At 69.5% G+C, this 57,245-nt stretch carries 50 protein-coding genes and 1 riboswitch (2 of these 51 cut by a window edge); of the genes, 31 read left to right on the top strand and 19 right to left on the bottom strand.

Annotated elements, in window-relative coordinates:
- Positions 1-468: the 5' portion of a hypothetical protein gene (locus ACLJQ7_RS16465; protein WP_410649067.1), read on the bottom strand. 420 nt of this gene lie to the left of the window's left edge; the window shows 468 of its 888 coding nt (coding positions 1-468); its start codon is at positions 466-468; its stop codon lies beyond the left edge, outside the window.
- An 80-nt stretch (positions 469-548) separates the two neighbouring features.
- Positions 549-2,861, bottom strand: a complete 2,313-nt coding sequence (locus ACLJQ7_RS16460) for an FdhF/YdeP family oxidoreductase (protein WP_410649066.1) — start codon at positions 2,859-2,861, stop codon at positions 549-551.
- 89 nt (positions 2,862-2,950) lie between these two features.
- On the opposite strand from ACLJQ7_RS16460, the gene ACLJQ7_RS16455 reads away from it, so the two are divergent.
- A complete protein-coding gene (locus ACLJQ7_RS16455; RefSeq protein ID WP_410649065.1) occupies positions 2,951-3,199 on the top strand; it encodes a type II toxin-antitoxin system Phd/YefM family antitoxin in 249 nt (82 codons plus the stop codon).
- Positions 3,196-3,576, top strand: coding sequence for a type II toxin-antitoxin system VapC family toxin (locus tag ACLJQ7_RS16450; RefSeq protein WP_378439048.1), 381 nt, complete (start codon positions 3,196-3,198; stop codon positions 3,574-3,576). The genes ACLJQ7_RS16455 and ACLJQ7_RS16450 overlap by 4 nt, the downstream gene beginning before the upstream one ends.
- A gap of 27 nt (positions 3,577-3,603) precedes the next feature.
- Here ACLJQ7_RS16450 and ACLJQ7_RS16445 read toward each other — a convergent pair whose 3' ends face one another.
- The gene (locus ACLJQ7_RS16445; protein ID WP_410649064.1) at positions 3,604-3,927 is read right to left on the bottom strand and encodes a hypothetical protein; all 324 of its coding nucleotides are present in this window, start codon (positions 3,925-3,927) and stop codon (positions 3,604-3,606) included.
- Positions 3,928-3,955: 28 nt separating this feature from the next.
- Positions 3,956-4,216 (bottom strand): hypothetical protein, encoded by a 261-nt coding sequence (locus ACLJQ7_RS16440; RefSeq protein ID WP_410649063.1) that lies wholly within the window; start codon positions 4,214-4,216, stop codon positions 3,956-3,958.
- 2 nt (positions 4,217-4,218) lie between these two features.
- Between ACLJQ7_RS16440 and ACLJQ7_RS16435 the strand changes: the two genes are divergently transcribed.
- Positions 4,219-6,852, top strand: coding sequence for a valine--tRNA ligase (locus tag ACLJQ7_RS16435; RefSeq protein WP_410649062.1), 2,634 nt, complete (start codon positions 4,219-4,221; stop codon positions 6,850-6,852).
- Positions 6,853-6,912: 60 nt separating this feature from the next.
- Here ACLJQ7_RS16435 and ACLJQ7_RS16430 read toward each other — a convergent pair whose 3' ends face one another.
- Together ACLJQ7_RS16430 and ACLJQ7_RS16425 are read right to left on the bottom strand one after the other, a co-directional pair.
- Positions 6,913-7,788 carry an SGNH/GDSL hydrolase family protein gene (locus tag ACLJQ7_RS16430; protein WP_410649061.1) on the bottom strand — a complete coding sequence of 292 codons (876 nt, stop codon included), beginning with the start codon at positions 7,786-7,788 and terminating at the stop codon, positions 6,913-6,915.
- Positions 7,789-7,893: 105 nt separating this feature from the next.
- Complete coding sequence (locus ACLJQ7_RS16425) at positions 7,894-8,523, bottom strand: class I SAM-dependent methyltransferase (protein WP_410649060.1); 630 nt, start codon at positions 8,521-8,523, stop codon at positions 7,894-7,896.
- A 70-nt stretch (positions 8,524-8,593) separates the two neighbouring features.
- On the opposite strand from ACLJQ7_RS16425, the gene folC reads away from it, so the two are divergent.
- Together folC and ACLJQ7_RS16415 are read left to right on the top strand one after the other, a co-directional pair.
- Positions 8,594-10,270, top strand: coding sequence for a bifunctional tetrahydrofolate synthase/dihydrofolate synthase (gene folC, locus ACLJQ7_RS16420; RefSeq protein WP_410649059.1), 1,677 nt, complete (start codon positions 8,594-8,596; stop codon positions 10,268-10,270).
- Positions 10,267-10,665, top strand: coding sequence for a DUF4233 domain-containing protein (locus tag ACLJQ7_RS16415; RefSeq protein ID WP_125694671.1), 399 nt, complete (start codon positions 10,267-10,269; stop codon positions 10,663-10,665). The genes folC and ACLJQ7_RS16415 overlap by 4 nt, the downstream gene beginning before the upstream one ends.
- 143 nt (positions 10,666-10,808) lie before the next feature.
- On the opposite strand, the gene ACLJQ7_RS16410 is transcribed toward ACLJQ7_RS16415, so the two are convergent.
- Positions 10,809-13,190, bottom strand: a complete 2,382-nt coding sequence (locus tag ACLJQ7_RS16410) for a penicillin acylase family protein (RefSeq protein ID WP_410649058.1) — start codon at positions 13,188-13,190, stop codon at positions 10,809-10,811.
- Between the two features lie 158 nt (positions 13,191-13,348).
- Between ACLJQ7_RS16410 and ACLJQ7_RS16405 the strand changes: the two genes are divergently transcribed.
- Positions 13,349-14,905: an alkaline phosphatase D family protein gene (locus ACLJQ7_RS16405; protein WP_410649057.1), complete on the top strand. Its 1,557-nt coding sequence runs from the start codon at positions 13,349-13,351 to the stop codon at positions 14,903-14,905.
- On the opposite strand, the gene ACLJQ7_RS16400 is transcribed toward ACLJQ7_RS16405, so the two are convergent.
- A complete protein-coding gene (locus ACLJQ7_RS16400; protein ID WP_410649056.1) occupies positions 14,859-15,752 on the bottom strand; it encodes an NAD(P)-dependent oxidoreductase in 894 nt (297 codons plus the stop codon). The genes ACLJQ7_RS16405 and ACLJQ7_RS16400 overlap by 47 nt on opposite strands.
- Before the next feature lie 110 nt (positions 15,753-15,862).
- Here ACLJQ7_RS16400 and ACLJQ7_RS16395 point away from each other — a divergent pair, with 110 nt between their 5' ends.
- The 4 genes from ACLJQ7_RS16395 to ACLJQ7_RS16380 all read left to right on the top strand — a co-directional run bounded on the left by ACLJQ7_RS16395 (position 15,863) and on the right by ACLJQ7_RS16380 (position 20,955).
- Complete coding sequence (locus ACLJQ7_RS16395; RefSeq protein WP_410649055.1) at positions 15,863-16,210, top strand: winged helix-turn-helix transcriptional regulator; 348 nt, start codon at positions 15,863-15,865, stop codon at positions 16,208-16,210.
- A gap of 64 nt (positions 16,211-16,274) precedes the next feature.
- Positions 16,275-16,685 carry a nucleoside-diphosphate kinase gene (gene ndk, locus ACLJQ7_RS16390; protein ID WP_005158515.1) on the top strand — a complete coding sequence of 137 codons (411 nt, stop codon included), beginning with the start codon at positions 16,275-16,277 and terminating at the stop codon, positions 16,683-16,685.
- Between the two features lie 54 nt (positions 16,686-16,739).
- Positions 16,740-17,483 (top strand): maleylpyruvate isomerase family mycothiol-dependent enzyme, encoded by a 744-nt coding sequence (locus ACLJQ7_RS16385; protein ID WP_410649054.1) that lies wholly within the window; start codon positions 16,740-16,742, stop codon positions 17,481-17,483.
- Between the two features lie 127 nt (positions 17,484-17,610).
- On the top strand, positions 17,611-20,955 hold the full coding sequence (locus ACLJQ7_RS16380; protein ID WP_410649211.1) for a phosphodiester glycosidase family protein: 3,345 nt from the start codon (positions 17,611-17,613) through the stop codon (positions 20,953-20,955).
- 59 nt (positions 20,956-21,014) lie between these two features.
- Here the strand turns inward: ACLJQ7_RS16380 and ACLJQ7_RS16375 are convergent, their stop codons facing one another.
- Positions 21,015-22,031 carry a M14 family zinc carboxypeptidase gene (locus tag ACLJQ7_RS16375; RefSeq protein ID WP_410649053.1) on the bottom strand — a complete coding sequence of 339 codons (1,017 nt, stop codon included), beginning with the start codon at positions 22,029-22,031 and terminating at the stop codon, positions 21,015-21,017.
- Positions 22,032-22,149: 118 nt separating this feature from the next.
- Here ACLJQ7_RS16375 and ACLJQ7_RS16370 point away from each other — a divergent pair, with 118 nt between their 5' ends.
- From ACLJQ7_RS16370 to ACLJQ7_RS16360, 3 genes are read left to right on the top strand one after another with little or no spacing between them, the layout of a single operon-like run.
- Positions 22,150-23,064 (top strand): ABC transporter ATP-binding protein, encoded by a 915-nt coding sequence (locus tag ACLJQ7_RS16370; RefSeq protein WP_378439098.1) that lies wholly within the window; start codon positions 22,150-22,152, stop codon positions 23,062-23,064.
- The gene (locus ACLJQ7_RS16365) at positions 23,064-23,879 is read left to right on the top strand and encodes an ABC transporter permease (protein ID WP_410649052.1); all 816 of its coding nucleotides are present in this window, start codon (positions 23,064-23,066) and stop codon (positions 23,877-23,879) included. Before ACLJQ7_RS16370 ends, ACLJQ7_RS16365 begins: the two co-directional genes overlap by 1 nt.
- Complete coding sequence (locus ACLJQ7_RS16360; RefSeq protein WP_410649051.1) at positions 23,879-24,721, top strand: ABC transporter permease; 843 nt, start codon at positions 23,879-23,881, stop codon at positions 24,719-24,721. Before ACLJQ7_RS16365 ends, ACLJQ7_RS16360 begins: the two co-directional genes overlap by 1 nt.
- Before the next feature lie 4 nt (positions 24,722-24,725).
- Here the strand turns inward: ACLJQ7_RS16360 and ACLJQ7_RS16355 are convergent, their stop codons facing one another.
- On the bottom strand, positions 24,726-26,156 hold the full coding sequence (locus ACLJQ7_RS16355) for a S8 family peptidase (RefSeq protein WP_410649050.1): 1,431 nt from the start codon (positions 26,154-26,156) through the stop codon (positions 24,726-24,728).
- Positions 26,157-26,692: 536 nt separating this feature from the next.
- Here ACLJQ7_RS16355 and ACLJQ7_RS16350 point away from each other — a divergent pair.
- From ACLJQ7_RS16350 to proB, 5 genes are all read left to right on the top strand, one after another.
- The gene (locus tag ACLJQ7_RS16350) at positions 26,693-29,770 is read left to right on the top strand and encodes a translation initiation factor IF-2 N-terminal domain-containing protein (RefSeq protein ID WP_410649049.1); all 3,078 of its coding nucleotides are present in this window, start codon (positions 26,693-26,695) and stop codon (positions 29,768-29,770) included.
- Between the two features lie 170 nt (positions 29,771-29,940).
- Complete coding sequence (rplU, locus tag ACLJQ7_RS16345; RefSeq protein ID WP_005158538.1) at positions 29,941-30,255, top strand: 50S ribosomal protein L21; 315 nt, start codon at positions 29,941-29,943, stop codon at positions 30,253-30,255.
- Positions 30,256-30,292: 37 nt separating this feature from the next.
- Positions 30,293-30,550 (top strand): 50S ribosomal protein L27, encoded by a 258-nt coding sequence (rpmA, locus tag ACLJQ7_RS16340; protein ID WP_003067129.1) that lies wholly within the window; start codon positions 30,293-30,295, stop codon positions 30,548-30,550.
- Positions 30,551-30,670: 120 nt separating this feature from the next.
- Complete coding sequence (gene obgE / locus ACLJQ7_RS16335; RefSeq protein ID WP_410649048.1) at positions 30,671-32,128, top strand: GTPase ObgE; 1,458 nt, start codon at positions 30,671-30,673, stop codon at positions 32,126-32,128.
- Entirely contained in the window at positions 32,125-33,234 is a 1,110-nt protein-coding gene (gene proB / locus ACLJQ7_RS16330) for a glutamate 5-kinase (protein WP_410649047.1), read from the top strand. Before obgE ends, proB begins: the two co-directional genes overlap by 4 nt.
- 185 nt (positions 33,235-33,419) lie before the next feature.
- On the opposite strand, the gene ACLJQ7_RS16325 is transcribed toward proB, so the two are convergent.
- Entirely contained in the window at positions 33,420-34,055 is a 636-nt protein-coding gene (locus ACLJQ7_RS16325) for a TetR/AcrR family transcriptional regulator (RefSeq protein ID WP_410649046.1), read from the bottom strand.
- A 91-nt stretch (positions 34,056-34,146) separates the two neighbouring features.
- Between ACLJQ7_RS16325 and ACLJQ7_RS16320 the strand changes: the two genes are divergently transcribed.
- Complete coding sequence (locus tag ACLJQ7_RS16320) at positions 34,147-35,421, top strand: FAD-dependent oxidoreductase (protein WP_410649045.1); 1,275 nt, start codon at positions 34,147-34,149, stop codon at positions 35,419-35,421.
- Here ACLJQ7_RS16320 and argS read toward each other — a convergent pair.
- The 3 genes from argS to ACLJQ7_RS16305 form a co-directional block, all read right to left on the bottom strand.
- On the bottom strand, positions 35,416-37,140 hold the full coding sequence (gene argS, locus ACLJQ7_RS16315) for an arginine--tRNA ligase (protein ID WP_410649044.1): 1,725 nt from the start codon (positions 37,138-37,140) through the stop codon (positions 35,416-35,418). The two genes, ACLJQ7_RS16320 and argS, sit on opposite strands and share 6 nt — an antisense overlap.
- Before the next feature lie 71 nt (positions 37,141-37,211).
- Positions 37,212-38,498, bottom strand: coding sequence for an MFS transporter (locus tag ACLJQ7_RS16310; RefSeq protein ID WP_410649043.1), 1,287 nt, complete (start codon positions 38,496-38,498; stop codon positions 37,212-37,214).
- Positions 38,499-38,589: 91 nt separating this feature from the next.
- Positions 38,590-40,695, bottom strand: a complete 2,106-nt coding sequence (locus tag ACLJQ7_RS16305; RefSeq protein WP_410649042.1) for a RecQ family ATP-dependent DNA helicase — start codon at positions 40,693-40,695, stop codon at positions 38,590-38,592.
- Between the two features lie 161 nt (positions 40,696-40,856).
- Between ACLJQ7_RS16305 and nadD the strand changes: the two genes are divergently transcribed.
- The 7 genes from nadD (at position 40,857) to ACLJQ7_RS16270 (ending at position 47,397) form a co-directional block, all read left to right on the top strand.
- Complete coding sequence (gene nadD, locus ACLJQ7_RS16300; RefSeq protein WP_410649041.1) at positions 40,857-41,489, top strand: nicotinate-nucleotide adenylyltransferase; 633 nt, start codon at positions 40,857-40,859, stop codon at positions 41,487-41,489.
- A gap of 21 nt (positions 41,490-41,510) precedes the next feature.
- Positions 41,511-41,930: a ribosome silencing factor gene (gene rsfS, locus ACLJQ7_RS16295; RefSeq protein ID WP_125676248.1), complete on the top strand. Its 420-nt coding sequence runs from the start codon at positions 41,511-41,513 to the stop codon at positions 41,928-41,930.
- A complete protein-coding gene (locus ACLJQ7_RS16290; RefSeq protein ID WP_410649040.1) occupies positions 41,927-42,541 on the top strand; it encodes a histidine phosphatase family protein in 615 nt (204 codons plus the stop codon). Before rsfS ends, ACLJQ7_RS16290 begins: the two co-directional genes overlap by 4 nt.
- Positions 42,542-42,544: 3 nt before the next feature.
- Positions 42,545-43,270 carry a diglucosylglycerate octanoyltransferase gene (gene octT / locus ACLJQ7_RS16285; protein WP_410649039.1) on the top strand — a complete coding sequence of 242 codons (726 nt, stop codon included), beginning with the start codon at positions 42,545-42,547 and terminating at the stop codon, positions 43,268-43,270.
- Positions 43,271-43,280: 10 nt separating this feature from the next.
- Positions 43,281-44,126, top strand: a complete 846-nt coding sequence (locus tag ACLJQ7_RS16280; RefSeq protein WP_410649038.1) for a DegV family protein — start codon at positions 43,281-43,283, stop codon at positions 44,124-44,126.
- A gap of 146 nt (positions 44,127-44,272) precedes the next feature.
- Positions 44,273-44,995: a helix-hairpin-helix domain-containing protein gene (locus ACLJQ7_RS16275; protein WP_410649037.1), complete on the top strand. Its 723-nt coding sequence runs from the start codon at positions 44,273-44,275 to the stop codon at positions 44,993-44,995.
- The gene (locus ACLJQ7_RS16270) at positions 44,992-47,397 is read left to right on the top strand and encodes a ComEC/Rec2 family competence protein (RefSeq protein ID WP_410649036.1); all 2,406 of its coding nucleotides are present in this window, start codon (positions 44,992-44,994) and stop codon (positions 47,395-47,397) included. The genes ACLJQ7_RS16275 and ACLJQ7_RS16270 overlap by 4 nt, the downstream gene beginning before the upstream one ends.
- 17 nt (positions 47,398-47,414) lie before the next feature.
- On the opposite strand, the gene thrC is transcribed toward ACLJQ7_RS16270, so the two are convergent.
- Entirely contained in the window at positions 47,415-48,680 is a 1,266-nt protein-coding gene (thrC, locus tag ACLJQ7_RS16265) for a threonine synthase (protein WP_276368351.1), read from the bottom strand.
- Between the two features lie 13 nt (positions 48,681-48,693).
- Positions 48,694-48,826, bottom strand: a riboswitch (SAM riboswitch).
- A gap of 135 nt (positions 48,827-48,961) precedes the next feature.
- Between thrC and holA the strand changes: the two genes are divergently transcribed.
- Entirely contained in the window at positions 48,962-49,945 is a 984-nt protein-coding gene (gene holA, locus ACLJQ7_RS16260) for a DNA polymerase III subunit delta (protein WP_410649035.1), read from the top strand.
- 51 nt (positions 49,946-49,996) lie between these two features.
- Here the strand turns inward: holA and rpsT are convergent, their stop codons facing one another.
- Complete coding sequence (gene rpsT, locus ACLJQ7_RS16255; RefSeq protein WP_007034798.1) at positions 49,997-50,257, bottom strand: 30S ribosomal protein S20; 261 nt, start codon at positions 50,255-50,257, stop codon at positions 49,997-49,999.
- 358 nt (positions 50,258-50,615) lie between these two features.
- Between rpsT and ACLJQ7_RS16250 the strand changes: the two genes are divergently transcribed.
- Together ACLJQ7_RS16250 and ACLJQ7_RS16245 are read left to right on the top strand one after the other, a co-directional pair.
- Positions 50,616-51,494 (top strand): EamA family transporter, encoded by an 879-nt coding sequence (locus ACLJQ7_RS16250; protein ID WP_410649034.1) that lies wholly within the window; start codon positions 50,616-50,618, stop codon positions 51,492-51,494.
- A gap of 23 nt (positions 51,495-51,517) precedes the next feature.
- Positions 51,518-51,892 carry a VOC family protein gene (locus ACLJQ7_RS16245; protein WP_410649033.1) on the top strand — a complete coding sequence of 125 codons (375 nt, stop codon included), beginning with the start codon at positions 51,518-51,520 and terminating at the stop codon, positions 51,890-51,892.
- On the opposite strand, the gene ACLJQ7_RS16240 is transcribed toward ACLJQ7_RS16245, so the two are convergent.
- Positions 51,889-52,476, bottom strand: a complete 588-nt coding sequence (locus tag ACLJQ7_RS16240) for a class I SAM-dependent methyltransferase (protein WP_410649032.1) — start codon at positions 52,474-52,476, stop codon at positions 51,889-51,891. The genes ACLJQ7_RS16245 and ACLJQ7_RS16240 overlap by 4 nt on opposite strands.
- Positions 52,477-52,589: 113 nt before the next feature.
- Here ACLJQ7_RS16240 and lepA point away from each other — a divergent pair, with 113 nt between their 5' ends.
- The gene (gene lepA, locus ACLJQ7_RS16235) at positions 52,590-54,431 is read left to right on the top strand and encodes a translation elongation factor 4 (protein ID WP_410649031.1); all 1,842 of its coding nucleotides are present in this window, start codon (positions 52,590-52,592) and stop codon (positions 54,429-54,431) included.
- Between the two features lie 49 nt (positions 54,432-54,480).
- Here lepA and ACLJQ7_RS16230 read toward each other — a convergent pair whose 3' ends face one another.
- Complete coding sequence (locus tag ACLJQ7_RS16230) at positions 54,481-54,927, bottom strand: pyridoxamine 5'-phosphate oxidase (protein WP_378443178.1); 447 nt, start codon at positions 54,925-54,927, stop codon at positions 54,481-54,483.
- Positions 54,928-54,984: 57 nt separating this feature from the next.
- Positions 54,985-56,748: a family 20 glycosylhydrolase gene (locus ACLJQ7_RS16225; RefSeq protein ID WP_410649030.1), complete on the bottom strand. Its 1,764-nt coding sequence runs from the start codon at positions 56,746-56,748 to the stop codon at positions 54,985-54,987.
- Positions 56,749-56,899: 151 nt separating this feature from the next.
- Here ACLJQ7_RS16225 and ACLJQ7_RS16220 point away from each other — a divergent pair, with 151 nt between their 5' ends.
- Positions 56,900-57,245, top strand: the beginning of a protein-coding gene (locus ACLJQ7_RS16220; protein ID WP_410649029.1) for a nitronate monooxygenase. The gene runs 704 nt beyond the window's last position; only the first 346 of its 1,050 coding nucleotides appear in the window; it begins with the start codon at positions 56,900-56,902; the stop codon falls past the right edge of the window.

Below are 57,245 nucleotides of genomic sequence, written 5' to 3'. Positions count from 1 at the left end.
GTTCTTCGCGACCGGGACGCACAGCTGCTCCGGCGACAACATGGTCACGTGCGAGTCCTGGATCCCCAGCTTCTGCACGACGGGGTTCAGGTGGCTCAGCGTCAGCGGGAAGTCCACCGCGCGGCTCTCGATCCGGTAGCAGGACAGATCCACCCAACGGACGTAGTCGAGGATGCCCGGCGGCGGGCTGACGCCGTTCTTCGCGACCGGCACGCAGAGCTGGTGGCGTTCCCCCAGCTTGACCGTCTCCGACGGCAGTTTCGCGAGGACCGGGTTGAGGTGCGTGAGGGTGAGCTCCACCGGTGGCGGTTTGTAGCCTTCGGTCCGGTAGCAGGACAGGTCGAGCTGCGAGACAAAGGGCAGCGGCGGTGGTGCGCCCGGAGCGGCGGTGGCCGCGCCGGGCAGTATCGCGACGAGCAAGAGCGAGGCCAGGGCGGCGAAGCAGCGCAGAGTCGATCTTCGTGACATGGCAAGCCTTTCCGCGAAGTGGGTTGGCCACTTCACGGTGGACCCCGGCGGAGCCCGCCCGGCACCGCCAACCGGGCAGCCTATGGTGCGGCCACCGGCTCCAACCGCACCACGATCGCCTTCGACACCGGCGTGTTCGACTTGTCCGCCACCGAATCCAGTGGCACCAACGCGTTCGCTTCGGGGAAATACGCCGCCGCGCAGCCCCGCGCCGTCGGATAGGAGACCACCCGGAACCGCGGTGCCCGGCGGTCGCCGTCCCGCCATTCCGAGACCAGGTCGACCATCGCGCCGTCGGCGAGTCCGAGCAAGACCAGGTCCTCGGGGTTGACCAGCACCACGCGCCGCGCGTCCTCGATCCCGCGGTATCGGTCGGAAAGGCCGTAGATGGTGGTGTTGTACTGGTCGTGGCTGCGCATCGTCTGCAGCAGCAGCCTGCCTTCGGGCACCTGCGGATACTCGAGTTCGGAGACGGTGAAGTTCGCCTTGCCGTTGGCGGTCCCGTTGAACTGCCGGGAATCGCGCGGCGCGTGCGGAAGGACGAAACCGTCGGGCTCGCGCACCCGGGCGTTGTAGTCGTGGCAGCCGGGGACGACGCGGGCGATCCGGTCGCGGATGAGGTCGTAGTCGGCGTGGAAGTCCCGCCACGGTACGGCGTGCCCGGCACCGAGCAGGGCCTCCGCGAGGTGACAGACGATGGCGACCTCGGAGAGCAGCTGCTCACTGGCCGGGGCCAGCCTGCCGCGTGAGGTGTGCACCTGCGACATCGAGTCCTCGACGGTGACGAACTGCTCGCCGCCTGCCTGGACGTCGCGTTCGGTGCGGCCGAGGGTGGGCAGGATCAGCGCGGTCTTGCCGGGGACGACGTGCGAGCGGTTGAGCTTCGTCGACACGTGCGCGGTCAAGGAGCACGACTTGAGCGCCTTCTCGGTCAGTTCCGTGTCCGGCGTGGCGGAGGCGAAGTTGCCGCCGACGGCGAAGAAGACCTTGCCCTTGCCGTCCCGCATCGCGCGGATCGCGTCGACGGTGTCGCAACCGTGATCTCGCGGGACCTTGATGTCGAACTCGGCGTCGAGACTGTCCATAAAGGACTCCGGCATCTTCTCCCAGATGCCCATCGTCCGGTCGCCCTGGACGTTGGAGTGCCCGCGCACCGGGCACAGGCCCGCACCCGGTTCGCCGATCATGCCGCGCACCAGCGCCAGGTTCGCGATCTCGGAGATCGTCTGCACGGCGTGCTTGTGCTGGGTCAGGCCCATCGCCCAGCAGTAGATGGTCCGCTTCGACGTCGCGATCATCCGCGCCAGCCGCTCGATCTGCTCTTGTGGCAGCCCGGTCGCGGCGCCGACCTCGGTCCAGTCGATCTCCCGCAGATGCGTCGCGTAGTCCTCGAACCCCTCGGTGACCGACTCGACGAACGCGCGGTCGACGATCGTGCCGGGTGTCTCCTCTTCCCACTTCAGCAGCAGATGACCGATCGCCTGGAACAGCGCGAGGTCGCCGCCGAGCCGGATCTGCGCGAACTCGTCGGCCAGTGGGGTGCCCTTGCCGACCACGCCGCGGACGTTCTGCGGGTTCTTGAAGCGCATCAGACCGGCTTCGGGCAGCGGGTTGACCGCCAGGATCTTCGCGCCGTTGCCCTTGGCCTCCTCCAGCGCGGACAACATGCGCGGATGGTTGGTGCCCGGGTTCTGGCCGACCACCACGATCAGATCCGCCTTGTGGATGTCGGCGAGCGACACCGAACCCTTGCCGATCCCGGTCGTGGCCGCGAGCGCCGCGCCGGAGGACTCGTGGCACATGTTGGAGCAGTCGGGGAGGTTGTTGGTGCCGTAGGAGCGCACGAGCAACTGGTAGAGGAACGCGGCCTCGTTGCTGGTGCGGCCGGAGGTGTAGAAGATCGCCTCGTTCGGGTCGCTCAGTGCCCGCAGTTCATCCGCGACCAGCGTGAACGCGTCGTCCCAGGAGATCGGCTCGTAGTACGAAGCCCCTTCGCGCAGCACGAACGGCTCGGTGATGCGGCCCTGCTGGCCGAGCCAGAAGTCCGTCTTCTCCGCCAGCTCCTGAATCGAGTGCGCGGCGAAGAACTCGCGGCCGACGCGGCGCTTCGTCGCCTCCTCGGCGACGGCCTTCGCGCCGTTCTCGCAGAACTCCGCGAGCTTGCGGTGCTCACCGTCGACCTCGCGCGGCTCCGGCCAGGCGCAACCGGGGCAGTCGAAGCCGTCGCGCTGGTTCAGCAGGCGCAGCGTCTTCACCGTGCGCGCGGCGCCCATCTGTTCCATGCCGCGGATCAGGGAGACGGCGACCCCGGGGATACCGGCCGCCCAGCTCTTCGGTTTCCCGACTTCGAGCTGTGTCTCGTCAACGTCGTTCGCGGGTGCTTCGCGGGTCATGACCCCATCGTGCGCCTTACCGCTCTCGCGCGCGACCGAGGGGTGCCGGTTCGGATCATCGCGGTAGCACATGTGCTACTCTGGGTTTCATGGGTTCTGTTGGATTGCGGGAATTGCGACAGCAGGCTTCCGAGCTGGTGCGGCGGGCCGAAGCCGGGGAAGAGGTGACGATCACCGTCTCCGGTCGTCCCAGTGCCCGGCTGGTGCCGGTGTCCAGGCGTGCCTGGCGGACCTACGACGAAGTGGCGGAAATATTCCGCGGGCCCGCCGATCCGGACTGGGACGCCGATCGGGACCTGATCGATCAGACCTTCCGTGATCCCTGGACCACCGCATGAGGGCGGTACTGGACACCAGCGTCGTCATCGCCACCGATCTGCCACCGCTCGAAGGAGAGCTGGCCATTAGTTCCGCCACCATCGCCGAGCTGCATTTCGGTGTCCTGGTGGCGGCGAATCCGGTCCGGCGCGCCCAGCGATTGCGACGGCTGAGCGCGCTTCAGCGTGATTTCGATGCGTTGCCGATCGACGACGCCGTGGCCGCCAGTTATGGGCTGCTCGCGGTGTCCGTGGTCGAAGCGGGACGTCAGCCGCGTGCGCGGACCATGGATCTCCTGATCGCCGCGACCGCGCACGCCCACGACGCCCGGCTGTACACCCGCAACGCCAAGGACCTCGTCGGAATCGAGGATCTGGTGGAAGTAATCCCGGTCTGACGCCCCTCGCAGCCCCGACGAGGTGCGTCAGGCGTCCGTGACGAGCCGGGTGATCTGCGTTTCGTCCAGCGGGAACCAGGGCGTCTCGTTGACGCCGCGTTCCTGGACCGCGTTCACCGTCACCGCGGCCACGACCAGCACGATCAGGCCGACGATCGCGGCGACGCCCGGCCACCGGCCCGACCCGGGCGCGGAGTAGCCGCCACCGGAGGCCGCCGCCTTGCGCTGCTTACGGCGCTTCTTCTTGAGCTCCTTCTTCGCGCCCAGCCAGGCGTCCAGCTCGGCGTGCTTCTGCCAGTTCGGGTCGACCAGGTCCGGGTGGGTCTCGATCCGCCGGTCCTCTTCGTCCATCTCGGTCCTCTTCCCCAGGTACGACCGGCTACCCGCAGTTGCCCGTCGACGGCAGGGGTTTCGTCGGGTCGTAGGTGTCCACTTCGTCGACCGCGGGCGTTCCGTCGACGGGTTTGCTCTTATCAGCGTACTGGGGTGCGAGGAGGCTGGCCTTCGCACGGAGCCAGGCGTCCACTTTCGCGTGCTCGCGCCAGTCCGGATCCATCAGATCCGGATATCCGCCTCCAGCGGGAAGGCGGGCGTTACGGCCGGTGAGGAACTCGATGGAGCGGGTTCGTAGACTTGTCAACTGTGACCGAGAACGCCCAGCAGCAGCAGACCGACCTTCCGGGTACCTGGAACCCGGCCGACGAAGAAGCCTCGCTCTACCAGCGTTGGGTAGACGCCGGCTACTTCACGGCCGACCCCACGTCGGACAAGCCGCCGTTCACGGTAGTCATCCCGCCCCCGAACGTGACCGGTTCGCTGCACATCGGGCACGCGTTCGAGCACACCCTGATCGACGCCATCACCCGCTACCACCGCATGCTCGGCGACGAGACGCTGTACCTGCCGGGGATGGACCACGCGAGCATCGCGGTCCACGCGCTGGTCGAGAAGCAGCTCCGCGCCGAGGGCACCAGCCGCCGCGAGCTCGGCCGCGAGGCCTTCGTGGAGCGCGTCTGGCAGTGGAAGAACGAGCACGGCGGCAAGATCCTCGCCCAGATGAAGCGCCTCGGCGAGGGCGTGGACTGGACCCGTGAGCGGTTCACCATGGACGACGGCCTGTCCAAGGCCGTCAACACGATCTTCAAGAAGCTCTACGACGACGGCCTGATCTACCGTGCCGAGCGGCTGGTCAACTGGTCGCCGGAGCTGCGGTCGGTGCTGTCCGACGCCGAGGTGAAGCACGAAGAGGTCGAGGGCGAGCTCGTCTCGATGCGCTACGGCGACGGCGAGGACGCGATCGTCGTGGCCACCACCCGGATGGAGACGATGCTCGGCGACACCGCCGTCGCGGTCCACCCGGACGACGAGCGCTACACCCACCTCATCGGCACCGAGGTCGAGCTTCCGCTGACCGGGCGCAAGATCCCGATCGTCGCGGACAAGCACGTCGACCCGGAGTTCGGCACCGGCGCGGTCAAGGTGACCCCCGCGCACGACCCGAACGACTTCGAGATCGGCCAGCGCCACGACCTGCCGATGATCACGATCATGGACGAGCAGGGCCGCATCGACGGCACCGGCACCGAGTTCGACGGCATGGACCGTTTCGAAGCCCGTGTCGCGGTGCGGGAGAAGCTGCGTGAGCAGGGCCGCATCGTCGCGGAGAAGCGTCCGTACCTGCACAGCGTCGGGCACTCCGACCGGTCGAAGGAGCCCATCGAGCCGCGGCTTTCGCTGCAGTGGTTCGTCAAGGTCGGCCCGCTCGCGAAGGCCGCCGGCGACGCGGTGCGCGACGGCCGGGTGAACGTCCACCCGCCGGAGCTGGAGAAGCGCTACTTCGACTGGGTCGACAACCTGCACGACTGGTGCATCTCGCGCCAGCTGTGGTGGGGCCACCGCATCCCGGTCTGGTACGGCCCGAACGACGAGGTCGTCTGCGTCGGACCGGACGAGGAGCCGCCTTCGGGTGAAGGCTGGACCCAGGACCCGGACGTGCTCGACACGTGGTTCTCCTCGGGCCTGTGGCCGTTCTCGACCCTCGGCTGGCCGGAGAAGACGCCGGACCTCAACAAGTTCTATCCGACGTCGGTGCTGGTCACCGGCTACGACATCCTGTTCTTCTGGGTCGTGCGGATGATGATGTTCGGCCTCTACGCCACCGGCGAGGCGCCGTTCAAGACCATCGCGCTGCACGGCATGGTCCGCGACCAGTACGGCAAGAAGATGTCGAAGACCGCGGGCAACGGCGTCGACCCCATCGAGTGGATGGACAAGTACGGCACCGACGCGTTGCGGTTCACCCTCACGCGAGGCGCCAACCCGGGCACCGACGTGCCGATCGCCGAAGACTGGGTCGCGGGCTCCCGGAACTTCACCACGAAGCTCTGGAACGCCACCAAGTTCGCGATGATGAACGGCGCGGACGCGAACGCGCCGCTGCCCCCGGCCGGCGAGCTCACCGAAGCCGACCGCTGGATCCTCGGCAGGCTCGGCGGCGTCGTCGACGAGGTGACCGGCTACCTGGCGGACTACCAGTTCGCGAAGGCCACCGACACGCTCTACCAGTTCACCTGGACGGAGCTGTGCGACTGGTACCTGGAGTTGTCGAAGGTCCAGGTCTTCCAGGGCGACGAGGCCCGCGTGACGGCGACGCGCGCGGTGCTGGGGCACGTGTTCGACACGGTGCTGAAGCTGCTGCACCCGTTCGTCCCGTTCATCACCGAGAAGCTGTGGACGGCACTGACCGGCCGCGAGTCGCTGGTGATCGCCCCGTGGCCGGTCGCCGACGCCTCGTACGCCGACGCCGTGGCGGACAAGCGGATCGCGGACGTGCAGAAGCTGGTCACCGAGGTCCGCCGGTTCCGAGCGGACCAGGGCCTCAAACCCAGCCAGAAGGTGGCCGCGCGGCTGTCCGGCGACGGGTTCGCCGAGATCACCGGGCACGACGAGCCGATCCGCGCGCTGGTCCGGCTCACCCAGCCCGAAGACGGCTTCGCGCCGAGCGCGTCGATCGAGGTCGGCCTGTCGGCCGGTGTCGTCACCGTCGAGCTGGACCTGTCCGGCACGATCGACGTCGCCGCCGAGCGCAAGCGCCTGCAGAAGGACCTCGGCGCGGCGGAGAAGGAGCTGGCGCAGGCCGATGCCAAGCTCGGCAACCAGGCCTTCATCGACAAGGCGCCGGAGCCGGTGATCGGCAAGATCCGGGCCCGCAAGGAGACCGCGGTGGCCGACATCGAGCGCATCAACGCCCGGTTGGCGACGCTTCCCGCCTCCTGACGAATGCTAGGAAAGGTCCTTTCCTCGCAAAATTTGCGAGGAAAGGACCTTTCCTTGCATTCAGCGGAGGTGACGGAGGATCACTCCGGCCACGCCCACCATCCCGGTGCGGTACGGGTGGTAAGCCGCCGCGGCGAGCAGTTTCGTGTGCTGCCCGTTGATCCATGCCGCCCCATTCGGCGCGCAGGCATCGTGCCCGGCGGACGGTCCGAAGGTGTCCACGAAGGTCGCCTTGCCGTCGGCGGCGACGGCCTTCTCGATCGCCGAGTTCAGCGCCTTCTCGACGTCGTTGAGCCAGGCGTAGTCGCCCTCGGCGAAGGGCAGGATCTTCGGGCAATAGCCGGATTCCGGCGCGATCCGCGGGTAGCCGACGACGAGCACGTCGGCGCGCGGCGAGCGGGCGTGGATCCCGGCCAGCACCTTCTCGACGTTCTTGCCGGTGTCGGCGATCTTGGCTTTCATGGTGTCGACGCCGTCGACGGTGAATCGGTCCTGGCACGGGTTTCCCGTGGGATCGCTCGCGCGCAGTGACGGGCAGGTGCCGACGAGCGTGCCGAAGACGCCGTAGTCGTTGCCGCCGATCCCGACCGTGACCAGGTCGGTGTTCGCGCTCAGGGCGCTGAACTGGGGCGGGTTGCTGCCGAGGGTCACGTTCTGCCGCTGCGTCATGTCGGTGGTGTCGGCGCCACCGCAGCTGATGTCGGTGAAGGACCGGACCCGCAGCGCCGAGGCGAGGATCGACGGATAGTTCTGCGTCGACTTGCCGCAGAAGAGCGGGTCGAGGCGGGGGAGCGGGATGAGCGGCCCGGAGGTGTAGGAATCACCCAGCGCGACGTAATTCCGGTAGGACCGCGTGGTGGCGGTGGCCGCCGTGGCGGAGGCGATCAGCAGGACGACGGTCGAGACGGCCGCGAACAGGACGCGTCTGTAGCGCATGGGAACCCCGATCTCCGGACTGGATGGCCTCTCAAAAATGAACCGGATCCGGCCGGCTCGGCGCCGCCGATCGGGTGTCGAGCGCCGGTTTCACCCGCTTGGGTGTCACATCGGGTGATCATCTTCCGGCCGGCGGTAGACGAGGAGATAGCGGTAGAAGAGCAGGTTGCGGACCTTGCTCCCCGGCAGCAGCCGGGCCGCGTCGCGCCGGATCCGGTTCATCGGCGGGTAGGTCTCCACGATCGGCGCCGCCGGCAGCGGATCGGCCCCGCCGTTGAGCCGGTCGCCCGCGTACACGACCACCCTGGCCACGGCGTTGACCGGTGAGGCCACCAGAGCCCGCGCGTAATCGGCGAACTTGCTGGGCCTGCCGAGCCCGAGCACGGCCAGCACACCGCCCGGGACCAGCGCGTCACGCAGCTTCGTGACCGTGTCGAACGGCACATGGTGGAGCGACGCGAGGCAGGAGATGAAGTCGTACGCCTCCTCCGGCAGCTTTTCGGTGACGACGTCGGCCTGCCGGTACGAGATCGTGCCGGGCCCCGGCGAACCGGCGGCACCGGCGAGTTCGATCATCGGTCCGGACCGGTCGATCGCCTCGACGTGCATCCCGGTCGCCGCGAGCCGCCGCGCGAACCGGCCGCTGCCGCAGCCCACGTCCAGGGCCACGCCGGGACCGGGAGGCAGCTGGTCGAGCAGCAGCGGGTGGTAGTGGTCGTTGTGGTTGAAGCCCATGCGTCGAGAGTGCCAGGAAAAGCCGCACGTAGACTCGGTCCGACTGGTAGCAAGGTTAAAAGGAGAGTTCGTGCCGCGAGGTGACGGCCGGGATTCCGAAGATTTCAGGGAATCCCCGGACCTGGCAGATCTGGACAGTTTCGCCGGTGTCGACGAATTGGGGGCCCGCGCCCACGATCCGTCCGACGACACCGACCCCGATCTGGACGCACCCGACGCCGCGTACCAGGCGGGCGGCGGTTCACGGGGCGGCATCGGCGGGATCGGGCAGCTGGGGGACAACCTCGCGCTCGGCCCCGTGCCGGACCTCGTCGCCCCCGAGGACGTGGAGCTCCACGAACTCGACGACCAGGGCGACGAGTTCGCCCCGGCCGACCCGAACGGGCAGCAGGCGCGCCGTGAACTGCTCGCCGTCGAGGCCGAGCTGAACCAGCGCTGGCCCGAGACCAAGATCGAGCCGTCCCTCGCCCGGATCGCGGCCCTGGTCAACCTGATGGGTGAACCGCACCGCGGCTACCCGGTGCTGCACGTCGCCGGGACCAACGGCAAGGGCTCGACCACCCGGATGATCGACGCGCTGCTGACCCGGATGGGCCTGCGCGTCGGCCGGTACACGAGTCCGCACCTGCAGCTGGTCACCGAGCGGATCGCGCTCGACGGCGCCCCCATCTCCGCCGCCGCGTACGTCGATCTGTATCGCGACGTCGCGCCGTACGTGACCATGGTGGACAACGCGGGCGGGCCCGACTCAGTGCCGATGAGCAAGTTCGAGGTGCTCACCGGCATGGCGTTCGCGGCCTTCGCCGACGCGCCCGTCGAAGCCGCGGTCGTCGAAACCGGGCTCGGCGGCTCCTGGGACGCCACCAACGTCGCGGACGGCGACGTCGCCGTCATCACCCCGATCGGCGTCGACCACGTCGAGTACTTCGGCGGCTCGCCTGCCAAAGCCGCGGTGGAGAAGGCCGGGATCATCAAGCCCGGCAGCGTCGCGGTCATCGCCGAGCAGGACCCCGACGTGCAGAAGATCCTGCTGGAACGCGCCGTCGAGGTCGACGCGAGCGTCGCCCGCGCGGGCAGCGAGTTCGGCGTGCTGGAACGCGAGATCGCCGTCGGCGGGCAGATGCTGAAGCTGCAGGGCCTCGGCGGGGTCTATGACGAGGTCTTTCTGCCACTGCACGGCGCGCATCAGGCGTCCAACGCCGCGCTCGCGCTGGCCGCCGTCGAAGCGTTCTTCGGCGCGGGCAAGGAGAGGCAACTGGTCATCGAAGCCGTCCGCGAGGCCTTCGCCGAGGTCGAGACCCCGGGACGGCTGGAGCGCGTCCGCGCCGCACCGACCGTGCTGCTCGACGCCGCCCACAACCCGCACGGCGCCAAGGCGCTCGCCACCACCGTCGCCGAGGAGTTCGCCTTCCGCCGCCTCGTCGCCGTGGTCGGTGTGATGGCGGAGAAGGACGCCCGCGGCATCCTGGACGCCCTCGAACCCGTCGTCTCCGAGATCGTCGTCACCAAGAACTCGTCCCCGCGCGCGATGCCGCTCGACGAACTCAACGACATCGCCATCTCGATCTTCGGCGAAGACCGGGTCGTGGCCGAGGCCGGCCTGGATGCCGCGATCGAGACCGCCATCGGCCTCGTCGAGCAGAGCGACGACCCCGAGGAGCCCCTGGCGGGCGGCGGCGTGCTGGTCACCGGCTCGGTCGTCACCGCGGGCGAGGCCAGGACCCTGTTCGGTAAGGAGCCGGCGTGACCGACGAAACCCCGAAGCCGCCCGCCAAGGACCCGATGAAGTCCTTTCGCGGCGTGATGGCCGGTTCGCTGATCATGGAGGGCATCACCGTCGCGCTCGCGCTGCCGGTGGTGGCGAAACTCGGCGGCGGCGTCGGCTCGTTCACCGGCTGGTCGGTGATCGTCATCGCGGTCGCGCTGATCGTGCTGTGCGGTTTCCTGAAGAAGCCGTGGGCGGTGCCCGCGGTGCTGGTCTTGCAGGTCGCGCTGATCGCCTTCTTCGTCGCGCTGCCCGCCGTCGCGATCCTCGGGGTGATCTTCCTCGGGATCTGGCTGTGGCTGCTGTGGCTGCGCCGCGATGTGGCGCGGCGGATGGCGGCCGGGACACTCCCCAGCCAGCAACAGCAACCCCAGTAGCCGTCCCCCTGGGGCCGCGGCGAAGGCGTCACTCACGTGATCAGCGCCGTATCTCACGTGTCTGGAGACCGCACTCGGGTGTGCGGCGCCTGATCACGCGAGTTACGCCTCCAATCACGCGAGATACGCCGCTGATCACGCGCCTAGCGCAGCCTCACCACCCGTAGCTCCGGCGACCTCGCGATGTCCGCGGCGCAGAATCGGCCCCGCACCCAGCCGCCCCGCGAGTACAACCGCGTTTGGTCGGCGAAATGCGGTGATGTGACGTCGGTCGATTGCGAGTAGGTCATGATCGTCGAGACGTCCGGGCAGGCCTTGCCGCCGAACCCGACCACCTGCACGTAGCTGGATCCGTGGACGACCTCGTGGTTGCCCTTGGCCGGGTCCCACAGCGCCGTGATCACGTTCAGCACGCCGAGGTCGCCCGGTCCGCCGTGGATCGGGATCCGCTTTCCGGCCCGGGTCACCGTCTGATGGTCGCCGAGCCTGCCGTCGACCGGGATGCCGTTGGCGCGGAATTCGGCGAGCGTGTCACCGAAGGCCTTCCGCACGTCGGCGTTCCCGGTCGCGAGGGTGTTCGGCGTGGTGACCGGCTGGTTCGGGTCGAACGGGACCTGCCAAATGCCCCGCAGCCCGCCGATCCGGTCCACGAACCGCTCGAAGAAGAGCGCGCCGCGGCTGTCGAGCCGGAACGTGCGGTCCCAGGACGCCAGAGTCGTGCAGGCGTTGCCGACGGGCACCGGCCCCGATGTGGACGGAGCCTGCCCGTCAGGGAAAGCCGCGCACATCTTCGCCGTGTCGGCGGCCGCGAGTTCCGCGGTGCGGCTTCGGCCGCGATACAGCATGTCCTTCATCGACGACGGCGTGAATCCCTTGCCCGCCAAGCCTTCCTCGGTGGCGATGAGCGCTTCCCTCGTCCGGTCCGACCGCTGGGTCCCGGTCGAGCCGACGATCCGGGGGAGCGGCGCGATCGGCGCACGGGCGTTGGAGAGCCAGGCGCTGTCGTTGGCGTTGAGTTCGTAGTCACGTCGTTGCTGCAGCGGCAACCGCGACGGCGCGAACAGGCCCGGTTCCAAGGAACCGGGGTCGGAACCCCAGTCGCACGACGACTTCGAACCGTCCAAAATGGAGAGACCGGTGCCGGGGAAGAGTGCCCGGCCCAGCGGGGTCCCGCAGTCCGCCGCCCGCTCGTCGGTGACGTGCGGCACGACCTGGATGTCGCTGTACAGCGCGTTCCCCGGCCGGTCCGTGGCGATGGTGTTGACCCACGGGACGCCTTGGGTGCGCGCGAGTGCGTTGGCGACATCCGTGGTGCTGCGGGATCCGGCCAGTTCGAACCAGGTGTTGAGGCCGCGCAGGTTCCCGGCGTTCCCGTCCCGCAGCGCGTGCGCGGACTTCGTCGTCCATGGCGTGGGGACGCCGAACGCCGAACCGAGGACCTGGCCGTACCGTGTCCCGTAGAAGGTGCGGGCGACCTGCCGGCGCTCGCCGCTCGGTTCCCGGACCTCGACCTTCACCTCCTGCGCGGTCATCTTCTCCGGTTTCCCGTCGACCAGGTACGTCGTCGGGTCGCCGGGGGCCAGCGGTACTTCGAAGAGACCGAACGTGATGGCCGTCGACACCGTATGCGTCCACGCGACCTCGGCGTTGTGGCCGATCTGCGGCAACGGGAGCCCCAGCAGGCTTCCGCCCGCGACGTCGAACCGGCCGGGAATGGTCAGCTGCGACTGCCAGAACCGGCGTCCGCCCTGCCACGGATAGTGCGGATTCCCGAGCAGCAGGCCACCACCGGACTTCGTTCCGTCGCCGCCGACGGCGATGCCGTTGCTGCCGAGTTCGCCCGTCTTCATCGTCTCGCGCAGGCCGTCGGCGATCTTCGGCGCGGACTCCGGTCCCGCGGCCGGAACATCCTTTGTGGACGGCGGCTGGGTGCGGACGAGGCCGTCGGCGAGCAGGCCCTGTCCGGCGACCGACGTGACGGCGTAGAAGTGCCGGTAGAAATCGAGTTCGGTGATCGGCCGGACCCAGTCCGCGCCGCGGCACACCGGATCGGTGATGTGCTGGACACCGGTCTGCTTCAGGTACGCGTTGTATCCCGCGACGTATCCGGACGCCAGCTCCCGCACCTCGGTCCGCGGGCCGTGCGGTGCGGGCCGCGCGAGAAGCCTTTCGACCACCCCGGAGTCGTTGATCCGCTGGAAGTGCAGATCGCTGTCGAGGTTGTTCTCCGCCTCGCTCATCGCCGGATTGCCCTGGCCGCCCGCGCCGAGGTGCGCGGAGCGCCGCGCGGACACCGTCAGGTAGGTGTTCGCGAGTTCGCAGATGTTGTCCTTGGCCGCGGCGAACCCGTAGCCGTAGCCGAGGCCGTCGAAGTCCTTCGCCGCGATATGCGGGATGCCGTACTCGGTGTACCTGATCACCGCCCGCGACCGGCCGAGCTCGTCCGCGGACGAGACCCCTGTCGTCAGGCTCGACACCGCCAGAGCCGCCGTGAGCAGCACGAGCCCGCGCTGGAATCTTCGCATCGTTCCCCCATCCGGATCGACCATCCCCGTGATCGAAAGTACCGGGGCCGACACGGGGAGGCATCGACCGAACGGTTGAGCCGGCTACCGTCCGTTCGTTCATCACCAGGTCAACCGCCGTTGGCCCACCGGCCGTGGCCGCGGGATAGAACCGCGCCATGACCGCTTCCCACCACAACCGCCGCACGCTGCTCAAAGCCGGTCTCACCGGCGCCGGAGCCGTCGCGGGTGGCCTGCTCCTCCCCGGAACCGCGACCGCGGACCCCGTCCCGCTCCTTCGCCGCGACCGCCCGGTGCTCACCCACGGTGTCCAGTCCGGCGACGTCACCACCGGTTCCGGAATCGTCTGGTCGCGCGCCGACCGGCCGTCGCGGCTGATCGTGGAGATCTCCCGGGATCCGTCGTTCCGGCACGCGCGCCGCGTGCGCGGCCCGGTGATGAGCCCGGAGACCGGCGGCACGGGCAAGGTCCGCGTCGCCGGCCTCCTGCCGGGGACCGAGATCCACTACCGGGTCACCGCCGAAGACCTCGACGGCCGCGCTCGCAGCGAGGCCGTTACCGGCCGTTTCACCACCGCCCCGGTCGGCCGCTCGGACGTCCGGTTGCTGTGGTCCGGCGACGTCGCCGGGCAGAACTGGGGCATCAACCCCGAACGCGGCGGGATGACGATCTACCGCGCGATGGCCGACCGCCGCCCCGACCTGTTCCTCCACTGTGGAGACACGGTCTACGCCGACGCGCCGCTCACCGAGACCGTCGCGCTGCCCGGCGGGCGGGTGTGGCGCAACATCGTCACCCCGGAGAAGTCGAAGGTCGCCGAGACGCTCGACGAGTACCGCGGCCAGTTCGCCTATAACCTCCTCGACGAGAATCTCAAGCGCTTCACCGCGAACGTGCCCGCCTATGTCCAGTGGGACGACCACGAAGTCGTGAACAACTGGTACCCCGGAGAGATCCTCAACGATCGCCCCGAATACACCGAAAAGCGTGTCGACGTGCTCGCCGCGCGGGCGTTCCAGGCGTTCCACGAATGGCACCCGATCGACCGCCGCCAGGCCGTCGACGGCCGTGTGTACCGCAACTTCCGGCACGGTTCGCGCGCCGAGGTCTTCGTGCTGGACATGCGAACCTACAAGGACGCCAACACCGCGGACCAGACCAAACCGGGCCGGATCCTCGGCGACCGTCAGGCTCGCTGGCTCGTCGACGCGCTCGACCGCAGCACGGCCACCTGGAAGATCATCCAGGCCGACCTCCCGATCGGGCTCACCGTCCCGGACGGCAAGGCCATCGAGGGCGTCGCCAACGGCCTGCCCGGCGCGCCCGGCGGCCGCGAGACCGAACTCGCCTGGGTGCTGCGGGAGATCTCGCGGCGCCGCGTGCGCAACGTCGTCTGGCTGACCGCCGACGTGCACTACACCGCGGCGCACCACTACTCGCCGGATCGCGCGTCGTTCACCGATTTCGACCCGTTCTGGGAGTTCGTGTCCGGTCCGCTCAACGCCGGCGCGTTCGGCCCGAACACCCTCGACCCGACCTTCGGGCCGGAAGCGGTGTTCGTACACGCCCCGCCCGCCGCGAACACCTCGCCCGCCGACGGCTTCCAGCATTTCGGCGAGGTGAACATCGACGGACGGAGCGGCGTGCTCACGGTCGATCTGAGGGACGCTACGGGCGCTTCGCTGTGGTCGAAGACCCTTCAGCCCCAGCGCTGAGCAGTTCGGTCAGGACCGCGATGCTGCGGTCGCCGTATCCGGCCTCGACGGCCCGCCGGACGAGGTCGTGCATCGGCAGCTGCCACGCGACGTCGACGCCTTCCTCGGCCAGTCCGAGGTCGGCGGCGGCGCCGGCGTGGAAGATGTCCACCGAGGACGCGGGATCCGAGTAGTCACCGCTGTCGATTTCCTTGGTGAGCGTCGGAAGCACCGAGATGATCATCTCGAACCACTTGGTGGCGTACGGCAAGAGCGTCTCGGCCGCGAGCCCGCGTGACCGCAGCGCGGCGGCACCCTGGAAGAACCCGACCAGCGCGGGCAGCAGGGTGCCGCCGACGGCCGTTTCGTACAGCGCCGCGAGGTCGGTGTCTTCGCCGAGGTGGACGGTGTCGCCGCCCAGCATCCGCAGCGTGTCCAGGTGCTCGTCGAAGACGGACTTGTCGCCGCCGTAGTACAGCAGCGTGTCCGGCGCTCCCACGGCCGACGGCACGTTCTTGATCGCGCCGTCGAGGTAGCGCGCGCCGTGCTCCTTCGCCCATTCGGCCATCCGGCGCGCTTCCGCCGGCGAGCCACTGTTCAAGGTGACCAAAGCGCGTCCGGTGAGCGAAGCGGGCTCCAAGGCCGCACGCGTGTCTTCGTAGGTGGTCAGGCAGGCGATGGTCAACGGGCTCGCCCGCACCGCGTCCCCGGCAGTCGCGGCCAGGCTTGCTCCCCGCGCGACGAGGGGATCGGCCTTCGAGGCTGTCCTGTTCCACACGGTGGTCGGATGCCCGGCCGCGAGGAAGGCGTCCGCCAGGGCCGAGCCCATCGAACCCAGGCCCACGACGGTCACCGGCGTCTTCGGCATTTTCGCTCCAGTCAAAGGAAATCTTCGGATGACTCCATGCTGGGCGGTCGCGTACATTCGATCAAGTACCTACTATTTTGCCAGGTACTGACAAAAAGGTATGTGAAACGATGACCAAGAACCGGACGTTCACCTGCGGCCTCGACGCCGCGATCGCCGTCGTGGGCGGCAAATGGAAAGGCCTCATCCTGTTCGCACTCCAGGACGGGCCGCTGCGCTTCGGGGAGTTGCGGCGCGCGGTGCCCGGCATCAGCGAGCGGGTGCTGATCCTGCAACTGCGCGAGATGGAGACCACCGGACTGCTGCATCGCGAGGTGTACCACCAGGTTCCGCCGAAGGTGGAGTACTCGCTGACCGGATTCGGGGATTCCCTCAACACCGCGATGGCCGCGCTCGGGGAGTGGGGGGAGGAGCACCTCGAACGGATCGAAGCCATTCCCTGGTCCGAAGTGAAGTGAACGGCGAAGCACCCAGTAGGCTCCGGGCGAATAGCACGAAACCCACCCAAGGAGAAATACCGCCGTGACTGAACGCACGCTGGTCCTCGTCAAGCCCGATGGCGTCGCGCGCGGCCTCGTCGGCGAGGTCATCGCTCGCATCGAGCGCAAGGGCCTGAAGCTCGCCGCCCTCGAGCTGCGCACCGTCGAGCGCTCGGTCGCCGAGGAGCACTACGCCGAGCACAAGGAGCGCCCGTTCTTCGGCGACCTCCTCGAGTTCATCACCTCGGGCCCGCTGGTCGCGATCGCCGTCGAGGGCCCGCGCGCCATCGCCGCCTTCCGTCAGCTCGCCGGCGGCACCGACCCGGTCGAGAAGGCCACCCCGGGCACCCTGCGCGGCGACTTCGCGCTGGAGACCCAGTACAACCTGGTGCACGGTTCGGACTCCCCGGAGTCGGCCGAGCGCGAGCTCAAGCTCTGGTTCCCCGAGGTCTGACACACTCGTGGGCGGCGCGGGAGCACCGCGCCGTCCGCGAATCGGGGAGCTTTGATGACACCGGACGGGTACCTGGAACGTTTGCGGGAACTCACCACCGGTTTCGCGCGGGTCGCGAGCACCGGGGACCACGCCGCGCCCGTGCCGTGCTGCGGGGACTGGCGCCTGCGTGACCTGGTCGTCCACCTCGGCAACGTCCACCGCTGGGCGGCCGGGGTCGTGCGCACCGGCGACCCCGCCCCGCAGGTCTTCGAAGCGGAACCGGGCGCGGATCTCGCCGCCTGGTACCGCGAAAGCGCGGATGAGCTCATCGACGCACTGCGCGAGGCATCTCCCCAGGACGGCGCCTGGAACTTCACCGCCGCCGCCAAGACCAAGGCCTTCTGGTTCCGCCGCCAGGTCCACGAGACCGCGGTGCACCTGCTCGACGCGCACCGCGCGGCGGGGAACCACTACGACCTGGATCCGATCCTCGCCGCCGACGGCGTGGACGAGGTCCTCCTCGGCATGCTGCCGAAGGTGAAGCGCTGGCACACCCCGCCGACGGTCACCGTCCCGTTGCTGCTGAAGACATCCGACACCGGACACGCCTGGTTGATCACACCGCCGGGGGAAACCGACGTTCCCGGTTCGCGGCAAGCGGACCCCGCCGAAGCAGCGGGCGCCGTCGTCGAAGGGCCCGCGGAAGGGCTGGATCTGCTGCTGTGGCAACGGATCGAACTCGCCGCTTCGGGTATCAAGATCATCGGTGACGCCGCGGCGGCGGAGACCTTCCTCGCCGGGCCGTTCACGCCCTGACCTTCGCGCCCTACGCCGTTCGGTTCACGTTCACCCCGGGGTCTTCTCCTGGCGGTCCGCGTCCGCTGTGCTGAGCGGTGCCGCCTGTCACTCGATCGTGGGGTATCTCGTGAGAAATTCACGCTTGTTGCTGCTCGCTGCCCTGCTGCCCGGATTGTTCGTCGCGCCACCGGCGCACGCCGATCCCTTGGCCGCTCCGCTCGGCCCGGCGCCCATCGAAGCCGCCCCCGCGGCGTCCTCGGCGAAGGAGGGTCCGTCCGCGTACGCCGTGGCCGCGCCCGACGACGGTCTCGTCACCACCAGCGCGACTTCGCGCGTGGCTCCGGGGCTGAGTCTCACCGAATTCGACCGGTACGACCCGGCCGGCTGGATCCGCGGCGACACCCTCGCCGTCGACCTCACCAGCAAGGCCCTCAAGCCGACGTACCTCAGCCCTGGCACGGTTTCCGCGCGGACACCGCTTTCGCAGCAGGTCGCCAGGTCCGGTGCGGTCGCCGGCGTCAACGGGGACTTCTTCGACATCAACGCCAGCGGCGCGCCGATCGGCGTCGGCATCGACGCCGGGAAGCTCCAGACGGCGCCCGCGCGCGGCCACAACCTGACCGCGTCGATCACCGAGGAAGGCAAGGCACGGCTCGCGGAGGTGTTCCTCGACGCGTCGGTCACCCTGCCCGACGGCCGGGTCGTACCCGCGTCGAACTTCAACAGCCCCGTGCTGAGCGGTGACGCGATCGGTGTCTACACGCCGCTGTGGGGCGCGTCCTCGCGGCGGACCTCGGTCGCGGGAGCGCGGCGCGTCGTCGAGATCGAGGTCTCCGGCGGCGTCGTCACGCAGGTGCGGCCGCAGCCCGCGGACGGCCCGATCGCGGCCGGTGCGACGATCCTGCTCGCCCGTGACGGTGGTGTGGACACGTTGTCCGGCCTGAAGACCGGCGACCGGGTGGGGGTCACTTACGCGCCGAAGAGCGACGCGGGCAAGCTTTCCGTCTCGATCGGAGGCAACAAGGTCCTGCTGCGCGACGGCGCGGTCCAGCCGGTCGACAACGTCGCCATGCACCCCCGGACCGCGGTCGGGTTCTCGGCCGACGGCACGAAGATGTGGCTGGCGACGGTCGACGGCCGCCAGGCGGACAGCCGCGGCATGACGGAACTGGAACTCGCCCGACACATGAAGTCGCTCGGCGCGGACGACGCTCTCAACCTGGACGGCGGCGGCTCGTCGACCATGCTCGCCCGTGAAGAGGGCGAGAAGGCGCCGCTGGTCCGCAACTCGCCGTCGGACGGCGGGGAACGCTTGGTGCCCAACGGGATCGGCGTCGCGACCACGCCGGGAAGCGGACGCCTGACCGGATTCGCGCCCCGTCCTGTGCAGGACACCGCCGACGCGACGCGCGTGCTTTCCGGGCTGACGCGGAAACTCGCCGCAGGCGGTCACGACGAGACCGGCGCCGCCGTCGATGGCAAGGTCCAGTGGCTCAGCACGAATCCCTTCCGCGGCACCGTGACCGACGGGGTGTTCACCGCGCACCCCGACCGGCTCCGGCCGGACGCGCCCGCGGACGTCGACGTCTACGCGAAACGCGGTGGTGTCCTGGGCAAGGCCACGCTGAACGTCCTCGGTTCACCGGTCCGCCTCGGCACGAGCACCGAACAGGTCGCGTTGTCCGGCGAAGGCGCGAAGAGCACGTTCAAGGTGTTCGGCTACGACGCCGATGGTTACGGAACGTGGATCGAACCCGACGACGTCAAACTCGACTACGACCCCGCGGTGGTGAAGATCGAAGCGTCCGGCGACGGGTTCGCGGTCACCGCGCTGAAGGCGTCGGGCGCTTCGGCGATCACCGCCACCGCCGGTGGGAAGGTAACGCATCTGGCGGCTTCCGTCGGCACGGAATCCCGCGTGGCGGCGCCGCTGGACGGTCCGGCGGGCTGGACCGCCAGCGTCTTCCCGGCTGTCGTCGGCGCCGCGCTTTCCGAGGCACCCGGCCGGGACGGTGGACGCGGTCTCGCGCTGGACTATCGGCTGAACGGGACCAACGCCACACGCGCGGCCTACGTCAACTCTGCGGCACCGATCGTGCTGCCGCCAGGCACCCAGCGGGTCGGCCTGTGGGTCAACGGCGACGCGAAGGGCGCCTGGCTGCGAGCCGAACTCCGTGACGCCGCCAACGTCCCGTCCGTCGTGGATCTGTCGCTGAGCGTCGACTGGACGGGCTGGCGCTACGTGCGCGCGGCCATCCCCGCCGGGCTCCCCGACGGGCAGCGGCTGACGAAGTTCTACGCCGTCGAGAACGTCCCGGCTCAGCAGTACGAGGGACGTCTGGTCTTCGACGATCTCACCTTCGAGGTCGCGCCCGCGGCCGCCGTCCCCGCCGATCCGGCTCCGCGTGACCCAGCGCTGATCACCGACGGCGCCGCGACCGGCGGCCTGCGGATCGCCGTGGTCAGCGACGCGCAGTTCACCGCCGACCAGCCCGACGGCCCGCTGGTCGCCCAGGCCAGGCGCGCGCTGCGCGAGGCGGTGGCGGCGAAACCGGATCTCGTGCTGATCAACGGTGACTTCGTCGACCGCGGTACGACGGCCGATTTCGTGCTGGCTCGTTCGATCATCGATGAGGAACTGGTCGGCAAGGCGCCATGGTACTACGTGCCGGGCAACCACGAAGCCGACGGCGGGCACGGGCTCGCGGAGTTCCAGGCGGCGTTCGGGGCGACCCATCGCGTCGCCGACGTCGCCGGGATCCGGCTGGTGCTGATGGATTCCTCGCGCGGTTCGCTGCGCGCGGGCGGGTTCGATCAGATCCGGATGCTGCGCGAGGCGCTCGACGGCGCGAAGACGGACAGGCGGATCCGTGGCGTCGTCGTCGCGATGCACCATCCGGTCAAGGACCCCAGCGCGAGCGGGAATTCGCAGCTGGCAGACCGCAAGGAAGCCGCCATGCTGACCGACTGGCTGACCGCCTTCGAACGCGAGTCGGGCAAGCAGGCGGCCGCGATCGCTTCACACGCGGGCGTTTTCCACCTCTCGCGCGTCGACGGCGTGCCGTACCTGGTGAATGGCAACTCCGGGAAGTCGCCCGCCGCGGCCCCGGGTGACGGCGGGTTCGCCGGCTGGACGATGGTCCGGTTCGAGCCGGGGGACAAGGCGCAGCCGGTGCGGTTCGAGACGCGGCCGAACGTCGACACGCTGATGGTGTCCGGGCCCTCGTCGCTGGTGCGCGGGGAGAAGGCGGACGTCCGGGCCGTGGTGACGCAGGGAGCGCGTCAGGTGCCGGTTTCGTATCCGGTCAGCGCGGACTGGAAGGGCGGCTGGGGCACGCATGTCGCCGGCGGTTTCCTGCCCGCGATGCCGTGGGACGTCGCGTCGTTCGACCCGGCGACCGGGGTGCTGACCGCGCTGCGGCCGGGGACGACGAACCTGTCGGTGACCGTCAACGGGGTGACGAAGAGCCTCTCGGTCACCGTCCGCTAGCGCTATGAAAGGCCCCTTCATTGCAAAATTTGCAATGAAGGGGCCTTTCATTGCACGCGTCAGGCGGCTTCGTGCGCCTCTTCGACCGTTCCCGGCAGCGCCGGACCCCGCGGCGGGATCGCGTCGGCGTCGGCCGGATCCACCTTCCGCACCGAACCGTCGGCCGCGCTCTGCGCGATCGCGAGCATCGAGGCCAGCGCGTCCTGGATCTGCTGCTGCTCCCGCTCCGGGATGAGGCTCAGCTCGATCAGCACGCTGCCGTTGCCGAGCAGCCCGTACCCGTTGCGCGCGATGCCCTGGTAGTCACCGCCGGGGTACTGCGAGACATAGCCGCCGTTGGCGTCGATCGACCGCTGCACCACGACCGCGATCTGCTTCGCGAAGTCCACATCGGACTGTTTCACGCCCGGATTCGTCGGCCACAGCGTGGAGGCCGTGATCTCCCTGCCGTTCGCATCCCGGTACCGATCCTGCATGTGGTAGTCGACCATGATGTCCGGCTTGAACGACGCGTTCCGCCGCTGGATCAGGCCCGCTTCGGTGGCCGGGTTGTCCTTCGGCGCCACGGCCGGGTCGTGGTAGCGGTTGATGTCGTATCCCTTGCCCTTCTCACCGTATTCGGGAGTGGCGTCCGGGTCGTGGTTGTAGCGCCAGTCGCGCTCGTGCCCGTCGGGGTTGGCGCGGACGACGATGTCGACGGTCACCTTCGCGAGCAGCTTCTGTGCCCAGGGGCTGTGCCCGACGCCGACCTTGCGCAGGAATTCGAGCGCGGCGGGAGTGCCGAGCGGCTCATCGCCGTGCTGCTGGGTGACGTATTGGATCCGCGTCTTGCCGTGGCCGACCCTGGCCGCCCACACCGGACGGCCCTCGTTGCTGCGGCCGATCCTGTCCACCCGGATCTTGCCGTGGCTGAGCGCCGCCAGCTTGTGCAGCTCGAAGGCCAGCTTGGCGGTGGAGGGACGCGGGTCCACGGTCCGGCCGTCCACAGTGGTCTCGGCCGCTTGAGCGGCGGGCGCCACCAGGAGTCCGGCGCTGACGAAAACGGACAACAGGGTGATCTTGGGCTTGAGACTCATGGTCGGTGAGTATCGACGAGCGGGCAACGGCCGACAAGGGGCCGGATAAACCGGTCGAATTTTGTCGGTGGCAGGTCCTAGGGTGCCTGTCGTGGGTGACTCAGAGCACGAACCGGCGATGGTGCAGGCGAAGGCGTTGGTCAAGCGGTTCGGCGATTTCGAGGCCGTACGCGGGATCGACGTCGAGGTCCGCCCGGGGGAGGCGTTCGGCTTCCTCGGGCCCAACGGCGCGGGCAAGTCCTCCACCATGCGGATGATCGCGAGCGTCTCCCCGCGCACCGACGGTGACCTGCGGGTCCTCGGGATGGATCCGGACGTCGAGGGGCCGAAGATCCGTGCCCGCCTCGGGGTGGTGCCGCAGCAGGACAACCTGGACACCGAGCTCACCGTCCGGCAGAACCTGCAGATCTACGGCCGCTACTTCGGGCTCTCCCGGTCGCACGTGCGGAGCAAGGCCGAGGAGCTGATGGAGTTCGCCCAGCTCACCGACCGGGCGAACGCGGAGGTCGATTCGCTCTCCGGCGGGATGAAGCGGCGGCTGACCATCGCGCGGTCCCTGGTCAACGACCCGGAGCTGCTCCTGCTCGACGAGCCGACGACGGGGCTCGACCCGCAGGCCCGCCACCTGTTGTGGGACAGGCTGTTCCGGCTCAAGGCGGGCGGGACCACGCTCATCATCACCACGCATTACATGGACGAGGCGGAGCAGCTCTGCGACAGGCTGGTCGTGATGGACAACGGCCGGATCGCCGCCGAAGGCTCGCCCGCGGATCTGATCAGCCGGTACTCCACCCGCGAGGTCGTGGAGCTGCGCTTCCCGAACGGCGAGCAGGAGTCGGCCGCGAAGCGGATCGAGGGTCTCGCCGAACGCGTCGAGGTCCTGCCGGACCGTGTCCTGCTCTACACGATGACCGGCGAGGCCACCCTGGAGCAGGCGCACGCGCGCGGGCTGCGTCCGCTGTCGAGCCTGGTCCGCCGCAGTTCGCTGGAGGACGTCTTCCTCCGCCTCACCGGCCGGACGCTGGTGGACTGATGACCACAGCACAGACGAAGGCGTCGACAGGGCGCGTGGTCTCCCGCTGGGCGGGAGCCTGGCTGCGGGTCGAGGGCCATTGGATGTGGTACCGCCGGTACTGGCTGTCCACTTTGTACTCGACGGGTCTGCAACCGGTGCTCTTCCTGGCCGCGATGGGGCTCGGGTTCGGTTCACAGGTCCAGGCCGGTGCCGCGACGGGCGGGTTCTCGTACCTGGAGTACGTCGCCCCCGCGCTGCTCGTGGCGGGTGCCGCACAGCTGGCGGTGGGGGAGTCGAGTTACCCGGTGCTTTCGGGGTTCAAGTGGCAGCAGGACTACATCGCCGTCACCGCCACCCCGATCACGGCGGGGCAGGTGCTCGGCAGCCAGATCATGTGGGTGAGCCTGCGGCTGACCCTGGCGGGCGTGATCTACGCCGTCATCGCGGCGCTCTTCGGCTCCTGGACGAGCTTCGGCGTGCTCGCCGTCATCCTGATCGGGACGCTCACCGGGATCGCGTGCGGCACCCCGGTGATGGCGCTGGCCGCGACCACCTACGACGAGGGCACCCGGTTCGGCCTGGTGTTCCGGTTCGTGCTGATCCCGATGACGTTGTTCTCCGGCACGTTCTTCCCCATCACCGAACTGCCGGCCCCGCTGAGGTGGATCGCCTGGATCTCCCCGCTGTGGCACGGCAACGAGGCGGCCAGGGCGGTCAGCCTCGGCACCGTCGGCCCGCTCGCCACGCTGGGCCACCTCGCCTTCCTCGTCGTGCTCGCCGGGGTCGGCTGGGCGCTGGCGCACAAGTACTTCTACCGACGGCTGGTGGTCTGATGGCGGTCCTCACCGAAGCGCTGCGACGTGGAAAGCCGCGGCGCGGGGTGCTGCTGCGCATCCTGCCGTCCGCGCTGTACAGCGGCCGGTCGACGGCGGTGCTGGAGCGCACCTTCCTGACGTACTCGCACGCCTGGATGCTGTTCGTGTCCGGCGTCTTCGAGCCGCTGTTCTACCTGATGGCCTTCCAGCTCGGCTTCGGCAAGCTCGTCGGCGAGGTCGTCGGGCCCGGCGGGCAGGCGATGAGCTACGTCGCCTTCGTCGCGCCCGGCCTCCTGGCGGCGTCGGCCATGAACGGTGCGATCCTCGACTCGACGTACAACCTGTTCTTCAAGCTGAAGTACGCCAAGCTGTACGACGCCATGCTCGCCACCCCGATCGGGCCGCTGGACATCGCGCTCGGCGAGGTCGGCTGGTCGGTGCTGCGCGGCGGGATCTACTCGGCGACCTTCCTCGGCGTGATGACCGTGATGGGGCTGCCCGGATCGTGGTGGGCCCTGCTGATGATCCCGGCGGCGCTGCTGATCGCGATGGCGTTCTCGGCCATCGGCATCGTGCTGGTGACGTTCCTGCGGTCGGTGTCGCAGTTCGACTACATCAACCTCGTGCTGATGCCGCTGTTCCTGTTCTCCACGACGTTCTACCCGCTGTCGGTGTACCCGGCCGGGATCCAGTGGATCGTGCAGGTCTTCCCGCTGTACCACGGCATCGAGCTGATGCGTGGCCTCTCGGCAGGCGTCCTCTCGTGGAGCATGGCCGGCAACGTGGCGTACCTGGTAGCGCTGGCCGCGGTCGGCATCTACGCGTCCTCGAAGCGGTTCGGCAAGCTCCTGCTGCGCTGACCGGTCACCGGGCCGGGTTCGCGCCCGTCCGCCGCGGCGCCACCGCGGCCAGCGCGTCGACCAGCCCGTGCCCGTAGAAGCCGTTGAACCCCGCGTAGCCGGTGCAATAGGCGTCCTGCGCGCCGTCACCGGTCAGGTCGTAGTCGGCGGGACACGCGATCGGGGTGGCCTGGGCGTCCAGCGCCCGCCTCAGCTGACGCGCGCCGTAGCCGGGGTGCTTCGAAGCGACCAACGCCGCGACACCGGCGACGTGCGGCGCCGCCATCGACGTCCCGCACAGTGGCGCGTATCCGCCGGGAACGGTCGAAAGCACGCACTGCCCGGCCTCGCCGCCGGGGGCGGTCACGTCGATCACGCCCAGCCCGTACGAGCTGTACCCGGCCTTGACCCGCTCTTCGCTCACGGACGACACCGCGACCACGTCACGCAGGCCCGCGGGCAGCGCCTGGCAGCCATCGGACCCGGACGGGGCACCCGAGCGCGGTGACGGCACCAGCTCGGCGGCCTCGTTGGTCGCCGCCGCGATGCTGAGGGTGCCCGCGGAGGTCGCGTACTCGACGGCGCGGGCCATGACCTCGTTCACCACGCCCCTGTCGTCGTTGTGGGCGCACGAGAGCGACCACGGATCGACGAAGTAGCTGCTGTTCGTCACCGCCATGCCCTGTGAGGCAGCCCACATCAGCCCGCAGACGGCGGCTTCGGGGTCGGCGTACCCGCGATCGTCGATCACCTTCACCGAGGCGATCCGGACGCCGGGCGCCACCCCGGTGACACCTTTGCCGTCATCGGCGGCGGCGATGATCCCCGCGACGTGGGTGCCGTGCACCGACGTCGTCGCGGCCCAGTCGCGGTCGGGCGCACCGGTCAGGCAGCCCGCGGACTTCGCGGGGTCGAGGGCGCTCGCCAGTTCGGGATGGGCGGGGTCGATACCGGAGTCGAGGACACCGACGACGACGTCCCGGTCGCCCGGCTCGATCGCGCGGGCCCTGTCGGCGCCGATCGCGCGCATGTCCCACTGCTCGCCGGTGCGGTCGGCGGAGGGGACCTTCGCCGGATCCGTCGGCGGGAGTTCGGCGCGAGCGGGCGCGGACCTGGCCGGTGACGTGCCGTTGGCCCGCTGCACCGCCAGCCGTTCCGCCTGCGCGCTGAACGCGGCGGCCGGCCGGACCAGCTCGGCGAAGGCGCGGTCGGCCGAGGTCGCCACGGCCACCGCGATCTGCGGATAGTAGGTCGTCGTGCGGCCGCAGCCGCCTGCGATGGCGGCCTTGGCCTCGGCCTCGGAAGTGCCCGTCTCGAAGGCGACGACGTAACGCAGCGCCCGTCCCTGGGGATGACACGAGGGCTCGGCCTCGGCCGTCGCCACGGCGGCGACCGAGCCGCAGAGCACCACGAAGGCGCACACGGCCGCTCGCAGGGACCGCCCCAGCAGGGACACCGGACCTCCCACCGGAGAACATGAGGACTACGGGGTCACCGCCGCCGATACTGGCCGGCCATCGGTACCCCCCGAGCGGCACGCTAGCCACCCTCGGCCAGAGCGACAAGTTCTCCCGCGAAGTTCGCTCGGCCGGTGGCCGCGGCGCGCCCGGGAGCCGGCTCTGTGGCACCGAGTACACCGGAGTGGGGCCGGGGTGTGGGATACTCGCGGTGGCCGCTGGCCGACGGGCGCACGTGAGAGGTGGCGCTCGCGGTCTCGTGGCCCGGTGGTGTGCTGCACATCCTCCACACGCGTCGCCGCTGCATGCGGCTCGACGACGTGGCGGGCGGCCCGATGTCGCGAACGTGGCCAGCGCTCCGCCGAGCAGACCTTCAGCCGTACGCGGCGCCTGGGCAACCCCGGCGCCGTCGCGGTGCCGGGCAAGGATTCCCGCTGCTGGTGACCACCACGGCGGAACGAACAGAAAGGGGCCCCTGCGCGGCCGCGTCGAGCCGGTGTGAGCCAGCCGACGCGCCCGGGGGCGGAGGAGATATATGTCGAACGCGGACACACCCGCCGTCACCGGCGGGAATACCGCCACACCCATCGCAAGCCAGCTGGGCGAACTGCCTCCCCGAATCCGGGTGCACGCGCTGGCGAAGCTGCTGGGGTCCAACAGCCGTGAACTGATGGCCAAGCTCGGTGAGCTCGGCGAGACCGTCCGGAGCGCGCAGTCCAGCGTCACCCGTGAGGTGGCGCACAAGCTCGCCGAAGCCCTCGCCGGCGGAGACGAGCCCGAAACGCCTCCCGTCGCCGAGACCCCGGCGGCTCCCGAGGCGAAGCCCGCGGTGAAACCCGAGGTCGAGCCGGAGGCCGCTCCGCAGGTGGAGGCGCCTTCGCGGCGTGTTCCGCCCGCGCTCGCCGCCCCGGTGACGCCGGAGCCGCCGGAGCGGACGACCAGGCCGTCGAAGGCCGCCGCGCACCTCCCGGTGTTCGCCGCGCCGTCGCCGGTGTTCCTGCCGCCGGAGCCCGTCGCGGCGAAGCCCGCCCGCAAGCCGGAGCCGGCCTTCACCCAGACCGAAGAGACCGCTTCCGACGAGGACGAGACCCAGACCGAGCAGGCCGAGGGCCAGGGCATCGACGAGGACGGTGACGACGCCAACAGCCGTCGCCGCCGTCGTCGTGGGCGCCGTGGCCGCGGCCGGGGCAAGGGCGGCGACGAGAACTCGGCCGACTCCGAGAACGAAGACGAGCAGCCCGAAGAATCGCGGGCCCCGCGCACCCGTCAGCAGCGCGCGAAGGACAAGGACGCCGAAGCCGAAGAGGCCGCGGGCGAGACCGCCGAAGAGGCGTCCGCCGAGGCCGATTCGGACAACGACGGCGATTCGGACGGTGGCAGCAAGCGCCGCCGCCGCCGCCGCCGTCGCAAGGGCGGAGACGACGACAACGCCGAGACCACCAGCGACGACCCGCCCAACACGGTCGTCCACGTGCGCCAGGCCAAGGCCGCCGAGACCGAGCGTCCCGCCAGGGACGAGGTCCGCAGCGTGCGCGGCTCGACCCGGCTCGAGGCCAAGCGCCAGCGCCGCCGGGACGGCCGCGAGGCGGGCCGCCGTCGTGCGCCGATCCTGTCCGAGGCCGAGTTCCTCGCCCGCCGCGAGTCGGTCGAGCGCACCATGGTCGTCGCCGAAAAGGGCGAGTCCACGCAGATCGGCGTGCTCGAGGACGGCGTCCTGTGCGAGCACTTCGTGACCTCGTCGGGCACCGGCTCGATCGTCGGCAACGTGTACCTCGGCCGCGTGCAGAACGTGCTGCCGTCCATGGAGGCCGCCTTCATCGACATCGGCCGCGGCCGCAACGCCGTGCTCTACGCCGGTGAGGTCGACTGGGACGCCGCCGGTCTCGAGGGCAAGGCCCGCAAGATCGAGCAGGCGCTCTCCACCGGCGACTCCGTGCTGGTCCAGGTCACCAAGGACCCGGTCGGGCACAAGGGCGCCCGGCTGACCACGCAGATCTCGCTGCCGGGCCGCTTCCTGGTCTACGTGCCCGCGGGCGGCGCCACCGGCATCTCCCGGAAGCTCCCGGAGAACGAGCGTCGCCGCCTGAAGGACATCCTCAAGCGCATCGTCCCCGAGGACGCCGGTGTGATCATCCGCACCGCGTCCGAAGGCATCATCGAGGAGGAGTTGGACCGCGACGTCCGCCGCCTCAAGGCGCAGTGGGACGTCATCAAGGAGAAGGCCGAAGCCGGCAACGGCGGCAAGAAGAACAGCGCCCCGGTCATGCTCTACGAAGAGCCGGACCTGCTGGTCAAGGTCGTGCGTGACCTGTTCACCGAGGACTTCGCCAAGCTGGAGATCCAGGGCGACAAGGCCTGGAACACCATCTACGAATACGTGCAGCACGTGGCGCCGGACCTGGCGGATCGCGTCAAGCGGTACACGGGCACCGGTTCGGCCTTCGCCGACCACCGGATCGACGAGCAGATCACCAAGGCGCTGGACCGCAAGGTTTGGCTGCCCTCGGGTGGCTACCTCGTCATCGACCGCACCGAAGCGATGACGGTCATCGACGTCAACACCGGCAAGTTCACCGGATCGGGTGGAAACCTCGAAGAGACGGTGACCCGTAACAACCTGGAGTCGGCGGAGGAGATCGTCCGCCAGCTCCGGCTCCGGGACATCGGCGGCATCATCGTCATCGACTTCATCGACATGGTGCTCGAATCCAACCGCGAACTCGTGCTGCGCCGGCTGACCGAATGCCTCGGCCGCGACCGCACGCGTCACCAGGTCGCCGAGGTCACCTCGCTCGGCCTGGTGCAGATGACCCGCAAGAAGATCGGCACCGGGCTGCTCGAGGCGTTCTCGACGCCGTGCGAGCACTGCAAGGGCCGCGGCGTGGTCGTCTCGACCGAGCCGCAGCGCACCGGTGGCGGCGGCAACGGGCACAACCACGGCGGTGGCAGCGGTGGCAGTGGCGGCAAGGAGCAGGGCTCCCGCCGGTCCCGGGGCCGGGGCAAGGGCGAGGACCAGGGCCAGAACGAGCCCGCCGCGGCCAAGACCGAGACGCCGGCGGCGCCGGCTCAACGCGAGTCGGTGGTTTCGGCGGTCCAGGCCGTGGCCAACGCCACCAAGGCGGCCAAGGGCGAGCACTCGCACGAGTCAGGCGAGAACGTCGAGGGCGCCGCGCTCAACGGCAACGCCCCGCAGGCGGCTGAGCGGGCCGCTGAGCCGCCTGCGGCGGCGTCACGGCCTTCGGAGCCCGTTGCCGACGCGACCGTCGAACAGGCGGCCGAGGCGGCTTCCGAGCCCGTTCCGGAGGTGGTCGCCGAGGCGCCCGCGACCGAACTCGCCGGTGAGCCGGTGACGACTTCGGACGACGAGGCCCCGGCCGTGCGTGAAGAAGAGATCGCCGTCGTGGCGGAATCCGGCCCGGAACCCGAAACACCCGAGGTTCCGGTGACCGCTGAGACCGTTGTGACGGAAGAGGTTTCCGCGCCCGTCCAGGAGGAGACCGAGCCCGAGGTGGACGTCCCGGCCCCGGCCGTGCGCTCCACCACCCGCCGTCGTCCGCGGCGGGCGGCCTCACGGCCTGCCGGTCCGCCGGTCGAGGCGTCGGAAAAGAGCTAGTGAACACCGTGAGGCACCCCGGTGTGATCGCACCGGGGAGCCCCACGTAACCTATAGAGCGGCCCGCCACTTAGCGGCGGGCACCTTGCGCAGAATCTGCCCACCGAGAACTTCTTGATGGGCCGGGTCACGCAAGCCCCCACCCGTTGTCGAGTAAGCAGGAGACTTCCGTGTCGGCGTACGCGATCGTCAAGACTGGCGGCAAGCAGTACAAGGTGGCCGTCGGCGACGTCGTCGAGGTCGAGAAGCTCGAAGGCGAGCCGGGTACCGAGCACACCTTCCCCGCAGTCCTTTTTGTGGACGGTGGCGACGTCACCACGGACGCCGACGCGCTGGCGAAGGTCTCGGTCACCGGCAAGGTCGTCGAGCAGACCAAGGGTCCGAAGATCCGGATCCACAAGTTCAAGAACAAGACCGGCTACCACAAGCGCCAGGGTCACCGGCAGAAGCTGACCCGCGTCGAGGTCACCGGCATCTCCAAGTAGGACTTCTCCGGATCTTCGTCAGAAAGAGGATTGAGCCATGGCTCACAAGAAGGGTGCGTCCAGCTCCCGCAACGGTCGCGATTCGAACGCGCAGCGACTGGGCGTCAAGCGCTACGGCGGCCAGGAAGTCAACGCGGGCGAGATCTTGATCCGCCAGCGTGGCACCAAGTTCCACCCCGGCGTGAACGTCGGCCGTGGCGGCGACGACACGCTGTTCGCGCTGGCCGCCGGTGCGGTCCAGTTCGGCGAGAAGCGTGGCCGCAAGACGGTCAACATCGTGCCGTCCGAAGCCTGAATTTCGGCTTCGAGTTAGAACCTCGGACGAGGGGTGGGCCGGAATATCCGGGCCCACCCCTCGTTTGTTTTATGTATCCCCGTTTTGAACGACACAGTCGCGAGTGAATAGAGGCAAGTCATGGCGTCCCGGTTCGTGGACCGAGCGGTGATCCATCTGGCCGCCGGTGACGGTGGGAACGGCTGCGCCTCGGTGCACCGCGAGAAGTTCAAGCCCCTCGGCGGCCCGGACGGCGGCAACGGCGGCAACGGCGGCGACGTGCTGCTGATCGTCGATCCGAACGTCCACACGCTGCTCGACTTCCACTTCCGCCCGCACGCCCGCGCCGGCAACGGCAAGCTGGGCCAGGGCGGCAACCGCGCCGGTGCCGCGGGGGAGACGCTGGAGATGCGCGTCCCGTCCGGCACCGTCGTGATGACCGAGGACGGCGAGATCCTGGCCGACCTGGTCGGCCCCGGCACCACCTTCGTCGCCGCGCAGGGCGGCCGCGGCGGCCTCGGCAACGCCGCGCTGGCCTCCAAGGCCCGCCGGGCACCCGGATTCGCGCTGCTGGGTGAGCCGGGGGAGTCCCGTGACCTCGTTCTGGAGCTGCGCTCGGTCGCCGACGTCGGTCTCCTCGGCTTCCCGTCCGCGGGCAAGTCGTCGCTGATCTCGGTGCTGTCGGCCGCCAAGCCGAAGATCGCCGACTACCCGTTCACGACGCTGGTGCCGAACCTGGGTGTGATCACCGCCGGCTCGACCGTGTTCACCATGGCCGACGTCCCCGGGCTGATCCCCGGCGCGAGCGAGGGCAAGGGGCTCGGCCTCGATTTCCTGCGCCACATCGAACGCTGCGCGGTGCTGGTGCACGTCATCGACTGCGCCACCTTGGAGCCCGGGCGCGACCCCTTGTCCGACATGGACGCTCTCGAAGAGGAACTCGCCCGCTACACCCCGAGCCTCGGCGGCGACCTCGCCGACCGGCCCCGCGTGGTGGTGCTCAACAAGATCGACGTCCCCGAGGCCGCCGAACTCGCGGAGTTCGTGCGCCCGGAACTGGAAGCCCGCGGGCTCAGTGTGTTCGAGATCTCCACGGCGACGCGACAGGGACTCAAGGAACTGACCTACGCGCTCGCCGCCGTGGTCGAGAAGTACCGCGCCGACCAGCCCACCCCGGAGCCGGCGAAGGTCGTGCTGCGCCCGATGGCCGTCGACGACGCCGGCTTCACCGTCGAGCACGACCCGGAGGAGGAAGGCGCCTTCATCGTCCGGGGTGTTCGTCCCGAGCGGTGGATCCGCCAGACGAGCTTCGGCAACGACGAGGCCGTCGGCTACCTCGCAGACCGGTTGCAACGACTCGGCGTCGAGGAAGCGCTGGCTCGCAAGGGTGCCGTACCGGGTAGCCCGGTCACCATCGGCGACGTCCAGTTCGAGTGGGAGCCGTCGACCCCGGCCGGGGTCGCGGTGCACCTGTCGGGCCGGGGCACGGACGTGCGGCTGGAGAACACCAACCGGATCGGTGCCGCCGAGCGCAAGGAAGCCCGCCGGATCCGTCGCGACGGCCCGGACGGTGTCGAAGACGAGATGGACGACGAGTGAGCTCAACCCGGGTGGCGATCGCGGACGCGAAGCGGGTGGTCGTCAAGGTCGGTTCGTCGGCGCTGACCACCGCCGGCGACGGTCTCGACGTGACCAGGCTGGACGCACTGGTGGACGCGATCGCCGACCGGGTCTCCCGCGGCACGCAGATCGTGCTGGTGTCCTCGGGCGCGATCGGCGCGGGGCTCGCGCCGCTCTCGCTCGGCAAACGGCCGCGTGACCTCGCCACCCAGCAGGCCGCGGCCAGTGTCGGGCAGCTCGCGCTGGCGCACGCCTATGCCGAGTCGTTCGGCCGGTTTTCCCTGACCGTGGGCCAGGTTCTGCTGACTTCGGACGACGTCGTGCGCCGCGCGCACTACCGCAACGCGCAGAACACTTTCACCCGGCTGCTGGCCCTCGGCGCGGTTCCCGTGGTCAACGAGAACGACACCGTGGCCACCGAGGAGATCCGCTTCGGCGACAACGACCGGCTGGCCGCGCTGGTGGCGCACCTGATCGGCGCCGACGCGCTCGTTCTGCTGTCCGATGTGGACGGTCTGTACGACGGGGATCCCCGTGACGGCGCGACACGCAAGATCCCCGAGGTCGCCGGGGAGTCCGATGTGGACGGAATCACCGTCGGCATGTCGAGTTCCGGGCTCGGCACCGGCGGCATGGTCTCGAAGCTCGCCGCCGCCCGCACCGCCGCCGGCGCCGGGATCCCGGTCCTGCTCGCCGCGGCTTCCGAGGCCTCGTGCGCTCTCACCACCGCCGAGGTCGGCACGGCCTTCGCCGCCGCCGACTCCCGGCTGTCGGCCCGCCGGTTCTGGCTGGGCTACGCCGCGGGCGCGTCCGGGAAACTGCACCTCGACGACGGCGCGGTCGCGGCCGTCGTCCGCCGCCGCCGCTCGCTGCTGGCCGCCGGGATCACCGGCGTCGACGGTGACTTCCAGGCGGGCGACGTCGTCGACCTGGTCGATCTTCGGCAGCGGACCGTGGCGCGCGGCGTAGTGGCCTTCGACGCGGGCGAGCTGCCCGACCTCATCGGCCGTTCCAGCCACGACCTCCCCGCGGAACAGCGGCGCGAGGTCGTCCACGCGGACGACCTCGTCCCACTGCGCCGCTAAGGCAGCAGGCTCAGGAGCAGGACGAGTACGCGGACCTGGGCCTCACGCAAGGCGGCCGCCGTCTGTGGAGACCTCAACGATCGCCGTCCCGGTTCGATGCCGCCCAGGTCCTTGGTGTCGTGTCAGCCGCCGTACATGCGAACGCCGCCGCCCGAAGGGTTCAAGCGGTTAGCGGGGGACCTTTGCTACCGCTTCGCCGGATCGGCGAGGTGACCGACGAGGCGCGCCAACTGCTCGCCGTAGGCCTCGGCGAACTCGGCCGAGGCGGGGTCCTGGCCGGAGACGGCGCGTACGACGCGAGGCAGCGCCAGCGCGGCACTGGAGGCGGCCATGAAGATCACCAGCAGGAAGGCCGGGTCGAGGTCGGCGGGGAAGTCACCCGCGGCCTGCCGGGCCCGGACGTACTCCACCTGTCGCTCGAGGAACCCGCGTTGGCCCTCGACGCCGACCGCGTCGGGTGCACCGTCGGTCAGGTTCTCCCAGAGGAACAGCTTGGCGAGAGCGTGATCCCGGATCCCTGATCGGGCGAAGTATCGGACGGCCTCCGCGAACGGCTTGCCGGGGTCGGAGGCCGCGGCGTAGTCGTCGTACATCGTCGCGGTCAGCGCGTTGTACAGCCCTTCCTTGCCGCCGAAGTAGTAAGAGATCAGCTGCTTGTTCACGCCCGCTTTCGCGGCGATCTCGCTGACGCGTGCCGCGGCGTACCCCTTCGCGCCGAACTCGTCCTTCGCCGCCTCCAAGAGCTGCTTCTTCGTGCGCTCGGGATCGCGCTGGCGTTCGACGGGGGCGCGGCGAGGGCTGCGCGGGACGGTTTCGGACATGGAGATCAGCTTAGCCGCTGACTCTTTCAGCTGAAAGGTTGACTGTATCATCTGTATGGTTGATAGTTGTCGGCGAAGAGAGGAGAAATCCATGACCACGAGAATCGCGATCATCGGCGGCGGCACGGGCGGGCTCTGCCTGGCGCAAGGTCTGCGCAAGGCGGGCATCGACGTGTCCGTCCACGAGCGCAGCCGCACCCGGATCGAACGCCTGCAGGGCTATCGCGTGCACATCAACCCGCACGGTTCGGCCGCGCTGAACGAATGCCTGCCGCCCGAGCTCTGGCAACGTTTCCTGGATACCACGGGCACCGCGAGCGGACCGTTCACCTTCGTCACCGAGCAGCTGCGGGACCTGATGGTGATCGACAGCGAGATCACATCAAGCCCGGATCCCGCTTCGAATCACCACTCGGTGAGCCGGATCAGCCTCCATCAGGTGCTGTCCGACGGGCTCGACGGAGTTCTGCACCACGCCAAGGAGTTCGTCGGCTACCGCCGCGAAGGCGAGGTGGTCGTCTGCGAGTTCGCCGACGGCAGCACCGTCGAGGCCGACTTGGTCATCGGCGCCGATGGGGCCAATTCCCGGGTGCGCAAACAGTTCCTGCCCGACGCCGGCCGGGTGGACACCGGGATCATCGCGATCGCGGGCAAACACCCGCTGACCGAAGAGACTCGCAAGCGTTTGCCCTCCCGGCTCACCGACGGTCCGAGCATGGTGATGCCGCGTACCGGCGCGGGGTTGTTCAGCGCGCCGCACGAGCTGAGCGGTGCCTCGTCGGTCAACGACGAAACCGCCGAATACGACCCCGTCCTGTTCGACAACACCTCAAGCTACCTCATGTGGGCGTTCGCGGCGGACGACCGGCGGTACCCGGGCAATCTGTCCTCATTGGACGGTGCCGCGCTGCGAGCCCTGGTGCTGGGCCTGATCGACGGCTGGGCACCCGCGTTCAAGGAGCTGGTCGCCGGCTCGCCCGAGGGGACGGTGTCCCGGCTGCCGATCTTCACTTCGAAGCCCGTCGCTCCCTGGCCGACGAGCAACGTCACCCTGATCGGCGACGCGATCCACAGCATGACCCCGTTCCGCGGTATCGGGGCGAACACCGCCCTCCGGGACGCGCGACTGTTGTGCCGCAATCTCGTCGAAGCACGGAAGACCGGCGCGGTGCGCTCCGCGGTCGCCGACTACGAGCAGCGGATGCGGGACTACGGTTTCGCGGCGGTCCGCGACTCGGAACGCAGCGCCCGGCAGTTCGTGTCGGAGAACCAGGTGGGCCGCACGATGGCACGAGGGATGTTCCGCTTCTTCCAGGCGGTCCCTCCGTTGAAGCGCAAGGTCTTCAGCGACCACGGCGACTCATAGCCGGGCAGGGGTGGAGATGCCGAGCAGGGACAAACCCAGCGTCAGCGTCTTCGAGGTGAGCTCGGCCAGCAACAGCCGCGAGTCGCGGACGCCGGGACCTTCCGCGCCCAGCACCGGGCACAGTTCGTAGAACCGCGAGAACACGACCGCGGTTTCGTACAGGTAGGTGCACAGCTTGTGGGGGAGATGCCCGGCGGTCGCCGCGCCGACCGCCTCGGGGAAGCGGGCCAGCGCGAGTGCCAGCGCCCGTTCCGCGGGATGACCGAGCAGGATCCGTGCTCCGGTGAGGTCCTGGTCCGCCTTCGCCAGCACGGAACGGATCCGCGCGTTGGCGTACTGCAGGTAGACCGACGTGTTCCCGTTCTTGGAGAGCATCCGGTCCCAGGAGAAGACGTAGTCGCGCTCGCGATCGCCGGAAAGGTCGGCGTATTTGAGCGCGCCGATCCCGATCGCCCTGGCGACCTCTTCCCTCGCGCCGGGGGAGAGGTCGCCCCGGTCGTCGATCACTTCGGCGGAGTGGGAGATCGCCTCGGCGAGCAGGTCGGAAAGACGGACCGACTCGCCCGCCCGGGTTTTCATGGCACGCCCGTCTTCACCGAGTACCGAACCGAACCCGATGTGCTCGGCCCGATGCTCGTCGCGGAGCCAGCCGGCGGCCCGGCAGACGGCGAACACCATCGCGAAGTGCTGCGCTTGCGGTGCGCCGACGACGTAGAGCAGGTCGGTGACCCCACGTTGTTCCGTCCAATACCGCAAGGTCGCGAGATCGGTGGCCGCGTAGCCGTAACCACCGTCCCGCTTCCGCACGATGAGCGGCAGCGGATCGCCTTCCCGGTTGAGGAAACCGTCGGGAAAGACACAGACCGCGCCATCGCTGATCTCGGTCAGCCCGGCGGTGGTCAGATCATCCACGACCGCGGCGAGAAACGGGTCGTAGAAGCTCTCGCCGTAGATGTCCTCCCCGGTCAGGTCGATGTCGAGGAGCTCGTAGACCTGAGTGAAATGCCGTGTCGACTCGTCGACCAGGCGCCGCCACAGCGACAGCGTCTCCTCGTCACCGCTTTGCAAAAGGACCACGCGATTCCGAGAGCGGGCCGCGAAGTCGTCGTCGCTCTCGAACTTCGTCCGGGCGGCCCGGTAAAAGCCGTTGAGATCGCCGATCGTGTACGGACCCGACGGGCGCTCGTCGAGCAGATGCTCGATCAGCATGCCGAACGGCGTACCCCAGTCGCCGAGATGGTTGTGCGGGATGACCTCATGCCCGGCGAACCGCGCCAGCCGCGTGATCGCGTCACCGATGACGGTCGACCGGAGGTGTCCGGCGTGCATTTCCTTCGCCACGTTCGGACCGCTGTAGTCGATGGCGATCCGCCGCGGCCGCGGCGTCACCGCGACACCCAGCCGTGGGTCGCCGTTGAGCGCGGTCGTCCGCTCGGCCAGCCACGACGAGCGCAACGTGAAGTTCAGGAAGCCCGGCCCGGCGACCTCGGGTGGTTCGGCGAGGTCGGCGACGTCGAGCCGCGCCACGATTTCGGCGGCGATCTGCCTCGGTGGCTTGCCGAGCCGCTTGCCCAAGCTCATCGCGAGATCGCACTGGTAGTCGACCCCGTCCTGCGCGGAGACCCGCACCAGCGCGGACGGCGGCTCGATGTCGGTGACGTGGTGAAGGGCTTCCACCACGCGTCGCGCCAATTCCTCGCTTACATCGCCGAACAACACGGTGTCCCTCCTTCGCGCTCGTCCTAGAAGCGCGAGGGTATCCACCTCGCCCCGTCATCGGCGACGGAGTTTCAGCGCAGGTCGCTGCCCTTGGTCTCCGGCAGGGTGCGGATGACGAAGAACGCGATCACCGCTCCGGCGGCCACGTACCAGAAGAACAGCGTCGACAACCCCGCGTCGGACAGCGCGGTGAGCACCAGGGGAGCGGTCCCGCCGAACAACGCGACGGTCAGGTTGTACCAGGCGCCGATGCCCAGACCGCGCAGTTCGGTGGGGAACAGCTCGCTCATGATCGCGGGCGCGATCGACGTCATCGCCGTGTACAGGCAGAGCCCGACGCAGAACACGACCAGCAGGCCCGGCAGCCCCGGCCTGACCAAAGTGGACAGTGGAACGATGAGAATCGCGGTCGCCGCCGCCCAGACGAGCAGCTGTGGCTTGCGTCCGAAGCGATCGGACAAGGCACCCATCGGGTACTGAAGCGCGACGAACAACGCCGTCGCGATCGACAACGCGAGGAACACGTCGACGTCGTCGGCCTTGCGGGTCTTGACCGCGAAGGAGGTCAGGGCGCTGAAGAACGTGTAGTAGCAAAGGGTCGACAGCATCGAGAAGCCCACAAGCTGCACGACGGCCCGCGGGTGCTCTCGGAGGGTGGTGCGCAGCGGCCGTTCGACCCGGCGTGCCGTCGACTTCTTCTCCTCGAAGATCTCGGTCTCGGCAAGACTCCGCCGGAGCCACAGGCCGATGATGCCGAGAACACCACCGAGCAGGAACGGGATCCGCCAGCCGTACGCGGTCAGATCCGCTTTGGACATCGTCCGCGCGAGCACGAATCCGAGGATCGAGGCCAGCAGGACGGCGGAACCGGTCGAGATGTAGAAGAAGGCGGAGTACCGGCCGCGGCGGGTGGGCGGCGCGATCTCGCCGAGGTACGCCGAAGCGTTGGAGACCTCGCCGCCGAGCGACAGTCCTTGCGCCACCCTGGCCAGCAGCAACAGGATCGGGGCCAGCCAGCCGACCTGGTCGAATGTCGGCAGGAGACCGATGGCCACCGATCCGCCCGCCATCAGCACGATGGTCAGGATCATCGCCGGCTTCCGGCCCCTGACGTCGGCGAACCTGCCGAGCAATATCCCGCCGAGCGGCCGGAAGAAGAACGCCAACGCGTAGGTGGCGAAGGTGTTGATCAACGCCAGCGCTTCGTTGCCCTTCGGGAAGAACTCGCTGGCGAAGTAGATGCTGAAGGTCGCGTAGATGGTCCAGTCGAACCATTCCAGCGCGTTTCCGACACTGGCGGCGAACAACTTCTTCACCGGGAGCCGATGCCCCAGCCGCTCCGTCGTTGAGTCCGCCATCGGCACCTCCGTACTCGCGCGTGGACGGAACCTTGCCAGAAAGTCCCCGGGCGGGAAAGAACCTGTCGAATGTCGGGATCGGGCTTCCCGGTTACGAGGTGCTGGCGAGAGCGAACGGCAGCACCGCACGGGCTCCCGCCTGGCGGAGCAGGCGCGCGGACAGCGTCATCGTCCATCCGGTGTCGATGAGGTCGTCGACCAGCAGGATCGGGCCTTCGGCCGCGGCTACTCGCGCTGACAGGTCTTCGGGGAGACTGAGACGTTTCCACAGATCGGCCAGCCGTTGCGCGCTGTTCGCCTGACGCGGGGGCGGCCCCGCCGAGGCGACGGCGCCCAGGTACTCCAGGCGCCCGATCGAGGCCAGCTTCGTCGCCAGGCTGTGGACCAGCTGAGGTCGCGTGGCGGAGGGCACTTCCACCACTGCCACGGGGCGCTCCGTCCACTGCCAGCCCTTGAGCACTTCGATACAGGCTTGGAAGACGGCGTCGGGGAGTTCGGTGTCCGCCGCGGAAGGGCCGACGAGTTCGCGCAATCGCGTGCCCCATCCGACGTCGGTCACCCGGCCGACGACCTGTCCGGTCTCGGCCTGTTCGCCCGCCGGCAGCCGCCCGGAGAGCGGGACGTCCAGCCCGGCCATCCCGGTCGGCCACATCTTCCGCGGCGCGACCTCGACGCCGGGACGGCGCAGCCGTTGCCGGGTGGCGTCGACGACGTCATCGGAAATCGTGGTGTCCCACTGCTTTCCGGTGCAGTTGTCACAACGGCCGCAAGGCGTCGCTTCGGGATCGTCGAGCTGTTTCCGCAGGAACTCCATGCGGCAGCCGGTTGCCTCCAGGTACGCCAGCATGGCGTTCTGTTCGTTGGTCCGCGCCGCGCTTACTCGCGCGTAGCGTTCCTTGTCGTAGCGCCACTCTTCGCCGGTGCCCTCCCATCCGCCTTTCACCCGGCGGACGGCGCCGTCGACGTCCAGCACCTTCAGGACCATCTCCAGCCGGGAGCGGGAGAGTTCGACGAACGGTTCGAGCGCCGGTGTCGACAGTGGACGATCCGCGTACGCCAGCGCGTTCAGCACCTGGGTCACCCGGAGTTCGTCCGGGAACGCCAGCGAACCGAAGTACGCCCAGATGTCCTTGTCCTCGTGGCCCGGCAACAGGATCACTTCGGCGCGGTCGACGCCACGCCCGGCGCGGCCGACCTGCTGGTAGTACGCGATCGGGGAGGACGGGGCACCGAGATGGACCACGAAGCCCAGATCCGGCTTGTCGAACCCCATGCCCAGTGCCGAAGTGGCCACCAAGGCCTTCACGTTGTTGTTCAGCAGATCGTCTTCGGCCGCCTGCCGGTCCGCCGGATCGGTCTTCCCGGTGTAGGCGGCGACCGGGTAACCGCGCTCGGTCAGCAACCCCGCGACGTCGTGCGCGGCGGCGACCGTGAGCGTGTAGATGATCCCGGAGCCCGGCAACTCCGCCAGGTGTTCGGCCAGCCAGGCGAGCCGGGCCTGCGACGTCGGCAGCTTCGCCACCGACAGATGCAGGCTTTCGCGGTCCAGGCTGCCGCGCAGGACGAGGGTGTCGCCCCCGTTGCCGATGCCGAGCTGCTCGGCGACGTCGGTCGCCACGCGGTCGTTCGCGGTCGCGGTGGTGGCGAGCACCGGGACACCGTCGGGCAGGTCCTTCAGCAGTGTCCGCAGCCGGCGGTAGTCGGGACGAAAGTCGTGACCCCAGTCCGAGATGCAGTGTGCCTCGTCGACCACGAGCAGGCCGGCGGTCGCGGTCAGCTTGGGCAGGACGGTGTCCCGGAAGTCCGGGTTGTTGAGCCGCTCCGGGCTGACCAGGAGGACGTCGACCTCACCCGCCGCGATCGCCGCCTGGACCTGATCCCACTCCTGCGGGTTCGCGGAGTTCATCGTCGCCGCGTGGATACCCGCCCTGGCCGCCGCGGAGATCTGGTTGCGCATGAGCGCGAGCAGCGGCGAGATGATCACCGTCGGGCCGTTGCCACGCTCCCGCAGCAACGCGGTGGCCAGGAAGTACACCGCGGACTTCCCCCAGCCGGTGCGCTGCACGACGAGCGCGCGACGGCGGTGCGCGACCAGCGCCTCGATGGCCGTCCACTGGTCGTCACGCAGGCGGGCGCCTTCGCCGGCCAACGACTGGAGGAGGGTCTCGGCGCGATCCCGGAGAGTCGATGTGTCCACGTCCCCACCTCTACCCCATGCCACCGACGAAGTCGCGATCGGCATGTCGTGAACGGACCGTTCATCCATGGAACGGACTGTAATGTGATCCAGATCACCACTGGTCGGTGGGTCCGGCGACCCGAGCGTGGAGCTTCGTGCGCTGTATAGGCTCACGACCCATGTCACCACGCAGGATCGGGGTCATGGGCGGCACGTTCGACCCCATTCACCACGGGCACCTCGTCGCGGCCAGTGAGGTCCAGGCGCGGTTCGCGCTCGACGAGGTCATCTTCGTGCCCACCGGTCAGCCGTGGCAGAAGTCCGACAGGGTGGTCACCCGCGCCGAGGACCGCTACCTGATGACGGTGATCGCGACGGCGTCCAACCCCGTGTTCTCGGTCAGCCGCGTCGACATCGACCGCGTCGGGCAGACCTACACCGTCGACACCCTGCGCGACCTGCGTGCCGAGTACCCGGACGACCAGTTGTTCTTCATCACCGGCGCGGACGCGCTCGAGCAGATCCTCACCTGGCGCAACGCCGACGAGCTGTTCGACCTGGCGCATTTCATCGGCGTCACCAGGCCCGGCTACCGGCTCAATTCCCAGCATCTGCCGAGCGGGAAGGTGAGCCTGGTTGAGGTGACCGCGATGGCGATCTCGTCCACCGCGTGCCGCGAGCGCGTCGAAAGCGGGGAACCCGTCTGGTACCTCGTCCCCGACGGTGTGGTGCGCTACATCGCCAAAAAGGACCTCTATCGGAAAGACCGGGGGGCCGGACCGGGTACCCTCGTCGGGCGCACCCGCGAGTAAGCCATCTGTTTGAGGAGAACTGTGACAGCCACGTCCGAGGCACGAGAGCTGGCCGTAGCGGCCGCCCATGCGGCGGCGGACAAGAAGGCGAGCGACGTGGTCGTGCTGGACGTGTCCGACCAGCTGGTGATCACCGACGCCTTCGTCATCGCGTCCGCGCCCAACGAACGCCAGGTCGGCGCCATCGTCGACAACGTCGAGGAGCAGCTCCGGCTCGGCGGGCACAAGCCCGTCCGCCGTGAGGGCGCCCGTGAGGGCCGCTGGGTCCTGCTGGACTACGTCGACGTCGTCATCCACGTCCAGCACCAGGAGGAACGCTCCTTCTACGGTCTCGAGCGGCTCTGGAAGGACTGCCCGCGGATCGAGGTCGCCGGTCTGGCAGTGCCGGATCATCAGGACCCAGCCGAGGAGGACCCCGCCGACGCGCAAGGCGCCTCGTGAGCCCGCGGCGGCTGGTGCTCTGGCGCCACGGCGAGACCGACTACAACGCGGCGGGCCGGATGCAGGGACATCTGGACTCCGCGTTGACCCCGGTCGGCTGGAACCAGGCCAGGTTCGCCGTGCCCGCGCTCGCCCGGTTCTCGCCGGATCTGGTGATCGCCTCGGATCTGCGCCGCGCGACCGACACGGCCACCGTGCTCACGGAGGCCATCGGCGTTCCGCTGCGGATCGACAAGCGTCTCCGGGAAACCCATCTGGGTGAATGGCAGGGCTTCACCGGCCAGCAGGTCGACGAGACGTACCCGGGAGAACGCGCACGCTGGCGCGTCGACGCGACGTGGGCACCGCCCGGCGGTGAATCGCGGGTCGACGTCGCCGAACGCGCGATGGAGGTCGTCGCGGACCTGGACCAGCCCAATTCCGACGCGGGCGACGCGGTCTTGCTGGCCACGCACGGCGGCCTGATCATCGCGCTGACCGCGAAACTGCTCAGCTTGCCGGTCGCGTCCTGGCCGTCGCTCGGCGGAATCGCGAACTGTCACTGGGTCGAGCTGACCAGGCGTGACGGCGACTGGCGCCTGGCCGCCTACAACGCGGGAATCACCGGCTGATCCATGGGCCCGCGCCTGCTGGTCTTCGGCGATTCCCTCAGCTTCCACGGCCCGGACGGCCCGCACGCCGCCGACGACGCGCGTCTGTGGCCCAACATCGCCGCCGAAGCGCTCGGTGGCGCCGCGGACCTCGTCGCCGGGTTCGGCTGGACCGCCCGTGACGCCTGGTGGTCGTTGATCGGTGATCCGCGTGTCTGGGCCGATCTCCACCACGTGGACGCCGTCGTGCTGGCCGTGGGAAGCATGGACACCCTGCCCTCGCCGCTGCCCACCTACCTGCGCACCGGTCTCCGCTATCTGCGGCCCGACCCGCTGCGACGTGTGGTGCGCAAGGCGTACCTGGCCGCTCAGCCGCGGCTCGCGATCGCCCTCCGAGGACGTCCGGTGGTCCTGCCGTCGAAGCTCACCGTCCAGTACCTCGACACCGCGGTCGGAGCTTTGCGCACGCTGCGACCGGAGCTGCCGATCTTCGGCATGCTGCCCTCCGTGCATCGGTCCGACTCGTACGGCCGCGTCCACACCGCTCGCGCCGGTGCCGCCGCCGCCCTCGCCGACTGGGGCCGTCGCGCGGACGTGCCGCTGCTGGACCTCGAAGCCGTCGTCGGTGACCACGTGCTGAGCGGGCGGGGCAATCCGGACGGAATGCACTGGGGGTGGGAGGGACATGCCGTCGTCGGCGCGGAAATGGCCAGCCTGATGGCCCCGGTGCTCCGCCCGGCGGCAACGTAGGCTGACTGCCGTGTCGGTCGCCGTAGTCACGGATTCCACCGCCCACCTGCCGGAAGGCTTCGCCGAACGGAACGGGATCCGGGTGGTCCCGCTGCACGTCCTCGTGGACGGTGTCGTTTTCCTCGACGGCGTCGAAATGGGTCCCGCCGCCCTGGCCGAGGCGCTCGGCAAACGACGTCTGGTGACGACGTCCCGGCCGACACCCGCCGAATTCGTCAAGGAGTTCCGGGCGGCGCTGGCCGAGGGCGCGGACGCCGTCGTGTCGGTGCACCTGTCCCGGGAGTTGTCCGGGACCTGGGAGGCCGCGGTGCTCGCGGCCCAGGAGGTCGGGCCGGACAAGGTGCGCGTGGTCGATTCGCGCAGCACCGCGATGGGGCTCGGCTTCGCCACTCTACGTGCGGCGAGGGCCGCCGCGGACGGGGCGGAACCCGCCGAGGTGGAGGCCGCCGCGGTCGACGCGGTGGGTCGTTCGGAGACCCTGTTCGCCGTCGAAACCCTCGAATACCTGCGCCGCGGCGGGCGGATCGGCCCGGCGGCCGCCCTGCTCGGCACGGCGCTCGCGGTGAAACCGGTGCTCCACATGTCCGAAGGCCGGATCCAGCCGCTGGAGAAGGTGCGAACGATGAATCGCGCGGTGGCGCGGCTGGTCGAACTCGCCGTGAAAGCGGCCGAAGGCGGGCTGGCCGACATCGCCGTCCACCATCTCGCTTCGCCCGAGCGCGCCGTCGAACTGGCCAACCGGCTCGAGGAGTCCATCCACTGCCCGGACGGGTGCGTGGTCTCGGAGATCGGCGCCGTCATCGGGGCCCACACCGGCCCTGGCGTGCTCGGCGTCGTGATCCAGCGCGCGGGTTGAGGAAACCGTCCAGCGTCCCATACGACGCCGACGGAAACCGGTGATCCGGTCTCGGCCGGAGCCGGGTTGTCCACAACACCCCACTTGTCCACAGCCTCGGGATTCACCACTGCCGCCCGCCCCTCCCGCTCCGTAGCGTCGTTCATGTGTTCGACCAAACCGCCCGTCCATCGGGACCCTCCGTCAACGCCAGGCTGGCGTGGCTGACAGCGCAACTGTCGTCGCCCGCCCAGGGCCCGCCCGCGGGCAGGCTCGTCCGCCGCTGGGTGCCCGCCCGGTTCACGGCGGACGGGATCCCGGTGAACCGGCGGTGGCTCGCCGTGGCGGCCGTGCTGATCGCGGTGGCCGTGATCGTGACCGGCGCGATCGCCTTGTTCGGACACCGGCCGGGGGCCGAGACCCTGCCATCCCTGCCGTCGGCGAAGGCCGCCGGAGACGTCCCCGCCGCGGCGGCCAAGGCGCCTCTGGTGATCAGCGTCGTCGGCCGGGTCCTCAAACCCGGCCTGGTCACGGTCCCTCCGGGCGCACGGGTCGCCGATGCCCTCACGGCGGCCGGTGGGGCACAGCCCGGAACGGATCTGACCGGAGTGAATCTGGCCCGGCGGCTCACCGACGGCGAGCAGGTGGCCATCGGCGTCGCCGTTCCGGCCGCGGCCGGAACGGCGACACCGCCGGGGAAGCTCGACCTGAACTCGGCCACGGCCGAGCAACTCGACACCCTGCCCGGGGTCGGCGAAGTGATGGCGAAACGCATCGTCGACTGGCGGTCCGGGCACGGCGGGTTCACCAGCGTCGAGCAACTCCGTGACGTAGAAGGGATCGGCGAAAGCAAGTTCAAGAAGGTCCGGGAATTGGTGTCCGTCGGATGAACCCGTCCGCCGATCCGTCCGAAGTGGACACCGCGTCGTGGCGGGGGCAAGACCTGCGGCTGGTACCGGCCGCGGCGACGGCCTGGCTCGGCACTCTTTCCGGGCTGCTGGGCGGCTGGTGGATCACGATGCTCTGCGGTGCGGCCGCCGTGGTGCTCGCGATCGCCGCCGGTGTCCGTGCCCGCCGGACGGCGTCCCGGTGGGTGGCGGGCCTGGGTGCCCTGGCTGTCCTGGGCGTGCTCACCGCCGGTCCGGTGGCACTGCGGATCCGGGCCGCCGAGCACGACGACCTCCGTGCCGCCGCCGCACGGGGGAGTGACGTCACCACGAGAGTGGTGGTCACCGAGCGACCGCGTCCGGTCCGCGGTGCCGGATACGCCGATCGCCGGGCAGGCACCCGCCTGGTGGTCATCGCCGCGACGGTGGACACCGCGGTGACGGGTGAGCGGGTGGTGGATTCGGCCGGCCGGATCCTTCTGCTCGCTCCCGCCGAGGGGTGGAAGGACCTGTTGCCCGGGCAGCAGGTCACCGCCTCAGGGCGGCTCGCACCATCGAAGGGGGCCGAACTGACGGTCGCGGTCCTCTCGGTGCGAGGCCCGCCGTCGGCACTCGGGCCGGCGCCTTGGTGGCAGCGAGCCGCGGAATCGCTGCGCGCCGGGCTCCGGGAGCTGTGCGCCGTCCTCCCGGAGGAGCAGGCCGGTCTCGTGCCCGGGCTGGTCGTGGGGGACACGAGCACACTGTCCCCGAGGGTCGAACGCGAGTTCACGGACTCCGGCATGTCCCACCTGATGGCCGTGAGCGGTGGGAACGTGGCGATCGTCTGCGGCTCGATCCTTCTCCTGCTGAGGGTGCTCCGGGTCGGGCCGCGGACCTCCGCCGCCGCGGCCGCCGCGGGGCTCGCCGGGTTCGTGGTCCTCGCCGGGCCCGCGCCCAGCGTGCTCCGCGCCGGGGTCATGGGGGCGGTCGGGCTGCTGGCGCTGGCACTGGGGCGCCGGGGTTCGGCGCTGCCCGCGCTGGCGTTCGCGGTGGCGGGGCTCGTCGTGGCCGACCCCGCGATGGCCGCCGACTTCGGGTTCGCGCTTTCGGTGCTGGCCACGGCCGGTCTGGTACTGCTGGCGCCGAGGTGGGCGGAATGGCTGGTCGGACGCGGTGTTCCGGCCGGCTACGCCGAGGGGCTGACCATCCCGCTGGCCGCGTTCGTGGTGACGACGCCGGTCATCGCGGGCATGGCGGGATCGGTCAGTCTCGTCTCGGTGGTGACCAACGTGCTCGCCGCGCCGGTGGTCGCCCCGGCCACCGTGTTCGGCGTGCTCGCCACCATCGTCGGCCCGTGGTGGCCGTCGGCGGGAAGGCTGCTGGTCCGCCTGACCGAACCCGAGGCGAGCTGGCTCATCACCGTGGCCCGCCACGGCGCCCGTGCACCGGGAGCGGTGATGGACTGGCCGGATGGCTGGTGGGGCGGGCTTCTGGCGGCCGGATTGCTCGTCATCCTGTTCGCCGCCATCCGGCTGCGGCACGCCAGGATCCTCCTGGCGGTCGCGCTGGCCGCCGGGCTGCTCGTCTTCGTGCCGGTGCGAGTGCTTGCTCCGGCGTGGCCGCCGGCGTCATGGAGTGCCGTCGCCTGCGACGTCGGGCAGGGTGATGCCGTCGCCCTCGCCACGGGCGAGCAAGGACGGGCGGTCCTGGTCGACACCGGGCCGGAACCGGGACCGGTCGACGAATGCCTGAGCAGGCTCGGCGTCGACAGGGTGCCGCTGATCGTGCTCAGTCATCTGCACGCCGACCACATCGGCGGCCTCGAATCCGTCTTCGAGGGCAGGTCGGTCGGGGCGGTCGCCGTCGGCCCCGGCCGGGCCCCCGGCTGGGCGTGGCAGCAGGTCGCGGACGAGACCGCGCGCCGCGGGATTCCCTTGCTGGAGCTGGAGATCGGGCAACGGCTGGACTGGCCGGGGCTGTCACTGGACGTACTGGGGCCGCGGTACATCACCAGTCGATCGATCCGCGAACAGGACGGCACGGTGATCAACAACGGTTCGGTCGTCCTGCGCGCCGGGACCCCGGCGGGCCGGGTGCTGCTGACGGGTGACATCGAGCTCGCCGCACAGGCGGACCTCATGGCCGAGGGCGCCGAGCTGCGTGCCGAGATCCTGAAGGTTCCGCACCACGGAAGCCGTTACACGGCACCGGACTTCCTCAACGCCGTCTCGCCGCGGGCGGCGTTGGTGAGTGTCGGCGCCGGTAATACCTACGGACATCCGAACAAGTCCACTTTGGACAATCTGGTGGCCGTCGGCGCGTCGGTCGCCAGGACGGACACGGACGGCGACACGGCTGTCCTCGCCGACGCGCGAGGTCTCGCCCTGGTACGCCGGGGTGAGCCCCGCGGCCCGCCTCGTTCTTGAGGCGGGCCGCCGGGAACTCAGATGCCGAGAGCTTCGCGGACCGCGTCGGCCGAGGCGCTGACGGTGGCCTTGGGGCCGATCTTGTCCTCGACGGCGTCGAGGGTCTTGAGGCCGTCGCCGGTGATCAGCAGGACGATCTCCTCGTCCGGGTTGAGCTTGCCGGTCTCGATGAGCTTCTTGGCCGTCGCGACGGTGACGCCACCGGCGGTCTCGGTGAAGACGCCCTCGGTGCGGGCGAGCAGCCGGATGCCCTCGACGACCTCTTCGTCGGTGACGTCCTCGATCGCGCCACCGGTGCGGTTGACCACGTCGAGGACGTACGGGCCGTCGGCCGGGTTCCCGATGGCCAGCGACCGGGCGATCGTGTCCGGCTTGACCGGCTGGACGACGTCGTGTCCCGCGCGGAAGGCCGCCGAGACGGGGGAGCAGCCGGTGGCCTGTGCGCCGAACACTTTGTACGGCGTCTCGTCGACAAGGCCGAGTTGTCCGAACTCGCGGAAACCCTTGTCCACCTTGGTGAGCTGGGAACCGGAGGCGATCGGCACCACGATCTGGGAGGGAAGCCGCCAGCCGAGCTGCTCGGCGACCTCGAAGGCCAGTGTCTTGGAGCCTTCGGAGTAATAGGGCCGGACGTTCACGTTGACGAACGCCCAGCTCTCCTGCTCGGCGGCGAGCTGGGTGGCGAGCCGGTTCACGTCGTCGTAGTTGCCGTCGACCGCGATCAGGTCACCGTCGTACACGGCGGTGGTGAGGATCTTGGCGCGTTCCAGGGTCTTCGGGATCAGCACGACCGACCGCCAGCCGGCCCGGGCCGCCGCGGCGGCGACGGCGTTGGCCAGGTTGCCGGTCGAGGGACAGGCGAGTACGTCGAACCCGAACTCGCGTGCGGCGGCCAAAGCGACGGCGACCACGCGGTCCTTGAACGAGTGCGTGGGGTTGCCGGTGTCGTCCTTGACCCAGACCTTCTTGACGCCCAAGGCTTTCGCGAGCCTGTCGGCCTGGATGAGCCGGGTGGCGCCGGGTTCGGTGTTGGGGATCTCTTCGACGTTCGAAGGAACGGGAAGGAGTTTCTTGTAGCGCCAGATGTTCTTCGGTCCGGCTTCGATGTCCTCGCGGCGCACGCGGCCGAAGTCGTAGGCGACTTCGAGCGGCGAGAAATCCTCGGCGGAAACGAATTCGGGAGCGAGCGGCTGCCGGTGTCCCTCTTCCTTCGACACCAGTTCGACGGCCGGTCCGAGATCCGGGGTCTTGGTGGTGGAGGTCGTGCCGAGGGTTGCGGTCATCGCGAGGTTCCTTTCCTCATCTGCCCCGCCATGGCGGGCCGGAATTGGCACCGTGTTCGTCAGCTATCCCGCGATCGCGGAATGACAGGCTGACGCCGGTTGCCGGGGCTTCATCGGGCCGTTCCCTCTGCCCCTCTGGATGAGCGGTATTCGATTGTCGGCACGCGTGTGATCGCGTCGCCTCGCCAACACCGTACGACATGAGGCTCCGGTGGGGCCACCGTGCCCGCTACACATCACCGGACAAAGCACACGAGAGGAGGAGTGGCAGGATCGTCACCGTGACGACGCAAGCTTCCGCCCCATCGCCGCTGGTCCTGGTTCTCGGTGAGGAAGAGCTGCTGATCGAACGAGCGGTCCGCCGCGCCTCGGACGCGGCCAAGGCGGCCGATCCGACGGCGGATCTCACCCGGATCCGGGTGTCGGACCTCACAGTCCCGGCGCTCGCGGAGATGGTCAGCCCCTCGCTGTTCGCCGAGGGCAGGGTGATCGTCCTCGAATCCGCGCACGACATCTCGCAGGAGCTGGCGGACGGGGTGATGGCCTACGTCAAGGCGCCCGCCGACGGCATCGTGCTCGTCGTCGTGCACAGCGGGGGTGGCCGGAGCAAGGCCGCGAAGGCGCTCCCGACCGCCTTGAAGAAGGCCGGTGCGGAGGTTGTCGAATGCCCGAAACTGACCAAGGCCGCTGAGCGGGAATCCTTCGTCCGCAACGAGGTCCGCCGCGTCGGCGGAAAGATCGACGGTGCGGCCGTGCTCGCGCTGATCGACGCGGTCGGCTCGGATCTGCGTGAACTGTCGTCGGCCGCGACCCAGCTGGTCGCGGACGCCGGCGGAACGGTCGACGAACAGGCGGTCCGGCGCTACCACCGAGGCCGCGCGGACGTGAACGGGTTCGCCGTCGCGGAGAAGGCCGTCGCCGGTGACAAGGCGGCCGCGCTGGAGTCGTTGCGCTGGGCGATGCAGCTGGGCGTACCGCACGTGCTGGTCGCGGACGCCCTCGCCGACGCCGTCCGGACGATCGCGCGGGTGTCCGGTGCCGGTCGCGGGAACCCGAACCAGATGGCGGGTGAGCTGGGGATGCCGCCGTGGAAGGTGCGCAAGGCCCAGGGGCAGGCCCGCGGCTGGGGCCAGGATGGGCTCGCCACCGCGATGCGGGTGGTCGCCCGGCTCAACGCCGAGGTCAAAGGGGTCGCGGCCAACCCGGAGTACGCGCTGGAGCGCGCCGTCCTGGAGGTCGTCGACGCCCACGGCACAAGCCGCTGAAACGGCGAAGGGCCCCGGCGACGCGAGTCGCCGGGGCCCTTCGAAAGCCGATCAGAGAGAGTTCGCGCGCTTCGCCAGCGCGGACTTCTTGTTGGCGGCCTGGTTGGCGTGGAGAACGCCCTTGGTCACGGCCTTGTCCAGCTTCTTGGCCGCGTCCTTCTGTAGCTCCAGCGCCTTGGCCTTGTCGCCGGCGTCGGCGGCCTCGCGGAACTTGCGGATCGCGGTCTTCACCGAGGACCGGATCGCCTGGTTGCGCTGACGCGCCTTCTCGTTGGTGGTGATGCGCTTGATCTGCGACTTGATGTTGGCCACGGGGGCACTCCTCTTGAATCTCTCGGTGGTTTCACCGCCGCGCTGTGACCGGCCCTGCTGCTCGTGAGAGCGCGCGGGTTTCCTCCATGACGGAATGCCACACAACGGTGAAAGGCAAGCTTAACAGCCGTCCAGGCGCGGCTCGCGGCCACCTCGGGACGGGTGCTTGAGGTACGGTGCGAAGCGTAGTGCCTAGGGTTCCGCCGCCTGCCCGCTCAGCGAAACACACAATCAGGGCAGACGGGACAGGTCCGAGCGGCACCATCGGCGGGGCCGGAAGCGCCGCCGTTCATCTGACGGGACAAAAGCCTGGAGGACCGGTGTTTTCCGCGTGCGCGGAAAACGTGAAAGGTCCGCCGTGAACGCCACCGCCCTGTCCTTCGTCGTCATCGCCGCCGTCATCCACGCGGGCTGGAACCTCGCGGCCAAGCGGATCCGTCGTGGCGGAGCGCGATTCGTCTGGGCTTACTACAGCCTCTCCGCGATCTTGCTCGTCCCCGTCATGGCCGTCTCGCTGGCCGTGGAGCCGCAACGTCCACAGTGGACCTGGTTGTTCGCGGCGGTGGTCACGGCGGTGTTCCACGTCACTTACGGGGTCGTCCTCCAGCGGGGTTACGCCGTCGGCGATCTTTCCGTCGTCTATCCGGTCGCTCGCGGTACGGGGCCGTTGATCTCGGTGCTCGCGGCCGTCGTCCTGCTCGGCGAGCGGCCGGGGGCGCTCGGTCTGCTGGGCGCGTTCCTCGTGGTCGCCGGGGTGCTGGTGATCGGTACCGGGCGGGCACCGGCCCACGCCGACGCCGCCGATCGTGCCGCCCGCCGCAAAGGTTTGGTCTACGGACTGCTGACCGGTCTCACGATCGCCGCCTACACACTGTGGGACGCACATTCGGTCACGGGCCTCGGGGTCCCGCCGATCGTCTACTTCGGAACCGGCGCGATCGTGCAGAGCCTCGTCATGACTCCGTACGCGCTGAAGGACCGCGAAGAGGTCTCGTGGCTCTGGCGTGAACACAAGCGTGAGGTCATTGTCGTCGGCGTACTCTCGCCGGTCGCCTACCTCCTGGTGCTCTATGCCCTCCAGATCGCTCCGGTGAGCCTCGTCGCACCCGCGAGGGAGCTGAGCATCGTCTTGGGTGGCCTCGCCGCCTGGCTGGTCCTGGGAGAGGCGAACGCCGTCCGCAGGCTGGCCGGGTCCGTGGTGGTGCTGGCGGGGATCACCGCGATTGCGATGGCCTGAACCCATCCGGTAGGGATTGAGCCATGGACGTGCTGAGCAGCAGGGTGCTGATCCACCCGAAGGACCTCGACGTGTCGACGGCGTTCTATCGGGACACCCTGGGCCTGGCCATCGACAAGGAGTTCCCCGGCGGGACGGTGTTCTTCGCCGGGAACGGGTCGATCGAGATCGTCGGTACCGGGAAGGCCGGCCCGACCCCTGACGTCGCCTTGTGGCTCCAGGTCCGGGATCTGCCCGCAGCGCTCCAGGAACTCGCGGCGAAGGGTTTGGAGCCTGCCCGCGGGGCGCGACGCGAGCCCTGGGGGCTGGACGAAGCGTGGATCGCCGACCCGGACGGCACCAGGATCGTGCTGGTCGAGGTTCCGCGGGAGCACCCGTTGCGCACCGATCCGCGCTAGGCCAGAGGCTTGATCGCGCGCAGCTGAGCGGCGAGCGAGGCACCGAAACCCGGCGGGTCCCAGGTCCAGGTCTGCAGGTCGGTGAAGCCGGCGACGGCCACTTCGTCGGCCAGCTCGTGCCGGGACACCGGCAGCCACTTCTCGTGCGACGACAGCAGCAGCCGCCCGCCGGGCCGCAAGACGCGGAACAGTTCGGCGAACCCGGCCGCCCGGTCCTCCCACAAGTGCACGTTGTTGACGCTCAGGACCACGTCGACGCTCTCGTCCGGCTGACCCGTGGAGTCCGCGGTGCCCTGCCGCAGCTCCACCTCGTCGCCGCAGCGGCGGCGCGAGCGGGCGAGCATCTCCGGGGAGGGGTCGACGCCGATCGCGCGGCCGGCGCGTTCGGCCGTGGCCGCGAGGCCGACGCCCGGCCCAGGGCCCACGACCAGGGCGGTTTCGCCGGATTCGATCGAGGCCAGCTCGACCACGCGAAGTTCGGTGGCGGCGTTGCCGTGCGCCATCGTCCGGCCGCCGAACCGGCCGAGCAGTCCCCGAGGATGGCCGAACGTTCGGTCGAGTATCTGGGAGAGTGAAGTACTCATACTTCGAGGGCACCACAGCTCATCACGGGCCGCATCGGGGATGACCCCCACTCGCACCCGGAGCGGCATGGGACCATAGAGGTGGCACACCCCGACCTTCGCGAGGAAACCCGTTGACGACGTTCGCCGACACGACCTTCACGCCCCCGGAGCTCATCCGGAACTTCTGCATCATCGCGCATATCGACCACGGCAAGTCGACCCTGGCCGACCGGATGCTGCAGCTCACCGGCGTGGTCGAGGAACGGGCCATGCGGGCTCAGTACCTCGATCGAATGGACATCGAGCGGGAACGCGGCATCACCATCAAGGCGCAGAACGTGCGCCTGCCCTGGAAGGTCGACGGGCAGGACCACGTCCTGCACATGATCGACACCCCGGGCCACGTCGACTTCACCTACGAGGTCTCCCGCGCGCTCGAGGCGTGTGAAGGCGCCGTCCTGCTGGTCGACGCCGCGCAGGGGATCGAGGCGCAGACGCTCGCCAACCTGTACCTCGCGCTGGAGAACAACCTCCAGATCATCCCGGTGCTCAACAAGATCGACCTGCCGTCGGCGGATCCGGACAAGTACGCCGCCGAGATCGCGCACATCATCGGTTGCGAGCCCTCGGACGTGCTGCGCGTGTCCGCCAAGACCGGTGTCGGTGTCGGTGAACTGCTCGACGCGGTGGTGAAGCAGGTGCCGGCGCCGGAGGGTGACGCCGACGCCCCGGCACGGGCGATGATCTTCGACTCGGTGTACGACACGTACCGGGGCGTCGTGACCTACATCAGGGTCGTCGACGGCAAGATCACGCCGCGCGAGCGGATCAAGATGATGTCCACCGGCGCCACCCACGAACTCCTCGAGGTCGGGATCATCTCGCCGGAGCCCAAGGCCAGCAAGGGGCTGGGCGTCGGTGAGGTGGGCTATCTCATCACCGGGGTGAAGGATGTCCGGCAGTCGAAGGTCGGTGACACCGTCACCTCCGAACGCCAGGGCGCGAAGGAGCCGCTCGCCGGTTACCGCGAGCCGAAGCCGATGGTCTACTCCGGGCTGTACCCGGTGGACGGTTCGGACTATCCGGACCTGCGCGAGGCCTTGGACAAGCTCCAGCTCAACGACGCCGCGCTGGACTACGAGCCCGAGACGTCGGTGGCGCTCGGCTTCGGCTTCCGCTGCGGCTTCCTCGGCCTGCTGCATCTGGAGATCACCCGCGACCGGCTGGAACGCGAGTTCGGCCTCGACCTGATCTCCACCGCGCCGAACGTGGTCTACGACGTGGTGCTGGACGACGGCAAGGAGATCCACGTCACCAACCCGTCGGACTGGCCGACCGGGAACAAGATCGACAAGGTGCTCGAACCGGTCAGCAAGGTGAGCATCCTGGCGCCGTCGGAGTTCATCGGCACGATCATGGAGCTGTGCCAGAACAAGCGCGGCACGCTGCTCGGCATGGACTATCTGTCCGAGGACCGGGTCGAACTGCGGTACAACCTGCCGCTGGGCGAGATCATCTTCGACTTCTTCGACACGCTGAAGTCGCGGACGCGCGGTTACGCGTCGCTGGACTACGAAGAGGCCGGCGCGCAGGCGGCGGACCTGGTCAAGGTGGACATCCTGCTCCAGGGCGAGGGCGTCGACGCGTTCTCCGCGATCGTGCACAAGGACGACGCCTACAACTACGGCAACCGCATGGTGAACCGGCTTCGCGAGCTGATCCCGCGGCAGAACTTCGAGGTGCCGATCCAGGCCGCCATCGGCGCCCGCATCATCGCCCGCGAGACCATTCGCGCGATTCGCAAGGACGTGCTCGCGAAGTGCTACGGCGGTGACATCTCGCGTAAGCGCAAGCTGCTGGAAAAGCAGAAGGAAGGCAAGAAGCGGATGAAGACCGTCGGCCGGGTCGAGGTCCCGCAGGAAGCCTTCGTCGCCGCGCTGTCCACAGAGGACTCAGGCAAGAAGAAGCAGTAACGGCAGGCGAAAAGGCCGCCCGGATCACGATCCGGGCGGCCTTTTCGCGTCAGCGATTCCCGCTGATGCGGTTCGCCGTGACGAAGACGGCGACCCGGCGTTCGGCGGCCATCACGCGGTCGTACTCGTCCCAGTCGTCGTGGGTCCCCGTCGCCGCGACGAAGACCTCGCGCAACAACCGGGGAAGGCCTGCCGGGTCGAAGTCCGGGTCCGGGTCGTCCGGTCCGATCAGGTGCGTGCTTCCCTGGACCGCCGCCCACTCCCAGCCGCGCCGGAAGGTGACCGTGGCGTGGCCCGCCCGGCGGAACAGGTCGAGTTTCTTCACCCCGCCCATCGCCACGAAGGCGACTCCCGGTGCCTTGGTGACCGGGTCTTCGAAGACGCCGGCGTTGACCACCGAGGAGTGGACGGTGCCGTCCGCGCGGACCGTCGAGACGGTCGCGAGTCCGTTTTCGCGCAAGGAAAGGGTGCGGACGAGTTCGAGATCTGCGGCCATGGGACCACCGTAGCCCGCCCGGCCCGGGGACGAGGGCCGAGCGGACCGCCGGAGGGCTCAGCAGGTGCCGTTGTCGCGCCAGACACCCCATTGGCCGCCGGCGCCGGGCTCCTCACCTTGCGTCCACCACTGCGCCGTCCACTTGTGCCCGTTGTGGGAGACGGTCGCTCCGCCGGTGTAGACCGAAGCGCGGTCCCATGCGGGGAGCGAGCAGGTGCCCGGGTTCCCGGATCCGGTTTCCCAGGGCACCTGGCTCGATTTGTAGTAGTCGAGGCCCTGTGCCTGCCACCGTGGGGCTTGAGCGCCGAGGCGGACTCGGAAGGTGTTCCAATCGTGGGTCGACCACGGCGACCAGCCGAGCTCGGCGTGTGCGGGGAGGCGGGGGAAGGCGAGGTAGTCGATATTCGCCGGAGTGACCACGGTTTCGGTCCACAGCGGCGATTCGACGCCGCGGACGGCGGATTCGGGCACACCGGACAGGTATGCGCCCGGGTTCCAGTTGTACGCGTCCTGGACCTCGATGTAGCCGGCCCACGAGAGCCCGATCGGGGTGCTGGAGTTGTACTTCATGTCCAGGTAGGCCTTGTTCGCCGGTGACAGGATCACCTTGCTGCCGCGGGCCACCGCGTTCGAGACTTCCGTGCTGGACGTCGTCGTGCCCCAGAACTGCGGAGTCGCCGTGGCGGGCAGGGTGGCCTTGCCGATCTCGTGCCAGCCGACGACCTGTTTGCCCGCGGCGGCCACCATCGGCAGGACCCGGTTCATGAACGTGCGGTAGTCCGCGTCGCTGGTGGCCTGGGCCTCGTCGCCACCGAGATGGAAATACGGCCCGGGCGTCAGCGCGGCGACTTCGCGGATGACGTCGTTGACGAAGGTGTAGGTGATCTCCTTCGAAATGCAGAGCGAGCTGTAACCGACGGCGGTGTCGGTGCGCAGTGGGGGCGCGGTGTTGTCGCAGTTCAGCTCGGCGTACGAGGCCAGGGCGGCGTTGGTGTGCCCGGGCATGTCGATCTCCGGGATGACCGTGATGAACCGCGAGGCCGCGTAGTTCACGATCTCCGTGTACTGCGCCTTGGTGTAGTAGCCGCCGGCGCCGCCGCCGACCTGGGTGCTGCCGCCGTAGGTGGTCAGGCGCGGCCAGCTGTCGATCTGGATGCGCCAGCCCTGGTCGTCGGCCAGGTGCAGGTGCAGGTTGTTGATCTTGTACTGCGCCAGCTGGTCGATGTACCGCTTGACCGTGGCGACCGGATGGAAGTGCCGGGCGACGTCGAGCATCGCGCCTCGGTAGCCGAATCGCGGGTAGTCCAGGATGTCGGCACCCGGGATCGTCCAGGGACCCTGCTGGACCGTGGAGCTTTCGATCTTGCCCGGCAGCAGTTGCCGCAGCGTTTGTACGCCGCCGAAGAGACCTTGCGCGGTCGTCGCGCGCAGGACGACCGAAGCGGACGTCGAGTTGAGCTGGTAGCCCTGGTCGCCGACGCGAGAGTCGGCACCGGACAGCAGGAGTGAGATTCCGTCGCCCGGGGTGCCCGATGATGCGTCGGAGACGGGCAGCGGGAAGCCGGTGGAGGCGCGGAAGACCCCGGCGAGGTAGTCGCCGACGGCCTTGGCCTGTGCCGAACCAGCCTGGGTGTAGATCTTGGTGCTCGCGGTCAGGGTGTGGTCGGAACCGGTGATCGCCCGGACCGAGACCGGGACCGGGACGATCGCCTGCAACGGCGGCGTCGCCGCGTCGGCGACGGGAGCGGCTGCGGTGGTGGCGCCGGCGAGCAGCGCCACCCCGACGAAGGCGCGGCCCAGTCGAGCTTTCAAGATCTTCACCGGGGCCTCCAGGGGACAGGGAGCGTGACGCACGTCACGGCTGTCCGATCGTCGCATTTTCAGCGTTAAAGGTCTAGACCACCAGGGAGGAACCTTGGAGTGACTCGAACGTCACATACCGTGTCGCCACGAGGGGACTATCGTCGGAAACGTGTTCGAAGATCTGCGTTTTCCCGTGATCGCGGCCCCGATGGCCGGCGGACCGACCACTCCCGAGCTCGTGGCCGCGGTGACCGCGGCGGGAGGATTCGGCTTCCTGGCCGGGGGCTATCTGAGCACCGGCGCCCTCTCGGACCGGATCGCGAAGACGGCCGAGCTGACCGGCGAGCCGTTCGGCGTGAACCTCTTCGTCCCGGGCGGCGCCGCCGAGGCGGATCTCGACGCGTATATCGAGCGCTGGCGCGCGGAGGCCGAGCGTCATGGTGTCGAGCCCGGTGAGCCGCGCTGGGACGACGACGCCTATGCCGCGAAGCTCGAGCTCGTCCTGGAGCGGAAGG

The sequence above is a fragment of the Amycolatopsis sp. cmx-4-54 genome, assembly GCF_046548895.1.
Taxonomy (GTDB): domain Bacteria; phylum Actinomycetota; class Actinomycetes; order Mycobacteriales; family Pseudonocardiaceae; genus Amycolatopsis.
This window is presented reverse-complemented; position numbering and strand designations above follow the sequence as displayed.

Bases quoted from the DNA above. Each gene is read 5' to 3' on its own strand.
- ACLJQ7_RS16460 (WP_410649066.1), bottom strand. From the start codon at position 2,861: ATGACCCGCGAAGCACCCGCGAACGACGTTGACGAGACACAGCTCGAA.
- ACLJQ7_RS16455 (WP_410649065.1), top strand. From the start codon at position 2,951: ATGGGTTCTGTTGGATTGCGGGAATTGCGACAGCAGGCTTCCGAGCTG.
- ACLJQ7_RS16450 (WP_378439048.1), top strand. From the start codon at position 3,196: ATGAGGGCGGTACTGGACACCAGCGTCGTCATCGCCACCGATCTGCCA.
- ACLJQ7_RS16445 (WP_410649064.1), bottom strand. From the start codon at position 3,927: ATGGACGAAGAGGACCGGCGGATCGAGACCCACCCGGACCTGGTCGAC.
- ACLJQ7_RS16430 (WP_410649061.1), bottom strand. From the start codon at position 7,788: ATGCGCTACAGACGCGTCCTGTTCGCGGCCGTCTCGACCGTCGTCCTG.
- ACLJQ7_RS16425 (WP_410649060.1), bottom strand. From the start codon at position 8,523: ATGGGCTTCAACCACAACGACCACTACCACCCGCTGCTGCTCGACCAG.
- ACLJQ7_RS16410 (WP_410649058.1), bottom strand. From the start codon at position 13,190: ATGCGAAGATTCCAGCGCGGGCTCGTGCTGCTCACGGCGGCTCTGGCG.
- ACLJQ7_RS16405 (WP_410649057.1), top strand. From the start codon at position 13,349: ATGACCGCTTCCCACCACAACCGCCGCACGCTGCTCAAAGCCGGTCTC.
- ACLJQ7_RS16400 (WP_410649056.1), bottom strand. From the start codon at position 15,752: ATGCCGAAGACGCCGGTGACCGTCGTGGGCCTGGGTTCGATGGGCTCG.
- ACLJQ7_RS16395 (WP_410649055.1), top strand. From the start codon at position 15,863: ATGACCAAGAACCGGACGTTCACCTGCGGCCTCGACGCCGCGATCGCC.
- ACLJQ7_RS16385 (WP_410649054.1), top strand. From the start codon at position 16,740: ATGACACCGGACGGGTACCTGGAACGTTTGCGGGAACTCACCACCGGT.
- ACLJQ7_RS16375 (WP_410649053.1), bottom strand. From the start codon at position 22,031: ATGAGTCTCAAGCCCAAGATCACCCTGTTGTCCGTTTTCGTCAGCGCC.
- ACLJQ7_RS16370 (WP_378439098.1), top strand. From the start codon at position 22,150: ATGGTGCAGGCGAAGGCGTTGGTCAAGCGGTTCGGCGATTTCGAGGCC.
- ACLJQ7_RS16365 (WP_410649052.1), top strand. From the start codon at position 23,064: ATGACCACAGCACAGACGAAGGCGTCGACAGGGCGCGTGGTCTCCCGC.
- ACLJQ7_RS16360 (WP_410649051.1), top strand. From the start codon at position 23,879: ATGGCGGTCCTCACCGAAGCGCTGCGACGTGGAAAGCCGCGGCGCGGG.
- ACLJQ7_RS16350 (WP_410649049.1), top strand. From the start codon at position 26,693: ATGTCGAACGCGGACACACCCGCCGTCACCGGCGGGAATACCGCCACA.
- rpmA (WP_003067129.1), top strand. From the start codon at position 30,293: ATGGCTCACAAGAAGGGTGCGTCCAGCTCCCGCAACGGTCGCGATTCG.
- obgE (WP_410649048.1), top strand. From the start codon at position 30,671: ATGGCGTCCCGGTTCGTGGACCGAGCGGTGATCCATCTGGCCGCCGGT.
- ACLJQ7_RS16325 (WP_410649046.1), bottom strand. From the start codon at position 34,055: ATGTCCGAAACCGTCCCGCGCAGCCCTCGCCGCGCCCCCGTCGAACGC.
- ACLJQ7_RS16320 (WP_410649045.1), top strand. From the start codon at position 34,147: ATGACCACGAGAATCGCGATCATCGGCGGCGGCACGGGCGGGCTCTGC.
- ACLJQ7_RS16310 (WP_410649043.1), bottom strand. From the start codon at position 38,498: ATGGCGGACTCAACGACGGAGCGGCTGGGGCATCGGCTCCCGGTGAAG.
- nadD (WP_410649041.1), top strand. From the start codon at position 40,857: ATGTCACCACGCAGGATCGGGGTCATGGGCGGCACGTTCGACCCCATT.
- octT (WP_410649039.1), top strand. From the start codon at position 42,545: ATGGGCCCGCGCCTGCTGGTCTTCGGCGATTCCCTCAGCTTCCACGGC.
- ACLJQ7_RS16270 (WP_410649036.1), top strand. From the start codon at position 44,992: ATGAACCCGTCCGCCGATCCGTCCGAAGTGGACACCGCGTCGTGGCGG.
- thrC (WP_276368351.1), bottom strand. From the start codon at position 48,680: ATGACCGCAACCCTCGGCACGACCTCCACCACCAAGACCCCGGATCTC.
- ACLJQ7_RS16245 (WP_410649033.1), top strand. From the start codon at position 51,518: ATGGACGTGCTGAGCAGCAGGGTGCTGATCCACCCGAAGGACCTCGAC.
- ACLJQ7_RS16240 (WP_410649032.1), bottom strand. From the start codon at position 52,476: ATGAGTACTTCACTCTCCCAGATACTCGACCGAACGTTCGGCCATCCT.
- ACLJQ7_RS16230 (WP_378443178.1), bottom strand. From the start codon at position 54,927: ATGGCCGCAGATCTCGAACTCGTCCGCACCCTTTCCTTGCGCGAAAAC.